The following is a 56451-nucleotide window of genomic DNA, read 5'->3' as shown; positions in this document are numbered from 1 at the left end:
CTCCAACCAGAAACGAGCGCGTGGACCAATCGTTGTGGTCATTCCCCATCCTCAGGTGAAGAGGGTCTCAACGAGGCCCGAGTGCTTCAAACGTCCTCCCCGGGACGAGGCGTGTCAATGGGCGTTCGGTGGACCGGATTGCTACGCCAGCAGCACGTACGACCCGAGCGCCACGAGCCAGGACACGAACGACCCCAGCAGGAAGTACTCCGTCAGCTGGTGGATCCGCTCCTGGTCGCGGCGCGAGGAGAGCTCGGGAAACCGCAGCAGCCCCTTCGCCGCCACGACGACCGAAGCCGCGGTGACCTGACCACCCAGCGCGAGCGCGAGGATGAACACCCGCTCCAGCGGACCGAGGAGGCGACCGCCCTTGAGCTTGGTCGGCGGCATCCCGCCGTCGGCGCGCGGGTGGATCGTGCCGGTGGACTTGAGGATCAGCCGCACCAGCACGTTGCCCGTCGAGAGCTGGATGCCGAAGGCGCCGAGCACCAGGAGGAAACGGTCGACCGAGACGTCGCCGAGCGCCGGCAGGGTCACGGAGTCGAGCCACGAACCCAGCGGGCCGCCGGCGGCGGGAGCGAGGCCCGAGCACGCGACGGCCACGGACAGGGCGACGACGAAGACCGTCAGGGGCAACCAGGCACGGCCGTCGCGCCCGAAGCCCCACGTCACCGAGAGCCCCCAGACCAGCACGACGGCGACGATCACGAAGAGCGCGAGCACGTCGCGGTCCGAGGTGAGACCGGAGAGCACACCGACCAGGAGCGCCACCAGGGCGCCCACGCACTCGGGGAAGAACCTCACCCTGCGCACCGCGTGGGCCAGGTCGGTCACGGCGAAGCCGATCAGGAGGATCCCGAGCCAGCTCATCGACTCCCCCTCTCCGTCACAGGTCTCGCATCAGCTCGTCGGCGGCCAGCACGACGCCGAGGCCCTCGGAGCGGACCCGCTGGGAGACCGCCGAGGGGCTGATGCCCAGGTCGTCGGCGATGTCCTGCTGGCGCCGCCCTCTCATCAGACCATCCAGCACCGACATCGACCGCTCCGACAGGCCGGTGACGACGACGTCCCGCGACATGAGGGCGGCGTTCACCAGCGCCGGCTCGGGCCCCTGCTCCCCCTCCGCAGCGACGTACGCCGTCCGCACCGCGCGCAGCGGCGCCTTCCGCTCGTAGCCCTCGACGGTCTCGATCGCGGCCCGGGCCGCCCACCATCCGGGCCCGTCCTCGACCCGCGGCTCCTCGGACAGCACGAGCACCCGCCCCCAGCCGATGCCCTGGCGTACGTCGACGTCGGGCAGCAGCGCCATCCGGAGCCGCAGCGTCGCCCCGATCGCTGCACCGAGACTGGCGAAGATGCCCTGGAACTCGTCACCCAGGCCGATGCGCAGCGGCACCGGCGGTGCGTACTCCTCGTTGATCGCCTCGATCGCCCGCTCGAAGCGGGCGTGCACCGCGGTGCGGTCGAGGCTCCGGCGCGAGCCCACCAGGTCGCCGATGACCGTGACTGAAGCCTTGTCCTTCACCTCGTCCATATGAAGAGTATACCTTCTCTTGGCGCGGATGAAGGAAAGAGATTCACTCCCAGAACACCCGTTCGACCACGGCGTGCGCCCGCCGGGTCGTGCGGAGGTAGTCGTTGACCATCTGGTCCGAGGAGCCCTGCGGGTAGCCCAGCACCCGCGCGACCGCCGCCCGTTCACGGGCGTCGCGCGGCAGCTGGTCGGCAGGGCGGCCGCGCACGAGGGTGACCGCGTTGCGCACCCGGCTCACCAGTCGCCAGGCCTCGGCGAGCGTGCGCGCGTCGTCCGCCCCGATCAGTCCTGCGTCGGTCGCCGCGTCCAGCGCGGGCAGTGTCTGCGGGGTCCGCAGCGCCTCGACCCGACCCGCGTGCCGCATCTGGAGCAGCTGGACGGTCCACTCCACGTCGGCCAGTCCCCCGCGCCCCAGCTTGAGGTGGGTCTGCCGGTCGGCCCCGCGGGGCAGTCGCTCGACGTCGACGCGCGCCTTGATCCGGCGGACCTCCACGACGTCCGTCTCCGAGATGCCGTCCGCCGGGAACCGCAGCGGGTCGATGAGCGCGGTGAACTCGCGCCGCAGCTCCTCGTCGCCGGCCACCGGGTCGGCCCGCAGCAGCGCCTGGAACTCCCACACGTGCGACCACTTCGCGTAGTAGGCGGCGTAGGACTCCACCGTGCGGACCATCGGGCCGTTCTTGCCCTCCGGGCGGAGGTCGGGGTCGACCTCCAGCGGAGGGTCGCTGGCCGGGAGCGACAGCAGCCGGCGCACCTCCGCGACCACCGCCGTGGCGAACGACGACGCCACCTGGGGCTCGACGCCCTCGACGGGGTCGTGCACGAACATCACGTCGGCGTCGCTGCCGTAGGACAGCTCGAAGCCGCCGTAGCGGCCCATCGCGATCACCGCGATGCGGCTCGGCGCCGCGTCGAGGTCGCGCTGGCGCCGCACCGACTCGGTGGCGATGTCGAGGGTGGCCTGCAGGGTGGCGTCGGTGAGCCGGCTCAGGCCCCGCCCGACGACGGCCACGTCGGTGCCCGCCACCAGCTCACCGCACGCGATGCGCAGCAGCTCGCGACGGCGCACGGCCCGCACCGCCACGGCCGCGGCCTCGGGTGAGTCGGCGCGCTCGACCAGCGCCTCCATCTCGGTGAGGGCGGCCTCGGCGCTGAGCGGGACGAGCGACTCCCCCAGCATCTTCACGCCCCGCGGCTCGCGCTCGAGCAGGTCGGTGGCGTAGCGCGAGGTGCCCAGGACGTACGCCAGCCGCTCGGCGACCTCGCCCTCGTCGCGCAGCATCGTGAGGTACCACGGCGTCCGTCCGAGGCTCTCGCTGATCCGCCGGAAGCCGAAGAGCCCGGCATCGGGGTCGGGCGAGTCGGCGAACCACTCCAGCAGCACCGGCAGCAGCGTGCGCTGGATGTCGGAGGTGCGCGAGACCCCGCTGGTGAGCGCCTCGAGGTGGCGTAGCGCCGCCTTCGGGTCGGCGTAGCCGAGCGCGGCGAGCCGTGCCTCGGCCGCTTCGAGCGAGAGGCGGGCCTCGGGGCCGGCGAGCTTGGCGACGGCGCCGAGCAGCGGGCGGTAGAAGAGCTTCTCGTGGAGCCGGCGCACCTCGCGGCGGTGGTAGCGCAGCTGCTTGTCGAGCTGCGCGACCGGCTCGGAGAACAGCCCGAGCGAGCGGCCCAGCCGGCGCAGGGACGCCTCGTCCTCGGGCAGGACGTGCGTACGACGCAGCTGGTGGAGCTGGATCCGGTGCTCCAGGGTGCGCAGGAAGGTGTAGGCCTCGTGCAGCTTCTCGCCGTCCTCGCGGCCGACGTAGCCACCGGCGGTCAGCCGGGCGAGCGCACTCAGGGTGGCCCCCTCGCGCAAGGACGGGTCGGCGCGGCCGTGCACGAGCTGGAGCAGCTGGACGGCGAACTCGACGTCGCGCAGCCCGCCCGGGCCCAGCTTGAGCTGACGGTCGACCTCGCGCGCCGGGATGTGCTCGACGACCCGGCGCCGCATCGCCTGGACGTCACCGACGAAGCCGTCCCGCTCGGCGGCGCTCCACACCATCGGCTCGATGATCTCGAGGTAGTCGCGGCCCAGCTCGGCGTCGCCGGCCACCGGCCTGGCCTTGAGCAGCGCCTGGAACTCCCAGGTCTTGGCCCACTTCTCGTAGTAGCCGCGGTGGCTGGCCAGCGTGCGGACCAGCGGCCCCTGGCTGCCCTCGGGGCGCAGGTTCGCGTCGACCGGCCAGATGCTGCCCTCGCGCGTGTGGTCGGAGCAGATCCGCATCAGGTGCGAGGCCAGCTGGGTGGCGGTGCGCAGGGCCGTGCCCTCGTCGGCGCCCTCGGCGGGCTCGTAGGCGAAGACCACGTCGACGTCGGAGATGTAGTTGAGCTCGTGGCCGCCGCACTTGCCCATCGCGATCACGGCCAGCCGGGCGGTGGCCGCCGGTTCGCCCACCCGGGTGCGGGCCACCGCCAGCCCGGCCTCGAGCGTCGCGGCGGCGAGGTCGGAGATCTCGGCGGCAGCGTCGTCGAGGCCGACGTGGTGGGCCAGGTCGCGTGACGCGAGCCGGAGCAGCACCCGGCGGTACTCCACCCGCAGCGCGTCGACCGCGTGCGCGTCCGGCATCGACGACACGGGGGTCGCGGCGTGCGGATCGGCGCCGACCGCGGTGAGCAGGCACTCGCGCACGGCGTACGCCGGCATCCGGGTGCTGCCGAGCGTCGGGTCGGTGAGCTCGCGCCAGTGCTCGGGGTGGCGGACCAGGTGGGTGGTCAGCGCGGCGCTGGCGCCGAGCACGCAGCACAGCCGCATGGCCGTGCCCTCGTCGTCGGCGAGCTCGGCGAGCATGGCCGGCCCCGCGCCGGGCTCCTGCTTGTCGAGGGCGTCGGAGAGCCGCAGCAGCCCGGCAAGTGCGGCATCGGGGTCGGCGGTGGCGGCCAGGTGGTCGGTCAGCGGAGGACCGGCCTGGCCGAGCCGCTCGATGCCCTCCGCCGCGGCGGCCCCGTCGACGAAGCCGATCCGCACGAAGGAGCCGGTGGACGTCATCGCGCTCCTCCCACGATCGCTGCGAAGCGCTCGACGATCGGCTGCCAGTGGCCCGGGAGCGCCCCAGCGGCCGCCTCGATGTCGGCGAGCACCCGCTCCTGGTCGATGCCCATCGAGACGTGGTCGTCGCGGTCGGACTCCGCCCAGCGCCGCAGGATCTCGACGTCGACCTCCGGGTGCGCCTGGACGCCCCACGCCCGCGGGGCGAAGCGCGCGACCTGCACCTCGCCGTCGGGGGTGCGCGCCAGCACGACCGCGCCCGAGGGAAGGTCGACGACGACGTCGCTGTTCCAGTGCACCGCGACCTCCGTGCCCGTGTGCCCGCCGACCCAGTCGTCGGTGGCCGCCTCCGCGCTCCAGCCCACGGGCTGCAGGCCGACGGTCTGCCCGCGCGGGTTGGGCGCGACGCGTCCGCCGAGCGCGGCGGCCATCACCTGGTGGCCCAGGCAGATCCCCAGCATCGGCGTCCCCGCCGCGGCGGCGTCGCGGACCCGCTCCTTCAGCGGCGCCAACCACGCGACCGTCTCGTCGTCGTGGGCACCCATGTCACCGCCCAGCACCAGCGCGCCGTCGTACGCCGTCAGGGCGGGGACGTCGTCCCCGGCGTAGGGCCGGCACACCTCCAGGGTGCAGCCGCCGGCCTCGAGCCAGTCGCCCACGAGGTGGGCAGGGCAGGACTCCTGGTGCTCGACCACGAGGACGCGCGCGCTCACCCCGTCACGCCCCTCGACCCGGTCAGAGGACCGGCAGCATCCGGTCCCGCTCGAAGGCGGAGACCTGGGTGCGGTACTCCTCCCACTCCGCGCGCTTGTTGCGCAGGAAGAAGTCGAAGACGTGCTCGCCCAGGGTCTCGGCGAGCAGCTCGGAGTCCTCCGCGATGCCGATCGCGTCCCACAGGCTCTTGGGCAGCGGCGCGATGCCGAGCGCCTTGCGCTCGCGCTCGGTCAGCGACCAGACGTCGTCCTCGGCCTCGCGGGGCAGCTCGTAGCCCTCCTCGATGCCCTTCATCCCGGCGGCGAGCGTCACGGCGAAGGCGAGGTAGGGGTTGCAGGCCGGGTCGATCGTGCGGAGCTCGACGCGCGTCGACTGCCCCTTGTTGGGCTTGTACATCGGCACGCGGACCATCGCGGACCGGTTGTTGTGGCCCCAGCAGATCGAGGACGGCGCCTCGCCGCCGCCGAGCAGCCGCTTGTAGGAGTTGACCCACTGGTTGGTCACCACGCTGATCTCGCTGGCGTGACGCAGGATCCCGGCGATGAACTGCCGGCCGGTCTTGGACAGCTGGTATTGCGCGCCGGCCTCGAAGAAGGCGTTGCGGTCGCCCTCGAACAACGACACGTGCGTGTGCATGCCCGACCCGGGGTGGGTGGTGAACGGCTTGGGCATGAAGGACGCCCAGATGTCGTGGCTCAGCGCGACCTCACGCACCACGGTGCGGAAGGTCATGATGTTGTCGGCCGTGGTCAGCGCGTCGGCGTAGCGGAGGTCGATCTCCTGCTGGCCGGGGCCGCCCTCGTGGTGGCTGAACTCCACCGAGATGCCCATCGCCTCGAGCATGGTGATCGCGTCGCGACGGAAGTCGGCGCCGCGCGACTGGGCGGTGTGGTCGAAGAAGCCGCTGCGGTCCACCGGCTGCGGCTCGTCGCCCTTCCCGGGCACGTCCTTGAACAGGTAGAACTCGATCTCGGGGTGCGTGTAGAAGGTGAACCCCTGGTCGGCGGCCTTGCTGAGCGTGCGCTTGAGCACGTGGCGCGGGTCGGCATAGGACGGGCTGCCGTCGGGCATCACGATGTCGCAGAACATCCGCGCGGTCGCCGGGCCGTCGTCCCCTCCGCGCCACGGCAGGATCTGGAACGTCGAGGCGTCCGGGTGGGCGAGCATGTCGGACTCGTAGACGCGGGCGAACCCCTCGATGGCCGAGCCGTCGAAGCCGATGCCCTCGTCGAAGGCGTTCTCCAGCTCGGCCGGAGCGACGCTCACGCTCTTGAGGAAGCCGAGCACGTCGGTGAACCACAGCCGCACGAACCGGACGTCACGCTCCTCGAGCGCGCGGAGTACGAAGTCCTCTTGCTTGCCCATGGCACCAGCCTAGGGGTCACGTGCGGGACGCCCCGCACGTGACCACGCGGAGTGGCAGGCCGGGGCCGTCAGTGGCAGATGTTGACGTCCTGCGACCCCAGCACGCCGTCCCAGACCTCGCGCATCGGCCGCAGCCAGCTCTGGGTCGTCGGCACGAACGCGATGCTGCCCTCGACCTCCTCGTGGACCCCGGCCACCCGGACCTTCTCGACGACGAGCGGGACGGTGACCCGGCGGCTACGCACGCCCTCCCAGCACGCCGATGCCTTCGTCCTGGTGACCGCCTCCTCGAGGGTGACGGGGTCGCCGACACGCTTGCCGTTGTAGCGCCACGCGACGGTGGTGCGGTAGCCGGTGTGGCCCTCCCAGGGCGCGACCACGGTCGCCGACATGCCCCAGGTGCGCCGGGTGGGGATCGAGAAGGTGACTGACCCGTCCTCGACCTCCTTGGTGCGGGACTCCCAGACGTGGACGACGTCGGCGTCGAGGGTGCTGCGCGCGTTGACGAGCTGGATCTCGCAGCCCTCGCAGTCCTCGACGGTGAAGGTCAGCGCGGTGCGCGGCGCGGCGCCGCGGACGTCGCGGTCCGTCGCGGCGGGCGCGGCTGCGGACGGCGCGGCGAGGGCGGCGAGCAGGGCGCCGCCGGCGGCGGTACGGACGGCAGTACGGACGGTGGTGCGGACGTTCATGGATCTCTCCCCGTGATGGTGCGGACGCAGACTGGACGCACCTGTGGGGAGAAAGGTTGCACGAACCTCAGTCGTCGCCGAGCGTGTTGCGCTCGAGCTCGGCGAGCGTCGGCCGGCCCCGGTTGCAGAACACCTCCAGGTCGACCGAGTTGCGGCCGTCGCTGAAGACCGCGTCGACGTCGTCGTCAGGGCCCTTCTCCCAGCTCACCACCCGCCAGCCGGCGGCGCGGTCGGGCCGGGCGGCGACGCCGTACGCCCAGGTGTCGCGGCACTCGACGACGAACGCGCCCCACTCGCCGGACACCTCGTCGCGGACCTTCGGGCCGTCGGGCGACGGCAGGTCCGTCAGCCGCACCGCGGTGTCGCGGGCGACCTCGTCGCCGACCGGACCGCGGTCGCGGATGGTGGCGCCCACGGTCGAGATGGCGAGAACCCCGGCGAGCACCGCCACGGCGGTGACGACGGCCCACAGGCCGACGAGCAGCATCCGACGTCTCACCGGCCCATCGTGCCCGGTCCCGTCCCATCGGGAGGTCAGGCCGTGGTTAAGGGACGGCTAAGGGCCGCGCCGCACGTGGTCGTGGACGGTACGTTCCCTGCGTGGCCGAGGTGCTGATCATCGAGGACGACGACCGGATCAGGCCGTTGCTGGTGAAGGCGCTGCGCGAGCTCGGCCACACCGTCACCTCGGCGCCGTCCGGCATGGCCGGGCTGCAGCTCGCCGTCGACTCCTCCCCCGACCTCGTCGTCCTCGACCTCGGCCTCCCCGATGTCGACGGCACCCAGGTGCTGTCCATGCTGCGTGCCGTCAGCCAGGTGCCGGTCATCATCGCCAGCGCCCGCGACGACGACCCGTCACTGGTCGGCGCGCTCGACGCCGGGGCGGACGACTACGTCGTCAAGCCGTTCACCAGCGCCCAGCTCGACGCGCGGGTCCGCGCGGTGCTGCGCCGGGTGGCGTCCGGGCGGGAGCGACCCGCCACCCTCACCGTCGGTGGCCTCACCATCGACCTGGCCGGGCGGCGCGTGCACCTCGACGGTCGCGAGGTCGAGCTGACCCCGCGCGAGTTCGACCTGCTCGCCCACCTGGCCGAGCGCCCGGGCGAGGTGGTGACGAAGCGCGACCTGCTGGTCGAGGTCTGGCGCCAGCCGTGGGGCGGGTCGGACAAGACCGTCGACGTCCACCTGTCCTGGCTGCGTCGCAAGCTGGGCGAGACCGCCGCCGCGCCGCGCTACCTGACCACCGTCCGCGGTGTGGGCGTACGGCTCGCACCCCCCGACGACCAGCCGGACGAGGGCGACTGAGGTGCGGCGCAGCCTCCTCGTCACGGCCGCTGCGGCGATCTCGATGGTGCTGCTCGCGATGCTCGTGCCGATGGCGATCCTGGTCCGCAGCTATGCGCTCGAGGACCGTCTGGCCCGGGCCGCGCTCGAGGTGCAGGCCGTCGAGACCGTGGTGTCGCGCCACGACGACAAGGGCTCGGTCGCGGTCTACGTCGACCGGCTCAACGACGACGAACCCCACGCCCTGGTCACGGTGCTCTACCCCGACGGCACCGGGGTCGGGCCGGACCCGGGCGAGGACGAGCGCGTGCTCGACGCCCGCAACACCGGCCGGGCACGCGTCGACGACGTGGCCGGCGGGTCGCAGATCCTGGTCCCGGTCTCGCGCGGCGGCAGCTCGGCCCTCCCCTCCCAGACGCCGGTGATCCGGGTGGTCGTCGACGAGCCCGGCCTCGACTCCGTCGTCGGGGTCGCCTGGGGCCTGCTGGCGCTGCTGGCGCTCGTCCTGCTCGCCGGCTCGCTCGTCGTCGTCGACCGCCTCGGCCGGTCGTTCGTGCAGCCCATCCGGCGCCTGGCCACGCACACGCAGTCGCTCGGCCACCCCGGCGAGCCCGCCGCGGTGGCCGACGTCGACGGCCCGGCCGAGGTGAAGGAGCTCGGTGCCGCCATCGACCGCCTGGTCGGCCGGATCCAGCTGCTCCTGACCCGCGAGCGCGAGTCGGTGGCCGACCTGTCGCACCGGCTGCGCACGCCCGTGACGGCGCTGCGGCTGCGCGTCGAGGCCGTCGAGGACACCGACCTGCGCGAGCGGCTGGGTGGCGACCTCGACGCGTTGCAGGCGACCGTGGACGAGATCGTGCGGGAGGCCCGGCGGTCCGAGCGCGAGGGCCTCGACCCCCGCACCGACGCCGTGCCCGTCATCGCGGAGCGCGTCCGCCACTGGGCGCCGCTGGCCGAGGACCTCGGACGCCCGTTCGAGCTCGACCTGGCCACCTCCGGACCGCTCCTGCGCACCAGCCGGGCCGACCTCGAGGCGATGGTGGACGTGCTGCTCGACAACGTCTTCACCCACACCGCCGACGACGACGCCGTACGAGTGTCGCTGCACGCACGGGACGACCGGGTCGAGCTGGTGGTGGAGGACGCCGGTCCGGGCCTGCCCGCCGGCCTCGACGCGACGGGGCGGGGCGCGAGCGGGGCGGGGTCGACCGGGCTCGGCCTGTCCATCGCCAGCCGGACCGCCGCCGAGTCCGGCGGCGAGCTGCGGGCCGGGTCCTCGGACATGGGCGGAGCCCGGGTCGCCGTCACGTTGCGGACGGCCTGACCCGGGCTCCGTGTCCCATGGGTGTGGTTGCAGGTGCGACTGCGCTCAGACGGTGACCTTCACCGAGCACGCCGCTCCGCCGGCGGGCGTCACGGTGAGCCGGAAGGTGTCGGAGCCGGCAGTGTTGCGCCGCCAGGTGTCGACGTCGATCTCGCCCTCGCGGTCGGCGGTGCGGACCTTCGAGGTCACGACCTCGCCGTCGTGCCGGATCGCGACGCGCCAGGAGCTGCCCGGCCTCGTGCCGTCGAGGTCGGCGTCGACCTCGAAGCCGCCGCGCTCGCGGTCGACGGTGAGCTCGTACGTCGCACCGGCGCAGGTGCCGGTGCGCTCGACGTCGGCGTGGGCTGGGGTGGCGACCAGCAGCGTCGAGCCGGCAGCGGCGGCGGCAGCGACGCCGGCGGCCAGGATCTTCTTCATGTCGTTTCTCCTCAGGGGTGATCGGGTGTGGGTGGTGCGGCGTGGCTCAGGACGCGAGCGAGGCCGTGCAGGGCTCGCCCTCGGCCGGGGTGAAGGTGGCGGTGTAGATCGCGTCCGCGGTGTCGTCCGCGGTGAACGCGTCGACGTCGATCTCGCCGTCGTCGTCCGTCGTGCGGGTGCCCTCGAGCAGGGCCGTGTCGCCGCGCAGCAGCGCGACCTCCCACGCCTCGCCGGGGCCCGCCGACTGGATCTCGGCGCTGACCTCGACCCCGCCGTCCTCGGCCTCCATGCTGAGCTCCCACGTCGCGCCGCCGCACGTGCCGCGCTCCGTGGTCTGCGCCTCCGCCGAGCGGTCGACGGCCCACCAGGTCCCGGCGCCGGCCACGACCACGGCCGCGGCGACACCGCCGATGACAAGCTTCTTCTGCACTGTTCCTCCTCCTCGGTCGCCGCTGGTGCGGCGTCATGGAAGGAGGCTCGCCCGAGCGCGGCTAACCGCGCTCCAGCCCGCCGTTAAGGCCCGGCAAAAGGCGTCAGGCCGTCGGCACGTCCCGCTCGATCTCGGCCAGCCAGGCGGTGCCCTTGGCGTCGCTCGGCATCCGCCAGTCGCCGCGCGGGCTCATCGTCCCGCTCGGGCTGACCTTGGGTCCGTTGGGCAGCGCCGAGCGCTTGAACTGGTTGGCGAAGAACCGCTTCACGAAGACCTGCAGCCACGTGCGGACCTCCTCGAGCGAGTAGGCCACCCGGGCGTCGTCGGGGAAGCCGGGTGGCCACTCCCCGCTCTCGACGTCCTGCCACGCGTGCCACGCGAGGAAGGCGATCTTGCGCGGCCGGAAGCCGTGGCGCACCACGAGCGCGAGGGTGAAGTCCTGCAGGTTGTAGGGGCCGACCGTGTCCTGGGTCGCCTGCGGCTTCTTCCCCTCCTCGATCGGGATCAGCTCGGGGGTGATCTCCTGCGTGAGGATCTCGCCCAGCAGCTCACCGACGGTCTCGTCGAACTCACCGTGGCTGATCACCCACCGGATCAGGTGCTGCACGAGCGTCTTCGGGACGCCGGCGTTGACGGTGTAGTGCGACATCTGGTCGCCCACGCCGTAGGTGCACCAGCCCAGAGCGAGCTCGGAGAGGTCACCGGTGCCGACGACGATGCCGCCGCGCTGGTTGGCGAGCCGGAAGAGGTAGTCGTAGCGCAGGCCGGCCTGGACGTTCTCGAAGGTGACGTCGTAGACCTTCTCGCCCTCGGCGTAGGGGTGGCCGAGGTCCTTGAGCATCTGCTCGGCAGCCGGCCGGATGTCGAGCTCCTCGAAGGTCACGCCGAGCGCCTGCGAGAGCCGGGTGGCGTACGACTTGCTGGTCGAGCCGGTCGCGAAGCCGGGCATCGTGAAGGCGAGCACGTCGCTGCGCGGGCGCCCGAGCCGGTCCATCGCCTTGCAGGCGACGATCAGGGCGTGCGTGGAGTCGAGTCCGCCGCTGACGCCGATGACGGCCTTGGGCGAGCCGATCGCGTTGAGCCGCTGCTCGAGCCCCGACACCTGGATGTTGTAGGCCTCGTAGCAGTCGAGCGCGAGGCGCTCGGGGTCGTCGGGGACGAAGGGGTAGCGGTCGACCTTGCGGAGCAGCCCGATGTCGCCGGCCGGCGGCTCGAGCTGCCACTCGACGGTGCGGAACCGGTTGACCCGCTCGCGGTGGGTGCGCCGGTTGTCGTCGAAGGTCACCTGCCGCATCCGCTCCTGGCGCACCAGGTCGAGGTCGACGTCCACGACCGTGCGGCGGGGCCCGTCGGGGAACCGCTCGCTCTCCCCCAGCAGCGAGCCGCACTCGTAGACCATCGTCTGGCCGTCCCAGCTGAGGTCGGTGGTCGACTCCCCCTGCCCCGCCGCCGCATAGACGTACGCCGCCGCGCAGCGCGCGCTCGCGCTGCGCACCAGCAGCCGGCGGTCCTCGGCCCGGGCCACCGTGATCGGTGAGCCGCTGAGGTTCGCCAGCACCGTCGCCCCGGCCAGCGCCGCCTCGGCGCTCGGCGGGACCGGCACCCACATGTCCTCGCAGACCTCGACGTGGAGGTCGAGGCCGGGCACGTCGAGGCACCGGAAGATCAGGTCGGGGCCGAAGCGGACGTCCTGGCCGGCGACGGTGATCCACTCGAGCTCGCGGTCGTCGCCCGGGGCGAACCAGCGACGCTCGTAGAACTCGCGGTAGTTGGGGAGGTAGGACTTCGGCGCGACGCCGAGGATCGCGCCGCGGTGCACCACGACGGCGCAGTTGAAGACCCGGTTCTCGTGCACGAGCGGCGCGCCGACGACCAGCGCCGTCATGATGTCCTCGCTGGCCGCGACGATCTCCGCGATCGCCTCCTCCACCGCGCCCAGCAGGGCGTCCTGCAGGAAGAGGTCGTCGACCGAGTAGCCGGTCAGGCACAGCTCGGGGAACACCGCGACCGCGACGTGGTCGTCGTGGCAGGCGCGCGCCTGCTCGATGACGCTGGCCGCGTTGGCGGCGGGGTCGGCGAGGTGCACGGGCAGGGTCACGGCCGCGATGCGGGCGAACCCCTGGGCGTAGGCGGAGTAGAAGTCCACGCCCTCACTCTAGGGAAGGCGCCGATCCCGCCGGCCCGCCCGTGCGGGTAGTCCAGTGAGGAATGGCTGCCCCCCGCGGGTAGTCCAGTGGCAAACGGTCGGCCCGACGTCCATCTGACGACCGAAATCCACTGGACTACCGCGACGCCCCGGCGCGAAGGTGCACCCATGCCCACGGATCCGGCCCTCGACATCAGCCCCTGCGTCACCGACGACGACTACGAGGCCTGGCGCCAGGTGCGGATCGCGGTCCTCCCCTACGAGCGCACCATCTCCGTCGCCGAGCTGCGGGAGAGCAGCTCCCCCGACCGGCTGATGGTGCTCGCCCGCAGGGACGGCGTCGTCGTGGGCCACGGCCTGGCCGACCGCTCGAGCATGGCCGGCGGCGGCTCGGTGACCCCCCGCGTGCTGCCCGAGCACCGCCGCCACGGCGTCGGCACCGCGCTGCTGGAGCACCTCGTCGAGCACGTCCGGACCCTCGGGGTGGAGACCCTGCGCTCCGGTGCCGACGACGACGACTCGATGGCCTTCGCCCACCGCTTCGGGTTCGTCGAGGTCAACCGGGAGGTCGAGCAGACCTTCCACCTCGACGGTCCTGTCGAGCCGACGCCGCCCCCCGACGACATCGAGGTCGTCACCGCGCAGGAGCGTCCGGGCCTGTGGGAGGCGGCGTACGAGCGGTTCGGGCTCGAGGTGCTCGCCGACTTCGCGGTCGACACCCCGCTGGAGGTGACCCGGGAGAACTGGGTGCGCGAGTGGTTGGTCGACCCCATGTTCCTGGCCTTGGCGGACGGCGAGGTCGTCGGCTGCGCGGGTCTCGGCCTCGACCCCGACCAGCCGACGCGCGCCGAGAACGGGCTCACGGCCGTGCGCCGTGACTGGCGGGGGCGCGGGCTCGCGGTCCACCTCAAGCAGCGCACCCTCGCGTGGGCCGCCGAGCACGGGCTCACCGAGGTCTACACCTGGACGCAGGACGGCAACGCCGCGATGCGCGCCCTCAACACCCGGCTGGGCTACGCCACGACGCGGGTCGGGATCCAGCTCGCCCGGCCGCTCCACGACGGCTGAGCCGAGGTCCGCGGGGCCCTTTACCGCCAGCGGCCGCCCGCGTAGCGTCACCGGCGTGCGCCCCCACCTCCGCACCACCGTCGCCCTGTCCGCGTCCCTCCTCACCACGCTCGCGCTGGCCCCGGCCCAGGCCGCCGCACCGCCGGGCCACGGCGACCGGGCCGCCGCTCCCGAGCTCAGGATCCGCACCGTCGCCCGCGGCCTGCAGACCACGTGGGACGTGCAGCAGGCGCCCGGCGGGCGGCTGCTCGTCACCGAGCGCAACCGCGCCCGCATCGACGTCGTACGCCACGGCAAGCGGCGCACGCTGGCCCGGCTCTCCCGTCTCGTGTGGGTCTCCGGCGAGACGGGCCTGATGTCGATGGCGGTCGACACCGACCGTCGCCTCCTGTGGGCCTGCCACGGACACATGACCGACAGCGGCCCCGAGGTCATGGTCTCGCGGTGGCGGGTCAGTGCGAGCTGGCGCAAGGTCGCCCACCGCCGCACGATCATCTCGGGCCTGCCCTCGACGAGCGGGCGCCACGGCGGCTGCCGGCTGCTGCTCGAGCGGGGCAGCGACGCACTCCTCGTCGGCACCGGCGACGCCGCCGTCGGCACCAACCCGCGCGACCTGGACTCCCTCGGCGGCAAGGTGTTGCGCGTGCACCGCAACACCGGCGCCGCGATGTCCGACAACCCCTATGCCGGTGCATCCTCCGCGCGCCGCTTCGTCTGGACCTACGGCCACCGCAACGTGCAGGGCCTGGCCCAGCGTCCCGACGGGTCGCTCTGGTCGGTGGAGCACGGCAGCTATCGCGACGACGAGGTCAACCTCCTCGTCAAGGGTGGCGACTACGGCTGGAACCCCGTGCCGGGCTACAACGAGGAGGTCCCCATGACGGACCAGTCCCTCCCCGGCGTGCAGCAGGAGGCGAAGTGGTCCTCGGGCAACCCGACGCTGGCGACCTCCGGCGCGGCATGGGTCAGCGGCGCGAGGTGGGGTGACCTCGACGGCACCCTCGCCGTGGCGGCGCTCAAGGCGGGCGAGGTGCTCTTCATGCGCTTCGACGCCGCGGGCGCGCTCCAGTCGGTGACCCGGCCGGCCGAGCTCCAGCGCTACGGCCGGCTCCGCTCGATCACGGCTGCACGCAACGGCGACCTGCTCATCACCACCGACAACGGCGACGACCGGGTCCTGCGCGTCTCTCCCCAGGGCTGACCTCGCGGGTTTGAGGTGACCGCGGTCGCGGAAGAAGGACGTCATGCCTCCTTCCGCCCCCGGCCCCGGCGCCCCGGAGCCGATCCTCGACCCGATGCTGCGCGTCCTGCGCGAGCGGCATCCCGAGGTGGACATCGTCGTGCTCCCCCAGCACGCACCCGCACCCGTCGCCCCGGTCCTCGACGCGGGCGACCGCGACGAGCTCGCCGCCGCGGCGGACCGCGCCCTCGACGACCTGCTGGAGCGGATCGCTGCCGCGACCCGTGGCACGGTCGCGCGCGACGCCGGCTGGCACACCGACGAGCTCGGCCAGTCCTGGTACGAGTGCGTCGCCGTCGTCGAGGGGCTGGGCGAGGGGGACAACATCGTCCTCCTCCGCTCCACCGGCCACGCGCTCGTCGGTCTCGGCTGGCAGGCCCGGCCCGTCCCGGGTGACCGACCGCGGCTCGCCGCACGCCGGCGCGGCGGCCTCGAGGCGTCCGCGACCGTGCGACCCACTGCCCTGGTGGTGGTGCTTCGCACGTCCCGCGTCCGTGCCGCCGAGGGGGCCGCGCGATGACGCTCCAGATGTGGACCGCCACCCTCGCCGAGGCACGCACCGCGTGGGAGGAGCAGTCCGAAGGGCTCGACGGCCCCCGCAAGAACCTCGCCCAGGCCGACCCCACCCTCCTCGGCGACGCCGTGCAGGGCGCGGCCGACGCCTTCCTCACCACCTGGGAGCAGCGGGTCCTCGCCCTGCGCGACCAGGCCTCCGGGCACGCCGACGCGCTGGCGCAGACGATGTACGACTTCCTCGTCACCGACCAGGAGAGCGTCCAGGCCACCCAGCAGCTGCTGATGTGGGACGACCGCGGCACCACGCCGGTGGGGGTGGTCGGCCCGTGACCACCATCGCCGTCCCGGCCTGGCTGCCGCGCGAGCCCGAGCTGACGGTCACCGAGGCGTCGGGCGCCGTGCTCACCGACGTACGCGCTGCGGCGACCGCCGTCAGCGACGTCGCCGACTGGGCGCGCGCCAACGGCGCCCCCGCCGACTTCAGCGGCAGTGCCGCCGACGCGGCCGACCACGCCGTGACCGTCTTCGCCCGCGACACCGACGCCGTCGGCGCCGCCCTCGAGCGGGGCGCGCTGGCGATCGACGAGTTCCTCACCTCGATGCGCCAGCGCCGCAGCGAGCACGACGACCTGATGGACCGTCGGCAGCGGCTCAACGACGACCGCGAGGCCCTCCTGCGCCGCATCGAGGCGGCCACCGAGGAGCAGGTGGCCACGCTCCAGGCCGACGCCGCCGACCTGCGCGCCCGCTTCACCGCCTACCAGCAGGACCTGCAGGCCTGGCGCGACCGGGTCGACGCCGACGAGCAGAAGGCCGTGCGTGCCCTCGCTGCCGTCGACGAGCTCTCCGAGGGGCTCGCGGCCGCGGCCGATCCCTCCCGCGCCGACACCGAGGCGCTGGCGGCCCAGCTGCGCCGGCTCGGGACCGACACCGACGCGGTCAACCAGTGGTGGAACGGTCTCAGCGATGCGGAGCGCAACGCGCTGCTCATCAGCGACCCCGGCCTGGTCGGCAACACCAACGGCATCCCGACCGGTGACCGCGACGAGGCCAACACGTCCGCGGTCCAACGCGACATCGAGTACCTCCTCGGCCTCCAGGCGTCCGGGCACGAGCTCAGCGCCTCCGAGCAGCGGTGGCTCGAGAACGCCCAGTCGATCGAGAAGGCCGTCGCCCAGGCCGGCTCCCCGCAATACGCCGCGCTCGGCGTGGACGCGTTCGTGATGGCCTACCAACCCGACGCCTTCGGGGGCGACGGCATCGCCGCCGTCGCCTACGGCGACCCAGACACCGCCGACCACACGGCGGTCTACGTGCCGGGCATCATGCAGGACGGCACCCAGATCGACGAGAACGGCGCCCAGGCCCTCAACCTCTACGAGGAGACGGTCAACAGCATGCTGGGCGAGGACCCGCCCCGGCCGGGCTCGGTGTCGACGATCGCGTGGATCGGCTACGACTCGCCCAACTTCAACCCCGAGTCGATGTGGCCCGGCGCCCTCGGCGACTCGGCCGGCGACGTCGCCCACACCGTCACCGAGGCCAATGCAGCGGCGGGCGGCGTCGCGCTCTCGCAGTTCGTCGACGGCCTCAACAGCACCCACACGGGCGGCAACCAGCCCCACCTGACGGTGATCGGCCACAGCTACGGCTCGACCACGTCGTCGTACGCCGCTGCGGGGGGCATGGACGCCGACAGCCTCGTGCTCATCGGCAGCCCGGGCGCGAGCGAGGGCGTCCACCACGCGTCCGACCTCAACATGCCGGCCGGTCAGGTGTTCGTGGGCGCGGCCGACAACGACCCGGTCTCGTGGCTCGGGGGCGAGGACGGCCTGCTCCCCGGCACCTGGGACGACAGCCTCGGCCTCGGCGCCGACCCCGCCCAGCACGACTTCGGCGCGACCAACTTCGCCGTCGACAACGGCGAGGAGTTCCACGGCACCGGCCTGGTCACCACCGGGTTCATGGAGAACCACACCAACTACTTCGACGTCGGCAACCCCGCGCTCGCCAACATGGGCGACATCGTCTCCGGCAACTCCGACGCGGTCGTCGACACCGGCGGACGCACCCAGGAGGCCCACGACTACCTCTACGACTGGGTCGGTGGCGAGGTCCAGCACCACGTGGTCGACCCCGTGGTGGACGCCGCCGTCGACACCTACGAAGGCGTGCGCGACGGAGCGGTCGCGACCTACGAGGGCGTGCGTGACGGGGTCGGTGACGCCGTCGACGGGGCACGCGACGCGTGGGACGACCTCTGGCCGGACCACTGGCCGTGAGGTCCACTACCGTGAGGTTCATGCGCGCCACGCTCACCGTCCTCGCCCTCGTGGCGCTCGTCGCCAGCACGTCGGCCTGCAGCCTGGGCAAGGACGAGGCGTCCGCCAAGGACCGGGAGAAGCAGGTGGTCGACGCGGTCTCGGAGGCCGTGCCGCTCGTCGAGAAGGCCCTGGACGCCAGCAAGGCGGAGGTCTCCGGTGGCTGGGGCTCCTGCCCGAGCGGCGTCGGCCACGTCTACTCCGGCGGCGGGTCCCTCGTCGCGCCGAAGGGCGACACGGCGGCCCAGCTCGACGCCGTACGCACGGCCCTGGTCGGTGCCGACTTCGAGGACGGCACCCAGGTCGACGGGCACGTCAGCGTGAGCCGCGGCGACGTCGACCTCGACGTGCAGCCGTCGCCGGCTCGCGGCGAGGGCGCGTGGTCGCTGAGCTTCACCGGCCCCTGCAAGCGCTACGGCGGCGACGACGAGGACTACGTCAAGGAGCAGGGCCTGAAGCCCGCCTCCACGCTCCTCCAGTGACCTCGGGGTGACGACGACCACAGCGCCCTGCGGCCCGGTCGGCACTAGCCTGATGAGTGGTCCGTGGACTCCATCAGGGAGCCGCGAGATGACGAGGAGCGACCCATGCCTGCACCCGAAGAGACCGCCCCCTACGGCTCCGGCCCGGCTGCCCCGGCGGCTTCCCCGGCCAAGCGCGTGCGCACCCATCACCTGCGGGAGATGAAGGAGCGCGGCGAGAAGATCACGATGCTGACGGCGTACGACATGTACACCGCCGCCACGTTCGACGAGGCCGGGATCGACCTGCTGCTCGTCGGCGACTCCGCGTCCAACAACGTCTACGGCAACGAGACGTCGCTGCCCGTCACGGTCGACGAGCTGCTCCCCCTCACCCGCGCGGTCGCCCGGTCGGTGAAGCGCGCGATGGTCGTCGGCGACCTGCCGTTCGGCAGCTACCAGGCCTCGCCCGAGCAGGGCTACCTGACGGCGGTCCGCTTCATGAAGGAGGCGGGCGCCCACTGCGTCAAGCTCGAGGGCGGCGCGGAGATGGCGCCCGTCATTGAGAAGTGCACGCAGGGCGGCATCCCCGTGATGGCCCACATCGGCTTCACCCCGCAGAGCGAGCACACACTCGGCGGCTACCGCGTGCAGGGCCGCGGCGACGCGAGCGACCGTGTCGTCGCCGACGCCCACGCGGTGCAGGAGGCAGGCGCCTTCGCAGTGGTCATGGAGATGGTGCCCGGCGACGTCGCCGAGCGGATCAGCAAGGAGCTCACCATCCCCACGATCGGCATCGGCGCCGGCGCCGGCTGTGACGGTCAGGTGCTGGTCTGGCAGGACGCCTTCGGTCTGCGCACCGGGCGCATGGCGCGCTTCGTCAAGCAATACGCCGACGTGCACTCCGTGCTGCTGGACGCCGCCAGGGCCTACGCCGACGACGTCCGCGGTGGCACGTTCCCCGGGGCCGAGCACACGTTCTGAGCCAGTCCCGTTCTCTGAGTCAGGCCCGTTCGCTGAGTCAGGCCCAGTCGAGGAACCTCGCGCCGCCGACCACGGTGGCGACCCAGACGAGCGCCACCACGGCCGGGAGCAGCGCGACGGCTCTCGGCCTGGTGGTGAACCAGGCGATCGCCAGCCCCAGCGCTCCCAGCCAGACCAGGACGAGCAGCACGACCGCCCACCACGGGGCGCCCACGACGAGCGGCGTGGCGCCGATCAGGAAGGCGACGCACGCCAGCCCGACGAGCCCGGCGAAGGGCCACGGGGAGAGCGGCTCACGGACGGTGGGCGGGGGCACGCCGACACGCTAGTCGGTGACAACTCGGCCTCGGCGGGGCAGGATCGGGCACTCCGACGACGCGAGGAGCCCTTCCGTGAGCGAGACCCCGGCCGAGCAGACGCCAGCCACGACGACGACCACCCCGACGACGGCGAAGAAGTCGCCCGCGAAGAGGACCGCCGCCAAGAAGACCACCGCCAAGAAGTCCACCCCCACGAAGTCCGCCGCGAAGAAGACGACGGCCAAGAAGACGACGGCCAAGAAGACGACCCCCGCGAAGGCGAGCGCCACGAAGGCGACGGCGAAGAAGAGCACCGCCACGACGTCGACCCCCGCGAAGTCGACCGCGAAGAAGACCGCCGCGAAGAGCACTGCCGCCAAGAAGTCCACCGCGAAGAAGACGACCGCGAAGAAGACGACGGCCACGAAGTCCGCCGCCAAGAAGTCCACCGCGAAGAAGTCCTCGACGACGCCCCCGTCCGCGGCGCCGCAGGTGACGACCCCGAGCGTCCAGCCCCCGGCCGCGGCGACGCGTCGTTCGGCCGCCGGCCTCGCCGTCGACGTCGGCGCCCAGGCGCTCGGCACCGCGGCGATGATCCAGCAGGTGGCGCAGGAGACGGCCGAGCGCGTCGCAGCCGAAACGGCCGCCCGGGTGAGCCGGCAGTACGAAGCCGCCATCTCCGAGCTCACCCGGACCCTCGACAAGAACACGAAGCGGGCGCTGAAGAGCGTCCGCACCGCGGCCGACATCGCTCAGGCGGCCAACCCGGTCAAGGGGAAGAAGAAGAACCGGAAGAAGTGATCAGCTGTCCGGGGTCCCGTCGGTGAGGCCGTCGCCGGACCCCGGGCCGTCGTCGTTCCACTTCGGGTCGTTGTCCCACGACTCGTTGCGCTCAGCGACCTTGTCGAGGGCGCGGGACGCCTCCTCGGACGTCGCGTAGGGGCCGAGGCGGTCGGCGTTCTTGCAGCCGTCGTGCCCCTCGACCGTGTGGTGCTTCAGGCAGAACCAGTACTCGTTCTCGCTCATAGGCCGAACGTACACTCGCCGTCGTGCCAGTCGTATCCCCCGCAGAGGTGTCGGCCCGCCGTGCCGTCCCGTCCCACATCGCCCGTCCCGAGTACGTCGACAAGCCGGCGCCCCAGCGCTTCACCGGCGAGGAGGCCAAGGACGCCGAGACCATCGAGCGGATGCGGATCGCTGGCCGACTGGCGGCGCAGGCCCGTGAGCTCGTCGGGCAGCACGTCGCGCCGGGCATCACCACCGACGAGCTCGACCGCATCGGCCACGAGTTCCTCTGCGACCACGGCGCGTACCCCTCGACGCTCGGCTACCGCGGCTTCCCCAAGTCCTTGTGCTCGAGCGTCAACGAGGTGATCTGCCACGGGATCCCCGACGCCCGCGTCGTCGAGGACGGCGACATCGTCAACATCGACATCACCGCCTACATCAACGGCGTGCACGGCGACACCAACGCCACCTTCCTCGCCGGCGACGTCGACGAGGAGTCGCGCCTCCTCGTCGAGCGCACCCGCGAGGCGCTCGACCGGGCGATCAAGGCGGTGAAGCCCGGTCGCCGGGTCAGCATCATCGGCCGCGTCATCGAGTCCTACGCCAAGCGCTTCGGCTACGGCGTCGTCCGCGACTTCACCGGGCACGGCATCGGTACGGCGTTCCACTCCGGCCTGATCATCCCCCACTACGACGACGAGCGCTTCGACGACGAGATCCGCGTCGGGATGACCTTCACCATCGAGCCGATGCTCAACCTCGGCACGCCCGACTACGACATGTGGGACGACGGCTGGACCGTCGTGACCAAGGACCGCCGCCGCTCGGCGCAGTTCGAGCACACCCTCGTCGTGACCGAGGACGGCGCCGAGGTGCTCACCCACCCCTGAGTCCCGGCTAGGATCCTCGGCGAGTGGGTCGGCCGGGCGGCCGCGGCTCCACGTGAGTGGGGTCGAGGAAGGTCCGGGCTCCACAGGGCAGGGTGGTGGCCAACAGCCACCCGGGGCAACCCGCGGGATCAGTGCCACAGAGAACAGACCGCCAGTCCCTCCGGGGACCGGTAAGGGTGAAACGGTGGTGCAAGAGACCACCAGTACGCCGGGCGACCGGCGTAGCTAGGCAAACCCCACCCGGAGCAAGATCAGACAGGATGCGTTCGAGGGCGGCCCGCCCGAGCATCCGGGTAGATCGCACCAGGCGGCCGGCAACGGTCGTCGCAGATGGATGGTCGCCCCTGCGTCAGCAGGACAGAACCCGGCCTACAGGCCGACCCACTCCCCCAGCCCCTCCGCGGCGCGTCGGACGACCAGAAGTCGCTGACGTACGACGCCTTGAGCGTGCGTCCACGCCCACGAGGAGACTTCTGGTCGTCTGACGCGCCTGTGGACGACGCGAGCGGGCGGGGTCGGCTTCACGGGACGGTTGATCCGTGGAACCCGTGGCAGCGCTCGGCCGACTCGGCGGTACGGCGAGCGCGGCCGACCTGCTGCGCCTAACCACGCGCAGGAGGCTTCGGCGGGCGGTGGCCCGTGGCCTCATCGTGTCGCCGGCGCGCGGCCGGTACTGCCTGCCGACAGCCGACGAGGCCCAGCAGGCAGCGGCCCGTCTCACCGCGGTCGTCGCCCTCCGCAGCGCGGCCGCCTGCCACGGGTGGGAGATGGCTGTTCAGCCGGACGTGCCGGAGCTGATGGTGCGGCGAGGGCGGAAGCTCGTCCCCGACCAGCGGTCAGCCATCTCGGTCCACTGGACCAACCTCGCCGATGACCAGGTCCACGACGGGGTGACCACTCCCCTGCGCACCGTCCTCGACTGCGCACGGATCCTGCCGTTCACCGAGGCGTTGGCGATCGCCGACTCGGCGCTCCGCCACGGCGACGTGACGCCTGAGGAGCTGGCGGCCATCGACGTACGAGGGGCTGGCGCGTCCGCCGTACGACGCGTGCTGCGGCATGCCGACGCTCGCGCTGCCAACCCGTTCGAGTCGGTGCTCCGGGCGCTGTGCATCGATGCGGACCTCGACGTCGAGCCGCAGGCGTCCCTCGATCTCGGCACCGGGGAGGTCCGTCCCGACCTGGTCTGCCGCCTCCTCGGGCTCGTGATCGAGGCCGACTCCTGGACCTTCCACGCCTCTCGCAAGGCGCACCGTCGCGACTGCGCCCGCTACAACCTGCTCACGCTCCGGGGCTGGCGCGTGCTGCGCTTCACCTGGGAGCAGGTCATGCACGAGCAGGCGTACGTCCGGTGGGTGCTCGCCGAGCTCCCGCGGCGCGTCGAACGACCAGAAGTCGCCGGCGACCTCGCACGCCCCGCGTAGAGGGGAGCAGCACGAAGAGTTCTGGTCGTCAGACGCGCCGGCCTAGAGGCCGGGGAGGTGGAGCACGTGCCCGCCGCGGGCCTTGGTGGTGAGGTAGCCGACGTTGACGGGGCTGAGGTGCAGGCCGGTGTGCACCCGGCGCTCGACGTGGATGCCGGCTGCCTCGAGCTGGGCGGCCTTGTCGGGGTTGTTGGAGAGCAGGTCGAGCCGGTCGATGCCGAGCGCCTCGAGCATCTGCACCGCGGCGGAGTAGTCGCGCTCGTCCTCGGCGAAGCCGAGCGCGAGGTTGGCCTCGTAGGTGTCGAGGCCCTCGTCCTGGAGGGCGTAGGCATCGATCTTGTTGTAGAGCCCGATGTCGCGACCCTCCTGGCGCAGGTAGAGCAGGTAGCCGCCGGTCTCCGAGATCCGGCCGATCGCCTCGTGCAGCTGGGGACCGCAGTCGCAGCGCGCGCTGCCCAGCACGTCGCCGGTGAGGCACTCGCTGTGCAGCCGCACGAGAGGTACGCCGATGGGGTCGCCGTCACCGGCGCGGTCGCCGAGCCCGATCGCGACGTGCTCGCGCCCGTCGTCCAGCCCGTGGAAGGTGACCATCCGCGCAGGCACGGACGTGCCGTCGGCCAGGCGCAGCGGCAGCTGCACGTCACGGCGTACGACGGCAGCCGCGGGCCGGTCCGGGATGCGTTCGGCAGTCATGCGGTCTCCTCGTAGCGGGCGGACAGCGCGTAGCGCAGCAGCACCACGTCGCCGATCTGGCGGGTCTCGGCGAGGGTGGCGCGGTGGCCGGGGTGCCACGGGAAGGCGCCGTCGCCCACGAAGCGGCGGGCGGTCGAGGTGCCGACGAAGAACGGCGCGACCACCAGGTGGAGCTCGTCGGCCACCGCGCTGGTCAGGAACTGCGTGTGCACCCGTCCGCCGCCCTCGACCATCAGGCGGCGTACGCCGCGGTCCCAGAGGTCCTCGGTGAGCCGCCCGACGTGCACGTCCGCGCCGCCGTCCACCACCGTCGCCACCTGCGAGAGCCGCGTGCGGACCGCACCCACCGAATCGCTCGGGCAGTAGACGAGCTTCTCGCTGTCCCCGGTGGCGAAGAAGTTGCTGCCCGCGTCGAGCTGCGCGTGCCGCGTCATCGTGACCTTGGCCGGCGACTCGGGCAGCCCGCGGGCTCGCCGGCGCTCACGGAGGGCGGCGTCGCGCACCAGCAGCCGTGGGTTGTCGTCGCGCACCGTGCCGGCGCCGACGAGGATCGCGTCGCAGTCCGCGCGGACCCGGTCGACGCGGTCGAGGTCAGCGTCGTTGGACAGCACCAGCCGCTCCTCGGTCGCGCCACCGAGGTAGCCGTCGAGGGAGATGCTGCAGCTCAGGATCGTGTAGGGGCGGTCAGGCATGGGCGGGTTCTCCTGCGGGGACGCCGGTGACGGGGACGGACGTGGTGCGGCGGGTCGCGGCGAGCACGACCAGCCCGGGGAGGTTGGCGACGAGGACGATCGCGCCGTAGGCCACGGCGGTGGCCATTCCGGCGGACGCCCCCAGCCCCGCCGCGCCGAACGCCCAGGCGGCCATCCCCTCGCGCGGTCCCCAGCCCGCGAGGTTGAGCGGCAGCCCGGCCGCGACCAGCACCACCAGGGCGAGCGGGAGAAGGGTGACCACGGACGCGGACACCCCGACGCCGCGCGCCGCCAGGACCAGGGTCGCGGCGTAGCCCGCCGCCGTGGCCACCGACGCGAGCACGATGCCCGGCCACGACCGACGGACGAGGAGGGCAAGACGTACGTCGTCGCGCACCGTGCGCGCCGCCCGGCTCCACCACGCGTCCCGGTGGGGCGTACGACGCAGCGCCACGACCGCGCACGCGGCCAGCACCGCCGCCGCGCCGAGCAGCCACGGCACGACCGGTCGCACCGGCGACGGCAGCGCGACGAGGACGAGCGCGGCCAGGACCGCCTGGACCACCTGGCCGGCGAAGCGCTCCCAGCCGACGGCACGGAGGGCGCGGGACGTCGACCCCGCGGATCGGCCGTGCACCACGCCGCGGTGCACGTCGCCCAGCACCCCGCCCGGCAGGACCGTGTTGAGCAGCTGGGCGCGGTAGCACGACGCGACCGCGCGCGGCAGCGTGATGGCGACGTCGAGCTCGCGCGCCACGAGGGTCCAGCGCCACGCGGACGCGACCGTGGTGACGACCGCGAGCGCCGCACCGAGCAGCAGGACGCCCACGTCGAGCGCGCGCAGCCCGTCGAGCACAGGGCCGCTCCCGACCTCACGGACGACGAGCACGAGGATGAGTGCGCCGCCGAGCCAGCGCCACGTGGATCCGACGAGTGCCCTCACACCGCCACCTCGCCCAGCGCGTCCACGACCCGTTCGGCCGTGGCAGACCATCCCTCGAGCATCGAGCGCCGCCGGAGCGCGGCGGCGCGGAGTCGCTCCCGCAGCGTGCGCTCCGACAGCCAGCCCCGCAGCGCGGCGGCGAGGTCGGTCGGGTCGCCCGGCCGCACCACCAGCCCGGGCAGGTCCTCCCCGGCCGGCTCCCCCAGCGCCTCGCGCACCCCGCCCACGTCCGTCGCCACCACCGGCAGGCCATGGGCGATCGCCTCGGTCAGCACCATGCCGTAGGACTCGGTGCGGCTCGGCAGGACGAGCAGGTCCGCGCCGGCGTACGCCGCCTCGAGGTCCGCGCCGCCGAGCGGACCCGCCAGCAGGATCCGGTCGGCCACCCCCAGCGCGGTCGCGGCCCGGCGCAGCCGGACGGTCGCCTCCGGCTCGACCGCGGTGGAGCCGACGCAGGTCCACGTCCACGGCAGGTCGCGGACGTCGGCCAGGGCGGCGAGCAGGTGGTCCTGGCCCTTCACCGAGCTGACCGCCCCGACGGTGAGCAGCGCGGCGCCGCTCGTCGTACCGGCAGCCACCTCCGCCGGGTCGACCCCGGGCCGGGCGACGGCGACGTGCGCCGGGTCGAGCTCGTAGGTCCACACCAGCCAGTCACGGCACCAGGCGCTCGGGGTGACCACGCCGGCCGCCGCCCGCACCACCTGCTGCTCGGGCAGCCGTGCGAGCACGTCGTCCACGCCGGCCGGCAGGTGCACCAACAGGACCACGCGCAAGCGCCGGCTGGCGGGCAGCATCACCCCGGGCAGCCGCGACGCGAGCAGCCCGTCCACGAGCACCGGTGACCCGTCCGGGAGCCCGGCGAGCGCCCGCTCGAGCGCCGGGGCGCCGACGTCCGCGGACCACGGCCAGCCACCCTCGACCTCGACGAGCCGGACCGACCGGCCCTGCTCGCCCAGCGCCGCACACAGCCGGCGGTCGTAGGTGTTGCCGCCGCTGGGGCGCGCCGGGTCGTCGATCCCGCCCGGGACCACGACGTGGAGCACGCCGTCCGTCACAGCGCCCGCTCGTAGCTCGCCCACGCCACGTGCGATTCGTGGAGGGTCACCACCAGGCCGCTGAGGTGGTCGGCCGGACCGACCGCGCCGGCTGCCACGAGCTCGGCGAGCCGGTCGGCGACGTGGCGGGCCAGCACCTCGGTCGTGGTGTTGGTGCCGGCGAAGGCCGGCACCTCGTCGAGGTTGCGGTAGGACAGCTCGCCGACGACCTGCTTGAGCACCTCGGTCGCACGGCCGATGTCGACGAGGATGCCGTCGGCGTCGAGGGTCTCGCCGCGGAAGGTCGCGTCGACGACGAACGTCGCGCCGTGCAGCGCCTGCGCCGGCCCGAACACCTCGCCGCGGAAGCTGTGCGCCACCATCATGTGGTCGCGGACCGTCAGGCCGAACACGCGACCTCCTCGTGCCCGTAGGTCACCGCGTGGCACAGCGCGGGCAGCTCGCGCGAGACCAGGCGCGGCATGACGTCGGGCAGTGCCTCGAAGTCCGACTCCCCGGTCAGCAGGCAGTCGAAGGCGTCGTCGCGGAGCAGGTCGAGCGCGAGCGCGAGCCGCGCCCCGGTCGTACGACGATCGCGCCGCGCCGGTGCCACGCGGCCCACCTGGCTGGCGCGGAGGCTCAACCGGCCCGAGTGGAAGCTGCCGCCGAGCGACACCGTCGTGGGCTCGTCGCCGTACCAGCTGAGCTCCAGCACCGTGCCCTCGGGCGCCAGCAGGTCCAGCGAGCACTGCAGCCCTGAGGAGGTCGCGCTCGTGTGCACCACGAGGTCGCAGCCGCCCTCCACCGCGTCGGGCAGCGCGAACCCCACCCCGAGGGCGTCGGCGACGCCCGCGCGGGACGGGTCCACGTCGACCAAGGTCACCGTCGTGCCGGGCACCCGCGAGGCGAGTCGCGCGACGCTGCAGCCCAGCACGCCCGCACCGACCACGGCGATCCGGTCGCCCAGGAGCGGGGGCTGGTCCCACAGCGCGTTGACCGCCGTCTCGACGATCCCGGCGAGCACCGCACGGCCCACCGGCACCCCGTCCGGCACCACCGTGACCGCTGCCGCCGGCACGACGTAGGTCGTCTGGTGCGGGTGCAGGCAGAAGACCGTGCGACCGCGAAGGTCGTCGGGGCCGGCCTCGACCAGTCCGACGTTGAGGTAGCCGTACTTCACCGGGCCGGGGAACTCGCCCTCCTGGAACGGCGCCCGCATCACGTCGTACTGGCTCGGCGGCACGCGGCCGCCGAACACGAGGCTCTCGGTGCCGCGGCTGACCGCCGACCGCAGCGTGCGTACGACGACCTCGTCCGGCCGCGGCTCGCGCAGCGGCACGTCGCGGATCTCACCGACCCCCGGCTCACGCAGCCAGAAGGCCCGCGCCCGTCCCCGCCCGGCTCCCTGCCCGACTTCCTGCATCCGTCCACCTCTGCCCGGTCCCGTGAACCGAACGGGGCCCGGCCCCGTTCCCTCCCGAAGAGCTGCTTGTAACGGGGTGAACGGAGGGGACGTGCAGACGGTTCAACGCCGCGCGCGGTCGTCCACGTCCTCCGCCGTGCTCACCCTGCTCGCCCTCGTGCTCGTGCTCGTCGCGCTGCTGGCGCCCAACCACCTCGAGGACCTCACCCCGGCCGCCTTCCTGCGGCTGCCCGTCGAGCTGCTGACGCTGCTCGTGGTCGTGCTCGCCCTGCCGGACCGCGCGTCCCGGCTGCGCCGCGCGCTGGTGGCGCTCGCCGGAGGCCTGCTGGCGCTCGTCGCGGTCTTCAAGCTGCTCGACCTCGGCTTCTACCAGGCGCTCAACCGGCCCTTCGACCCGTTGATCGACTGGCGCTACGCCGCCGACCTCGTCGAGACCGTCCGCGGGTCCGCACCCGGCGCGCTGGGCGTGCTGCTGCTGGCCGGAGCTCTCGTCGCCCTGCTCGGGACCGCGCTGCTCGTGCCGCTCGCCGTCGCCCGGGTGAGCCGAGCCGCGCGCGACAACCGGGCGGGCACCCTCCGCCTGCTCGCCGTGCTCGTACCGCTCTGGCTGGTCCTCAGCCTGCTCGGCGTGCGGGCCGGCACGGTGCCGGTCGCGTCCGAGGCCGCTGCGGCGTACGCCTACGGGCAGGTCGCGCGTGTCCCCTCCCAGCTGCAGGACCAGCGCGAGTTCGCCCGCGCGGCCGCGGCGGACCCGGCGCGCGACCTCGATGCGGACCGGCTGCTCACCGGCCTGCGCGGCAAGGACGTGCTGCTCGTCTTCGTGGAGAGCTACGGCCGGGTCGCGCTCGACGACCCCGGGCTCTCCCCCGGCATCACCGCCGCGCTCGACGAGGGGACAGGGGCGCTGACCCGCGCCGGGCTGAGCGCGCGCAGCGGGTGGCTGACCTCGCCCACCTTCGGGGCGCTGAGCTGGCTGGCGCACTCCACGCTGCAGTCGGGCCTCTGGGTCGACAGCCAGCAGCGCTACGACCACCTGGTCACCACCGACCGCGAGACCCTGACCAGCCTCTTCGGCCGCGCAGGGTGGCGGACCGTCGCGGCCGTCCCGGCCAACACCCGCGACTGGCCGCAGGGCGAGCTCTACGGCTTCGACCGGGTCTACGACGCCCGCAGCCTCGGCTACCGCGGCCCCCGTTTCGGCTACCCGACCATGCCCGACCAGTTCACCCTCGACGCGGTGCAGCACCTCGAGCTCGCCGCCCGCGACCGCCGTCCCGTGATGGCCGAGATCGACCTGATCAGCAGCCACGCGCCGTGGTCGCGCACGCCGCTCCTCATCGCGCAGAGCGCCGTCGGCGACGGTTCGGTCTACGACGGGATGCCGGAGACGCTGCCGTCCGAGGCCGACATCTGGCCCGACGGCGACCGGGTGCGAGCGGCGTACGCCGGGTCGGTCGTGTACTCCCTGCGCTCGCTGACCACCTATCTGGAGACGTACGCCGACGAGGACACCGTCGTGGTCATGCTGGGCGACCACCAGCCGGCCACGATCGTGTCGGGCAGCGACCCCGGCCACGACGTGCCCGTCACGGTCATCGCCGGTGACCCCGCCGTGACGGACCGGATCGCCGACTGGGGGTGGGACCCGGGGCTGCGCCCGTCCGACGACGCACCGGTGTGGCGGATGGACGCCTTCCGCGACCGGTTCCTCGCGGCGTTCGGGTCCGCGGACCAGACTGGTACGGCGCAGGCCGGCGCCGGGTGAACCGAACGGGCAGCCCCGGCGTCTCTTGTCGAGGGAGGTGACATGCCGAAGGACGAGGTCGCGCTGATGCAGCAGGTGCACGACGAGCACGCCGACGTGCTCTGGCGCTTCTGCCTGCGCCTGGTCGGCAACGACCGCGGCCACGCCGAGGACGTCACCCAGGAGGCCCTGCTCCGCGCGTGGCGGCACGGCACCATCCTCGAGAGCCCGCCCGCGGCGGTGCGCTCGTGGCTGTTCACCGTCGCCCGCAACATCGTCATCGACGACTGGCGCAGCCGGCGCTCCCGCCCCGAGACGGTCGTCGACGAGGTGCCCGAGCAGCGCCGCTCGCTCGAGGACGACGAGAGCGACCAGCTGCTCCTCTCGTGGGTGGTGGCCGAGGCGCTGACCCACCTCTCCGAGGACCACCGCACGGTGCTGCTGGAGTGCTACTACCGCGGTCGCCCGGTCGCCGAGGTCGCCCGCCGGCTCGGCGTGCCGCCCGGCACCGTGAAGTCGCGCACCCACTACGCCCTGCGCGCCCTCAAGCTCGCGCTCGAGGAGATGGGGGTGTCCGCATGAGCTCCACCCCCCAGACCTGCGGCCACGCCCACGACGACGCCGCCTACGTGCTCGGTGCGCTCAGCCCGGCCGAGCGGCTCGAGTTCGAGCGCCACCTCGCGACCTGCGACCCGTGCACGCGCTCGATCCGCTCGCTCGCCGGCCTGCCCGGCCTGCTCGACCTCGTCGACGCCAGCGTCCTCGAGGACCCGCCGGACGACCCGCCGCTGCCGACCACCCTGCTGCCGTCCCTGACCCGGGTGGTCGAGGCCCGGGGCCGCCGGCGCACCGTCGTCATCGCCGGCCTCGCCGCCGCGGCGGCCGCCGTGGTCGCGCTGGGCGTTCCCCTGGCGCTCCACCGCGACGACGCACCTGCGGTCTCCGGGCCGGGCACCAGCGCTCCCTCGACGGCCGGCCAGGACCAGGTCGAGACGCACGTCATGGCGCCGCAGGGCGACGTACCCGTCGAGGCCACGCTCGGCCTCGAGCAGGTGACGTGGGGCACCAAGATGCTGCTGACCTGCACCTACGACAAGGACGCGATCGGGGTCGAGCTGCCCGAGCACGTCGACTACCTGCTCTACGTGACCGACGCCCACGGACACAGTGAGCAGGTGGGCAGCTGGACCTCGGTCAGCGGCACCACGATGACCGTGCCCGCCGCCACCTCCGTCACCCGCGACGAGCTCTCCGCGGTCGAGGTGCGCACGCCCGACGGCCGCGTCGTGCTACGACTTGACGCGTGAGGCGAGCGGGTTGTCCACGGCCAGCAGCCGCGCACCCGTGACGATCGCGACGACCTCGGCGGCGGCAGCGACCCACACGGCCCAGCCGGTCCAGTTCGCGGTCGTGCCGAAGAGCCCCACCGTCGTGGCCAGCACGAAGGCCAGCAGCGTCGAGAGCCCGAACCCCAGCGCCAGGAACGCCGGGATCCAGTGCCGCCAGACGAGCAGCAGCACCGCGATCACCGCGCCGGCGACGGCGTTGAGCATGAAGGACGGGCCGAGGAAGTCGTCGTCCCTGGCGAAGTCGAGCCAGAGGTAGAGGTGCACGGCCGCCGAGACGAGGACCGAGACTGCTGCCAGGACACGCATCACGATCACCTGTTCCGCTGGAGGGTCTTTCCCTTCCGTACGTCGCGGGCGTCCGTGCGGTTCACCCCGTCGCGACGCCGCCACAGCCACACCACGTCCCAGCCGAACGACTCGGCCAGCAGCGCGACCCCGACCCCCAGCACGACGTACGTCGCCGCTGCCGGCAGGAGCGCTGACGCCGCCACCGTCAGCGCGATGCCGACATAGGCCGCCACGACCTTGCGCCAGTAGCGCGGCGGCAGCTGCCGCTGCATCCACGGCACGATCCAGCTGGCGACGGCGTAGGCGTAGCGCACCAGCCCCATCGCCAGCACCCAGGCGCCGGCGGTCCGGGCGACGTGGGCGCTGAGCACGAGGATGAGGAAGGCGTCGGCCTCGCCGTCGATCCGGCCGCCGAAGGCCGAGGCCGTCCCGGTGCGCCGGGCGACCCGGCCGTCCACGAAGTCCAGCACCAGCGCGAGCACGGTGAGCGGCACCAGGACGGCGACCACGTCGGCGCCGGTGGACGCGTCGCCCACGAGGGCCGCGACCGCGCAGGCCAACGTCGCACGGGTCAGGGTGACCAGGTCGGCTGGCCCGAAATGGTCGATCCCGTCGACCGTCGCGCGCCGCTCGGTCGCCACCGCGAGCACTGCCGCGCACCCGAGACCGGCTCCCCAACCTGCGAGCCCGGTCCCGAGCACGGCCAGGAGCGCGACGAGCGCCAGCACGCAGGCGACCAGCCCACGCCGGACATCGACCATGTGACCCTCCCTCGGCTACACCGGAGTACGCAGCCGGGGGTCGTTCGGTTCGACGACCTAGGCCAGCCCGAACTCCACCTTGCGCGTCGTCGGGTCGGCCTGCACCAGCTCGACGGTGACCTCGTCACCCAGCGGCAGCTCGTGCTCGCTGGTGACCGTCGCCTCGATGGCGGGGTCCTTGATGGTGATGTCGCCCTTCGTCCGGTCCTTGTCGTCGAGGTCGACGACGACGGCGGCGAAGGACTCCCCCACCCGCTCGTGGAGCAGCTCCGCCTCGCAGAGGTCCACCACCGCGTTCTCGTACTGGTTGGCGCGACGGCCCGACGACGTCATCGTGTCGGGGAGCCCCGGCATCGCGGCGAGCACCCACTCCGGCACCTCCGTCCCCGCGCACAGCGCCACGCAGACCTCTCCCGCGTAGCGGTCGGCGAGGCGACGCAGTGGAGCGGTCACGTGGGCGTACTCCGAGGCCAGCGCCGAGTGCTGCGCCTGCTCCGGCAGCTCGCCGTTGAAGGTCACGTAGCCGGCGCCGCGCAGCAGCCGCGTGCACGCCACGATCATCGCCGCGTGCGTCGGCCTCGACGGGTCGAGCGTGCGGATGAAGTCGGGGTAGAGCTGCTCGGCCGGCCACTCGATGCCCAGCGCCCGCGCGGTGCGGTGCAGCCGCTGCACGTCACGCGGGTCGGCCGGAGGCAGCGTGCGCAGGATGCCGACGCGGGCGTAGACCATCAACGACGCCGCGCCCATGCCGGTGAGCAGCGAGATCTGGGCGTTCCAGCTCTCCACTGGGGTCAGCCGCCGGAACTCCAGCTCCCAGTGGCCGTCGTCGGTCTCGACGAGCTCCTGCTCGGGCAAGGGCAGGGAGACGCCGCCGCGCGCGGCCTCGCGGGCCAGGCGCAGCTCGCCGACCTCCTTGAGCAGCCCGATCATCTCGTCGGCGCGGCCCGCGTCGAGGTCGGCCTGCACCGCCTCGTAGGTCAGCTGGGCGCGCGACCTCACCAGGGCCCGCTCGACCTGGACGTCGGTGCCCTCGCCGACCTCGTCGACCTGGATCGTCCAGAGCAGCGCCGGCCGCACCTGGTCGGGCAGCAGCGACGCGGCACCCTCGCTGAGCACCGGCGGGTGCAGCGGGATCTTGGAGTCGGCGCCGTAGAGCGTCTCACCCCGGCGGTTGGCCTCGACGTCGACCGGGTCGCCCGGCGTGACGAAGGCCGCCACGTCGGCGATCGCGTAGTGGACCACGTAGCCGTCACCGCTGCGTTCGATGTGCATCGCCTGGTCGAGGTCCTGGGCACCCTCGGGGTCGATGGTCACGAGCTCGATGTCCGTGCGGTCCAGCTCCGGCAGCCGCGGGTTCTTCGCCGCCTCGGCCGCCGCGCGCTCCACCTCGTCCGGGAACGAGGCCGAGACCTTCATCTCCTCCTGGATGGCGGCGATGCCGTCGCGCATCTCCTGCGCCGTCACGCTGTCGCCGGTCGAACGGACCTTCACCACGCGGTTGCTGGGCATACGACGACCCTAGCCGGGCGCTGCGGAGTCGCGCTCCCTACGCTTGCCGCGTGCTGATCCTGCTGCCGCCCAGCGAGGGCAAGACCGCCGCCCGGCGCGGCAAGGCCCTCGACCTGGCCTCCCTGTCGTCACCATCGCTCACCCCGACGCGGACGACCCTTCTCGAGGCGCTCACGACCCTGTGCCGCGAGGACCCCGAGAAGGCGGCGGCGGTGCTCGACCTGGGCCCGGCGCAGCGCGACCTCGTGGACCGCAACGCCCACCTCGCGACGGCCCCGACCGCCCGGGCGGACGCGATCTACACCGGCGTCCTCTATGACGCCCTCGGCTTCGACACCCTGTCCCCCGCGGCCCGGCGCCGCGCAACCGCGCGCGTCGCGGTCACCAGCGCGCTGTTCGGCATGGTCCGCCCCGGCGACCGGATCCCGGCCTACCGCCTCTCCGGCGACACCATCCTGCCCGGCGTGGGCTCGGTGGCCGGCGCCTGGCGCGAGGTGCTCGGCGAGGCGGTCGGCGCCGCCGTGCGCACCGGGCTGCTGGTCGACCTCCGCTCCAGCACGTACGCCGCCTTCTGGCGCCCGACGAAGGACCTCGCCCCGCGCGTCGCGACGGTCCGCGTCCTCCACGAGTCCGAGGGCAGGCGCAGCGTCGTGAGCCACTTCAACAAGGCGACCAAGGGCCGCATCGTCCGGGCCCTGCTCGAGGACGGCGCCGACCCGCGCACGCCGAAGGCCCTCGCCGAGGCACTGACCCGGCTCGGCTGGACCGTCGAGGTCGGTGAGGCGACGCCGAAGGGCACCCAGCTCGACGTCGTCGTGACAGCCGTCTAGCGCAGCGGGATCATGTCGGTCGCCTCGAGCGGGTCGACGCCGCAGACCGCCAGGAGGTCGGCGATGATCGAGCGCACCTGCGCCAGGATCACCTCCGCCGAGAGGTCGTCGCTGTGCTCGACCGTGGCGCTCGCCTGGGCGAGCTCGCGGAGCGGGTCGATCAGGGACGCCGCCCGCTGGCCGCGCGCGAGCTCCTCCGCGACCCGGTCGGACAGGTCGGCGAGGTCCTGCGTCAGGCGGGCGTACGACGCCGGCACGCGCTCGCGCCGGTAGGCCGCGACGGCCGCTCGGCGGACGAGCACGCGGGTGTTGCGCAGCGCGATGTCGAGCGGCTCGACCAGCTCGGCGAGCTGTCGCAGCGGCTCGCTGTGGCGCCTGCGGAACGGCGAGGACGCCACGACGGACAGGCCCTCCGCGCCGGCGGCGCGCAGCTCGGAGATCAGCTCGTCGGTCGCGCGGGCGTCGCGCAGCACCGCCAGGCCCATCTCGACGTCACCTTCGAGCATGCACTGCGCGGCCGCGCGCTGCAGCGAGGCCATCTTCCGCACCGCCACCGCCGCCTGCTCACGGGGCCGGCGCAGCGGCGCGCGCGGCACGACGGTCGCGGCCACCAGCGCGACGCCGCCGCCGATCAGGGCATCGGTCCAGCGCAGGAAGGCACCACCGGCCGGCGGCGCGAGCGCCGAGACGACGATCCCCTGCACGGCCGCCTGGTTGACGAGCAGCGGGCCCGCGTCGACGAGCAGCATGATCAGCGACATGCCGGCGGCCACGATCAGCGCGATCTGCCACGCGCCCGACCCGACGAGGTGGGTGACCAGGTCGCCGAGGAAGACGCCGACGGCCACGCCGATGGCGATCTCCAGGACGCGGCGGTGCCGCTGACCGTAGGACGTGCCGAGCGAGATGACGGCGGCGATCGGCGCGAAGAACGGGAGCTGGTGGCCCAGCACGTCGGCGGCCAGCCACCAGGCGACCCCCGCGGCGACGGCGCACTGGCCGATCGCCCAGCTCTTGCTCCGCAGGCGCGCCGCACGGGCACGCATCGACAGCCGGCCGCGCGCGGCGAAGTCCTCGGCGCGCAGCACGGCTTGTGTCCTCAGAGACCCGACTCGTCGGTGCGCACCAGGATGCGCTGGCACTCCTCGCAGCGGATGACCTCGTCGGCGGGCGCGGCCTTGATCCGGGCGAGCTCGGAGGCGTCGAGGGTCATGTTGCAGCCGCCGCACTGGCGCGCCCGCAGCAGCGCGGCGCCGATGCCCTTCTGCTCCCGGAGCCGTTCGTAGAGGGCCATCAGGTCCTCGGGCATGCCCTCGATCGCCGGCCCGCGAGCAGCCGTCACCTCGTCGAGCGAGGCGTCGATGCCGACGCGCTTCTCGTCGCGTGCGGTCACCAGCTCGCCCAGCTTCGCGTCGACGTCGTCGGCGCGGATGGCGAGGGCGTCGAGCACCTGCTGGGCCTGCTCGAGCGCCTCCATCACCTCGAGCTCGGCGTCCTCGAGGGTGGTGATGCGGCGCTCGAGGGAGACCAGCTCGTGCTGCATCCGCTCGAGGTCCTTGGGCTGGGTGATCTGGCCGCTGTCCATCCGGGTGCGGTCGCGCTCGCGGCGCGCCTTGACCTGCTCGACCTCGCGGTCGGCCTTGGCCTGCTCGACGGTCAGGTCGTCGACCACGATGCGCGCGTCACGCACCTGGTCGGTGATCTCCGTGCGCTCCGCCTCGAGGGCGGCGATCTCGGCCAGCTCGGGCAGGTGTGCCCGCTGGTGCCGGAGCTGGGCAGCCCTCGAGTCGAGCTCGGCGACGTCGAGGAGCTTGACCTGGTGGGTGGGATCGGCCTTCAACAGCACTCCTGCTTCGACAACGGATGCGACTTGCGCGATTTCAGTGGCGGAACGTCCACGGGTCGGTGCACAGCGTGCTGACCCGGGTCTCGACCCTATCGCCCATCGCGCTGCGGAGCCGATCCTCGACCACCGGGAGCCAGGTCCACTCCGCAGCCCAGTGCGCCACGTCGACCAGGGCCGGCCCGTCGTGCTCGAGGAACTCCCCCGCCCGGTGGTGCCGCAGGTCACTGGTGACGTAGACGTCCACGTCGCTGTGCGCGAGCTCGTCGAGGAGGAAGTCGCCGGCCCCGCCACAGACCGCGACCCGGCGCACCGGCCGGTCCGGGTGGCCCGCCACGCGGACGCCGTGGGCGGTGCTCGGCAGTGCTCGGGACACCCGCGCGGCGAACTGGTCGAGGGTCGTCCGGTCGACCGTGCCGATGCGACCGGTGCCGGTGGTGGCCAGACCGGGGTCGGCGAGGGGCACCACGTCGAACGCGGGCTCCTCGTAGGGGTGCGCGGCCAGGAGCGCCCGCAGCACGGCCGTACGCCGGTGGCGCGGCGCGACGACCTCGACGCGCGTCTCCTCCACGACCTCGAGCTCGCCGACGCGTCCGATCGCCGGGGCCGAGCCGTCGAGCGGCCGGAACCGTCCCTCCCCGGCCGCCGACCACGACGCCGAGTCGTAGGCACCGATCCGGCCGGCTCCGGCGTCGTGCAGCGCAGCCCGTACGGCGTCGGCGGACGCCACCGGCACGAACACCACGACCTTGTCGAGCGGGTCGGCGGGCGCGGGCCGGATGGGCTCGAGGTCGGCGAGGCCGAGCGCGAGGGCCAGCGACTCGGAGACCCCGGACGCTGCCTGGTCGGCGTTGGTGTGGGCGGCGAGCAGCGCGCAGCCGTTGGCGGTGAGGGCGTGGAGCGTGCGCCCCTTGGGCGTCGTCGCCGCGACGGAGCTGACCGGGGAGAGCAGCAGCGGGTGGTGCACCACGAGCAGGTCGGCGCCCCACTCCACCGCCTCGCGTGCGACGTCGAGCGTGGGGTCGACGGCGAACATCACCTTCTCCACCGCGGCGGACGGGTCACCGGCCACCAGCCCGACCGCGTCCCACGAGTCGGCGGTGCCGGGCGGGTACCAGGCGTGCAGCAGGTCCACGACGTCGGCGAGCGTTGGCATGCGCCCGATCATGCCGGACGCGACGGGGCCCAGTGGGCGGTGAGTAGTCGCCGGAGCTAGTTGACCTGGCGCTGCTGACCCTCCCAGTAGGGCTGGCGCAGCTTGAACTTCTGCAGCTTGCCGGTCGCCGTCCGGGCCAGGTCGTCGCGGAACTCGATCGACGTGGGCGCCTTGTAGCCGGCCGCCTTGTCCTTGCACCACGCGATCAGCTCGGCCTCGTCCGCGCTCGCCCCCTCGGCCAGCACGACCAGCGCCTTGATGGTCTCGCCCCACTTCTCGCTGGGCACGCCGATCACGGCCACCTCCGCGACCGCGGGGTGGGAGAAGAGCACGTCCTCGACCTCGATCGAGGACACGTTCTCGCCGCCGGTGATGATCACGTCCTTCTTCCGGTCACTGATGGTGAGGTAGCCGTCGTCACCGATGACGCCGCCGTCACCGGTGTGGAACCAGCCGTCGACCAGCGCCCGCTCGGTCTCGTCGGGACGCTCCCAGTAGCCCTCGAGGATGACGTTGGACCGCGCCAGCACCTCGCCCTGGTCGTCGGTGCGCAGGCGTACGCCGATCGCAGGCGCACCCGCACGGACCAGCTTCGCGGCGCGGTCCTCGGGTGACAGGTCGTCCCACTCCGCGCGGTTGCGGTTGACCGTGAGCAGCGGCGAGGTCTCGGTGAGCCCGTAGATCTGGATGAACTCCCAGCCGAGCTCCTCCTGGACCCGCACGACCGTCTTCGTCGGCGGGGGCGCGCCGGCCATGATGATCCGCACGCGGTCCCGGCCGGGGATCTCGCCCTCCCAGTCCTGGGCGGCGTCGAGCACCGCAGCGGCCACGGCGGGCGCCGCGCACATGACGGTCACGCCGTGCTGCTCGACCCGACGGAGGATCTCCGCACCGTCGATCTTGCGCAGCACCACGTGCGGCACGCCCAGTCCGGTCATCGCGAACGGCATCCCCCAGCCGTTGGCGTGGAACATCGGCAGGGTGTGCAGGTAGACGTCACGGTCGGTCACGCCGGCGTGGAGGGCGAAGGTCACCGCGTTCGTCCAGATGTTGCGGTGGGTGATCTGCACGCCCTTGGGGCGTGCCGTGGTGCCAGAGGTGTAGTTGATCGTGGCGGTGGCGTTCTCGTCGGGCTCCCACGCGCGCGGCTCGGTGCCGGGCGCCGCGAACATCGACTCGTCCTCGCCCAGCACGAAGGTGTGCTCGACGTCGATGTGCTGGAGCGAGTCCACGAGCTCGGGGTCGACGTAGAGCACGCGGGCACCGGAGTGCGCCACGATGTAGGCGATCTCGTCGTGGCGCAGCCGGAAGTTGATCGGCACCAGGACCCGACCCGAGCCGCACACCCCGAAGAACGACGTCAGCAGGCGCGAGCTGTTGTGGCTGATGACCGCCACGCGGTCGCCCACCTCGATGCCGAGCTCGTCGAGCCGTGCGGCCTGGCGCCGCGCCAGGTCGTGGACCTCGGCGTAGGTGAGGGTGCCCAACGAGGGCGCCGGCTGGTCGGGCTCGTCGATGAAGCCGGGTCGCTCGCCGTAGACGGCTGCCGCCCGCTCGATGAAGTCGGTGACGCTGAAGGGCACGATCATGCGCCCACTGTGGCATGCGTCTTGGACGCCGACGAGGGGCTGCGGCGACGCTGCGCCGGACGGTCAGCGAGCGGCGACGAACGGCCGCTGGGCCAGTCGCTGGGCCGGTCGCTGGGCATGGTGCGTCGGGACGGTTTCGAACCGCCGACCGCTCGGGTGTAAACCGAGTGCTCTACCGCTGAGCTACCGACGCGCGAGGGCACACACTACGGGACCGGCTCGGCAGGTCCGGAATCCCGCACCAGGCCCCCGACGGAGCGGAAATGAAATGAGTTGAGCCGCTGGCGTCTCGGGTCACCAGCGGCTCAACAAGTACAAGATTACACCGCCACCCAAGCCTGTTCGAGGAATCCGACATTTCTCGCAGCCGGTCTAGACCACTCGCTCCGCCGGGCTCAGGACAAGGCGGCGTGCAGCTCGCGCAGGTGCTCGTCGAGGTCACGACCGTCGGGGTTGGCGTTGTGCACCGACCACCGCAGCCGCCCCTCGAGGTCCACGACGTACGACGACCGGCGCGGGGCGCCCTTGACGCTGTCGAACACCTCGTAGGCCGAGGCCACCGCCCCGTGGGGCCAGTAGTCGGAGAGCAGCGGGAAGTTCAGGCCCTCGGCCTCGGCGAAGGACCGCAGGGCGTAGACGGAGTCGCACGATAGGGCGAGCACCTCGGTGTCGAAGCTGAGGAACTCGTCGAGCCGGTCGCGGACGGCCGACAGCTCGCCGGTGCAGACGCCGGTGAAGGCGAACGGGAAGAAGATCAGCGCCACCGCCTTGCGCCCACGGAAGTCGCTGAGGCGCACGTCCTGCCCGAACTGGTCGCGCAGCGTGAAGTCGGGTGCCTCGTCACCGATGCACAGGCCCGGCCCGTTCACGACTCGCCCTCGCTCTCCTGCTGGGTCCGATCCAGGTGGGCGAGCTCGCGCTTGAGGATCTTCCCCGTGGCGTTGCGCGGCAGCTCGTCGAGGAAGACGATCTCACGCGGCACCTTGTAACGGGCGAGGTGGGCCTTGACGTGCTCGCGCAGCTCGTCGGCCGACACGTCGCCGTCGCGCACCACGAACGCGCGCAGCCGCTGGCCGTAGTCGTCGTCGGCGACGCCGATCGCGGCGACCTCCTGCACCCGCTCGTGGGCCACCAGGCAGTCCTCGACCTCCTGCGGGAAGACGTTCTCCCCGCCGGAGACGATCATGTCGTCGTCGCGGCCCGAGACGTGGAGCCGGCCGGCCTCGTCGTAGTAGCCGACGTCGCCCGAGCACATCAGGCCGTCGACGACCTCCTTCGAACCGCCATGGGTGTAGCCCTCGAAGAGCAGGCCGTTGCCGACGAAGATCCGGCCCGTCTCGCCACGGGGCAGCTCGTGGCCCGCCTCGTCGAGGATCTTCACGACCGTGCCGTAGGGCGGCCTGCCGGCCGACGTGGGGTCGGCGCGCAGGTCCTCCGGCGTCGCGATCGAGGCGTAGGCGACCTCGGTGGAGCCGTAGATGTTGTAGAGGTTGTCGCCGAAGCGGTCCATCCACGCCTGGGCGAGGGTGGCGGGCAGCGCCGAGCCGGAGGAGGCGACCACCCGCACGCGGGACAGGTCGATGCCGTCGAGCACCTCGGGCTCCAGGGCCAGCATTCGCTGCAGCATCACCGGGATCACCACCAGGGACTCGCAGCGCTCGTCCTGGGCGGTGCGCAGCGCGACGAGCGGGTCGAACGAGCGCCGCAGCACCACGGTGGACCCCAGCAGCATCGCGAGCGCGAGGTGCGCGAAGCCCCAGGTGTGGAAGAGGGGTGCGGCGATGTGCGTGCGCCAGCCGGCTCGCAGGGGCATCCGCGACAGCAGGGAGACCGCGGCATCGATGCCGGCCTCCTTGCGGGGTGCGCCCTTGGGCGCCCCGGTCGTGCCCGAGGTGAGGATCACGACCCGCGCGTGGCGACCGGGCGGCTGCAGGTCGCCCTCGTCGTACGCGCCGACGAGCTGATCGAGCGTCTCCCCCTCCAGGTCGCCGTCGGTCCAGGCCAGCAGCCGGCGCTCGACGCCGGCCCCGGCGAGGAGCCCGGTGAACTCCTCGTCGTGGACCACCATCCGCGGCGCCTCGCGCTCGAGCACGTCGACGAGCTGGGGGCCGGCGAAGGCGGTGTTGAGGTAGAGGATGTCGGCGCCGAGCTTGGCGACCGCGATGGAGGCGTCGATGAAGCCACGGTGGTTGCGGCACATGACGGCGACCGAGTCGCCCTCCCGCACGCCACGCTCGGACATTGCGCGCGCCAGGGAGTTGGAGCGGCGGTGCAGCTCGGCCCACGTCAGCTCACCGAGCTCGTCGATGACCCCCACGTCGTGGGGAGCGCGGGAGGCCAGGGTCGCGAAGCCGCCGGCCGGCCCGGTGCCCCAGCGGAGCACCACCCGGCCGATGTCGACCAGCGTGCGCGGACCATAGGGGCGGATGACGCCAGCGCGGCCCAGGACGCGGACGGTGGCGCCGAACCCGGAGACCGTGCCCGCGACGGCGCGGGCCGCAGTGGCGCCGGGCTTGGTCACGCGGGAGTCTTCGGAGCGACGAGGCGCGTGGCCTGCCAGTCCTTGCTGACCGCTGCGGTCGTGGTCTGCGAGAGGCCCGCGACCGGCGCGGCCTCGGCGACGTCGGCGGCGTCGACCGTGCCGGACCGCCCCACCTTCGGGGTCAGGAGCCAGATCGACCCACCGCCGACCAGGTCGGTCAGCGCGTCCACGAGCCCGTCGACGAGGTCGCCGTCGTCGGCGCGCCACCAGAGCAGGACCGCGTCGACCACGTTGCCGTAGTCACCGTCGACCATGTCTGCGTCGATGCAGTCCTCGACGGCGATGCGCAGCTCGTCATCGGTGTCGTTGTCCCAGCCGAGCTCCTGGACGACCATGCCGGGCTTGAGCCCCAACCGGTCCGCCACACCTGTCGCTGGGGCAGAGTCGCCCACCGTCGAGCTCACGCAGTGCCTCCCATGTCCCGGTGCGCCCAGTGCGCACGGTGACGCACAGTCCACAGGAACACGGCAGGAGCCGCAACCCCGTCCCGTACGACGACCCCCTCATGGGTGCGACGTCTCACACCCGCACGGTCTACCCGCGGGTAGATTTCGTGCGGGCGGGACGCGTGACACGATGAGCGGGTGAGTGACGCCGAGAAGTCCAGCAAGAGCCCGGCCATCGCGTCGGTGATCCACGAGGGCCTCCCCACCCAGCTGCCCGACATCGACCCCGACGAGACCCAGGAGTGGCTCGCGTCCTTCGACGCGATGCTCGACGACCGCGGTCGTGACCGGGCTCGCTACGTCATGCTGCGGCTGCTGGAGCGGGCCCGCGAGAAGCAGGTCGGCGTCCCGGCCCTGCGCTCGACCGACTACATCAACACCATCCCCCCGGAGCGCGAGCCCTGGTTCCCCGGTGACGAGGAGCTCGAGCGCCGCATCCGCGCGTTCATCCGCTGGAACGCCGCGGTGATGGTCTCCAGCGCCAACCGCAAGGGCCTCGAGGTCGGCGGTCACATCGCCACCTACCAGTCGTCCGCCTCGCTCTACGAGGTCGGCTTCAACCACTTCTTCCGCGGCAAGGACCACGAGGGCGGCGGCGACCAGATCTACATCCAGGGCCACGGCTCGCCGGGCGTCTACGCCCGCGCCTTCCTCGAGGGCCGCCTCAGCGAGGAGCAGCTCTACCGCTTCCGCCAGGAGGTCCAGCACGGCAAGGGCGCCGGCCTCCCGTCCTACCCGCACCCGCGCCTGATGCCGGACTTCTGGGAGTTCCCGACCGTGTCGATGGGCCTCACCGCCATCAACTCGATCTACCAGGCCCGGTTCAACCGCTACCTCGACAACCGCGGCATCAAGGACACCGACCAGCAGCGCGTGTGGGCCTTCATGGGCGACGGCGAGATGGCCGAGCCCGAGTCGCTCGGCGCGATCCGCATCGCCGCGCGCGAGGAGCTCGACAACCTCACCTGGGTCATCAACTGCAACCTCCAGCAGCTCGACGGCCCGGTGACCGGCAACGGAAAGATCATCCAGGAGCTCGAGGCCAACTTCCGCGGCGCCGGCTGGAACGTCATCAAGGTCGTCTGGGGCCGCGAGTGGGACGCCCTGCTCGCCCGCGACGTCGACGGCGTCCTGGTCAACCGGATGAACTCCACCCCCGACGGACAGTTCCAGACCTACTCCACCGAGGACGGCGCCTACGTGCGCGAGCACTTCTTCGGCGGTGACCCGCGCCTGCGCAAGATGGTCGAGCACATGTCGGACACGCAGATCGAGAAGCTGCCGCGCGGTGGCCACGACTACCGCAAGGTCTACGCCGCGTTCGACGCCGCGACCAAGCACACCGGTCAGCCGACGGTGATCCTCGCCCACACCATCAAGGGCTGGACGATCGATGCCCTCGAGGGCAAGAACGCCACCCACCAGATGAAGAAGCTGACCCTCCCGGACCTCAAGAAGTTCCGCGACCGGCTCTACCTCCCGATCAGCGACCGCGACCTCGAGGAGTCCTACGAGAAGACCGGTGGCGCGCCGTTCTACCACCCGGGTGCGGAGTCCCCCGAGATCGAGTACATGCTCGAGCGCCGCACGGCCCTCGGCGGCTCGATCCCGCGCCGCATCAACCGGGCGGCCTCGCTCAAGCTGCCGGGCGACGACATCTACTCCGACCTCAAGCAGGGCTCGGGCAAGAACAAGATCGCCTCGACCATGGCCGTCGTCCGGCTGCTGCGCGACTGGATGAAGGACCCGGAGATCGGCGACCGCATCGTGCCGATCGCCCCCGACGAGTACCGCACCTTCGGCATGGACTCGATGTTCCCGAGCGCCAAGGTCTACAACCCCGGTGGCCAGCAGTACGAGTCCGTCGACCGCAAGCTGCTGCTCTCCTACAAGGAGTCCGCGCAGGGCCAGATGCTCCACGAGGGCATCTCCGAGGCTGGCGCCATGGCGTCCGCGACAGCGGCGGGCTCGGCGTACTCCACGCACGGCGAGCACATGATCCCGTTCTACATCTTCTACTCGATGTTCGGGTTCCAGCGCACGGGTGACTCGATCTGGGCGATGGCCGACCAGCTGGCGCGCGGCTTCCTGATCGGCGCCACGGCCGGGCGCACCACGCTGACCGGCGAGGGCCTCCAGCACGCCGACGGCCACTCCCCGCTCCTCGCGGCGACCAACCCGGCGATCGTGCACTACGACCCGGCCTTCGCCTACGAGATCAGCCACATCATGCAGAGCGGGCTCGAGCGGATGTACGGCACCGGCGGGCCCGAGGGCCACGGCGAGGACGTCATCTTCTACCTCACCGTCTACAACGAGCCGGTCTCCCAGCCGGCCGAGCCCTCCGACGTCGACGTCGACGGCATCCTGCGCGGCATCCACAAGGTGTCGACCGCGGAGGGCGAGGGCCCCCGCGTGCAGCTGATGGCCTCCGGCGTCGGCTACCCGTGGATCGACGAGGCGGCCCGCCTCCTCGCCGAGGACTGGGGCGTCCGGTCCGACCTGTGGTCGGTCACGTCCTGGAACGAGCTGGCCCGCGACGGTGCCGCCGCCGAGCAGTGGAACCTGCTCCACCCCGGCGAGGAGCGCCGCACGGCCTACGTCAGCGACAAGCTCGCCGGTGTCGACGGCCCGGTTGTCGCGGTCTCCGACTACATGCGGGCCGTCCCGCTGCAGATCGCCCGCTGGGTGCCGGCCGACTACCGCGTGCTCGGTGCCGACGGCTTCGGCTTCGCCGACACCCGTCCCGCCGCACGGCGCTTCTTCCACATCGACGCGCAGAGCGTCGTGGTGCAGGCGCTCCAGGCACTGGCCGACGCCGGCCAGTTCCCGGTCGAGAAGGTCGTCGAGGCAGCCGAGCGCTACCGGATCGACGACCCCACGGCGACCAAGGACATCAAGCAGGAGGGCGGCGACGCCTGAGGCGTCGGTCGTCCCGTCACTGGTGGGTCACGCCTCGCGCGCATAGGTCGCGGGAGGGTGGCCCACCAGCTGCGTGAAGGCCCGGATCAGGTGTGACTGGTCGGCGTAGCCGAGGCGCGCGGCGAGCTCGGCCCAGTCCACCCGGCCGTCACCGTGGGCCGCGGCGGTGACGTCGAGCAGCCGGAACCGTTGCACCACCCACTTCGGGCCGATCCCCACGTGCGAGTGGAAGCGGCGCTGGAGCGTGCGGAGGCTGACCCCGGCCAGGTCGGCCAGCTGCTCTGCGCGCACCAGTGAGGTGTCGGCCTCCGCCCGCTCGACCAGGGCAGCGAGCTCGGGCACCAGCGGGTCGTCCTCGGGCGCGAGCCCGCGCAGCCACTCGGCGAGCACGGCCGCGGCGTCCTCGGGACGGTCGTGGGAGAGCACCTCCTCGGCCACCGGGCGGTCGTCGACCCCGAGCACCGCGGCAGCCGCCACCTCCCGACCCTCGAGCGCGCCGACGTCCGCGCGCAGGAACGGGTGGAACACGGCCGGGCGGAACCCTGCCGCCACCGTGTGCCCCGTGCCCTCCAGCCGCCGGCGGAACATGCGGGGATGCACGCCGTGCACCAGCAGCCGCGGCTCGCCCTCGACGACCTCGGCGCTGACGTGCACGACCGGGCGGGGCACGACCTCCTGCTCGTGCGGCGCGGGCACGTCCCAGCGGACCCACCAGAAGTAGTCGACGACCCCCGCCAGGTCGGGGTCGGGCTCCACCCGGCCGACCTCGATCAGCTGCTCGGCCCGGCTGGGTCGCATGACCGCCGCCTGCACGCGGCTCGATCGGGAAGGCACGCGCCGAGCCTAGGACCCACCTCCGACAAGCCCTGTCGCCTTTCTCCAAGCCGCCGCCCCGTCGTCGCCGCGAGGCTGGTCCCGAGACCCGACGAGCAGCACGAGGAGAACAGCAGTGACCCAGCAGCAGACAGCCCGGATAGCCATGGTGACGCTCGACTGCGCGGAGGTGGCACCGGAGGCGGAGTTCTGGTCCGCCCTCCTGGGGTGGGACGTCGCCGCCAGCACCGAGGACTACGCGATGCTCACCGGCCCGGACGGCTCACCCGCCCTGGGCCTGGGGCGCGTCCCGGACCACCAGCCGCCCTCCTGGCCCGACGAGGGCGGGCGCAAGCAGTTCCACCTCGACCTCGCGGTCGACGACCTCGACGCGATGACCGAGCGCGCAACCGGCCTGGGCGCGAGGCTCGCCGACCCGCAGCCCGGCGAGACGTGGCGGGTGCTGATCGACCCGGCCGGGCACCCGTTCTGCCTGACGGACGCCGCGAACTGGGGCTAGCTCAGGCCCCGGCAGCCCGTCGTACGGCGTGGAGCGGCGCGACCGGTGCGTCGCCCGCCCCGCCGTACGCCGGCTCCCGCGACGCCCCCTCGGCGAGGAGCGCCCGCCACCGGTCGCGGTCGTAGCGGCTCGGCTCGGTCGACCGGATGAAGTCGCGCATGATCTTCACGAACCGCTCCGGGTGGTCCTTGTGCGGGAAGTGGCCCGCGTTGGGGATGATCTCGATGCGCGCCGTCGGCGCGAGGGCGCTGGCGTTGCTCGCGTGGTCGACCGGGATCACCAGGTCGTCGGCGCCCCACACCACGCACATCGGCATCGCCTCGGTGAGGTAGGCGCGGTCGGCCATGGTGACGATCTGGCCGCGCCAGTCCACCACTGCGCGCACCACGTGCCGGATCGCGGCCCGGGTGTCGGGGTCCTTGAAGGAGTCGTAGATCTCGGCGACCTCGTCGAGGTCGCGCAGCTGGCTCACCCCGCTGGCGGCCAGGACCCGCATCGAGGTCGTGACGAGGTGGCGCAACCCGGGCAGGGAGAGCACCCCCATCGCCTGCTGGAAGCCGGGGGTCGTGATCGCCCGGATCGCCGGTGTGACCTCAGGCCCGAGACCGCCGGACCCGACGAGGACCAGCCGTTCGGTCCGTTCGGGGTACTGGTAGGCGAACTGCATCGCCACTCCCCCGCCGAAGCTGTGCCCCACCACGGTCGCGGAGTCGATGCCCAGGAGGGTGAGCAGGTCGCGCATGCCGTTGGCGTAGCCGCCCACGCTGTAGTCGGCGCGGGGCTTGTCCGACGCCCCGTGCCCGAGCAGGTCCGGCGCGATCACCGTGTGGGTGCGGGCCAGTGAGTCGATGACCGGCGTCCAGGTCGTGTGGTCGCAGCCCAGTCCGTGGAGCAGCAGGACCACGGGGCCCGAGCCCTTGCGGACGTAGGCGCGCCTGTGCCCGTGCACAGTGGCGTACTGCAGGTGCGGGTTGCTGCGACGGGGCACTCGAGCTCCAACCTGGGGGTCCGGTCCCGGATTCAACCAGACGGCCTCGTCACCGCGACCGGCGCGTCGGGCGGCGATGCGAAGTCGTGACCTCGGCCCGGCGGCACGCCCAGGGGCTGCCCCGGCGCTCCTTCGTGGGAATCCCACTACGTCGCGGGCCGCACTACAGTCGACCCATGCCCCCTTCCCGCCGACGCGCAGCCGACGCGCTGCGCAGCTCCTCGGGGGCGCTGAGCACCGCCGCCACGGGACGGATGTCGAGCGACCTGCCGTGGTTCGACGACCTGAGCGCGGAGGACCGCTCCTGGGTGGGCCTGATCGTGCAGGCCGGCATCCGCGGCTTCGTCGAGTGGTACGACGTCGAGGTCGAGGCGTCGGCGCACGACCCCCTCGACGTGGTCGTCTTCGGCGCCGCACCGCGCGAGCTCACCGGCGTGATCTCGCTCCAGCAGACCGTCGAGCTGGTGCGGTTGAGCATCCGGGTCGTCGAGACCAACATCGACGCACTGCTGCACCCCGAGGACGTCGGCGAGGTCCACCAGGCGGTGCTGCGCTACGCCCGCGAGGTCGCCTTCGCGACCGCAGCGGTCTACGCCCGGGCGGCGGAGTCCCGCGGCGCCTGGGACGCCCGCCTCGAGGCGCTGGTCGTCGACGCCGTCGTCCGTGCCGAGACCGACGAGGCGGTCCTGTCGCGCGCGAGCGCCCTCGGCTGGGGTGCGCACGGCGACGTGGCCGTGGTGCTGGGCTCGGTGCCGCCGCACCGCGCCGAGATCGATGTCTTCGAGTCCGTACGCCGCTCGGCGCGCGCCGGCGACATGGACGCGCTCTGCGCCACCCAGGGCGACCGGCTGGTCGTCGTCCTCGGCGGCGTCGACGACGCGCTGAAGGCGGCCACCCGGCTGCTCGACCACTTCGGTGACGGACCCGTCGTCGTCGGCCCGGTGACCGCCGACCTCGCCCACGCCTACGCCTCCGCCCGGGCCGCACTGTCCGCCCACCGCGCGGCGAGCGGCTGGCCCGACGCCCCGCGGCCGGTCGCCAGCCGCGACCTGCTGCCCGAGCGCGCGCTCGCCGGCGACGGCCACGCCCGCCGCCACCTCGTCGACGACGTCTACCTCCCGCTGGTGGCCACCCGCGGCGCGCTCCTGGAGACGCTCGGCGCCTGGTTCGAGCACGGCTCGTCCATCGAGGGCACGGCCCGGGCGCTGTTCGTGCACCCCAACACGGTGCGCTACCGGCTGCGGCAGATCGCCGAGGTCACCGGATGGTCGCCCACCCGTCCCCGTGAGGCCTTCACGCTGCAGCTCGCGCTGATCCTAGGGCGTCAGTCGGGCCGGACGGAACTGTAGGAAACCTACAACGATCTGGGGGTCACTTTCGTCGGCGTCGGACCCGCGGTCGGGGCTCGCGGTTGGGCACAGTGGACTCGTGCTCGTCATCGTCGCCCCCGGTCAAGGGGCCCAGACCCCCGGATTCCTCACGCCCTGGCTGGAGGACCCCACCTTCGCCGCGCGGTTCGACTGGCTGGCCACCGTGGCCGGCATCGACCTGGCGCACTACGGCACCGAGGCCGACGCGGACACGATCCGCGACACCAAGATCGCCCAGCCGCTGCTGGTGGCGACCGGCCTGGTCGCCGCCCTGGACCTGTTCCCGCACCCTGCTGACGCGTTCTCGCGCATCGGTGCCGTCGCGGGCCACAGCGTCGGCGAGCTCACCGCCGCGGCCGGCGCCCGCGCCATCACCGCCGAGCAGGCGATGGTCCTGGTGCGCGAGCGGGGCAACGCGATGGCCGACGCCGCTGCCGTCACCGCCACCGGCATGACCGCCGTCCTGGGTGGCGACCGCGACGAGGTGCTCGCCTCGATCGCGCGCCACGGCCTCACCGCCGCCAACGACAACGGGCCGGGCCAGGTCGTCGCGGCGGGCACGATGGAACAGCTCGCGGCCTTCGCCGAGGCGCCCCCGGAGAAGGCGCGCATCATGCCGCTCAGCGTCGCCGGCGCCTTCCACACCTCGCACATGGCACCGGCAGTCGACCGGCTCTCCGCCCTGGCCCGCTCGGTCTCGACCCACGACCCGCGGACCCCGGTCATCTCCAACCGCGACGGCCAGATCGTCCACGACGGGCGCGACGTGCTGCGCCGCATCGTCGGGCAGATCGCCAACCCGGTCCGCTGGGACCTCTGCCTGGAGACCATGAGCGACCTCGGCGTGACCGGCATCCTGGAGATGCCGCCGGCCGGCACCCTGACCGGGATCGCCAAGCGAGCCCTCAAGGGTGTCGAGACCTTCGCGCTCAAGACGCCCGACCAGCTCGACGCCGCCCGCGACTTCTGCGACAAGCACGGCGAGGCCTCGATGATCGAGACCACGCCGACCTGGCGGATGGTCGTCTCCCCCGCCAAGGGCACGTTCCACCTGTCGTCGGAGGCGGTCGAGCACGACATGCTCGCGCCGGGCGCCACGATCGGCGCCGTCGCGAGCCTGCGCGACCGCACCGACATCACCGCCCCGCACGGTGGATCCGTCGTGGAGTGGCTCGTCGAGGACGGAGACCTCGTCTCCCCCGGCCAGCCGCTCCTGCGCCTGCACCCGGAGGCGACCGCCTGATGGCCCCCATCACCGCCGTGACGGGCGCTCCGCACACGCGCATCATGGGCATGGGCTCCTACCGCCCCACCCGGCTCGTCCCGAACTCCGAGGTCGTCGACGCGATCGACTCCAGCGACGAGTGGATCCAGCAGCGCTCCGGCATCAAGACGCGCCGGTGGGCCGGTCCCGAGGAGTCGGTCCAGATGATGTCCGTGGAGGCGTCGCGCATCGCCATCGAGCGCGCCGGGCTCGAGGCAGGCGACATCGACTGCGTCGTCGTCGCGACCGTGAGCCACCTGCTCCAGACGCCCGCCGTGGCCACCGCGATCGCCCACGAGCTCGGCACCGGCGGCGCCGCCGCCTTCGACATCTCCGCCGCGTGCGCCGGGTTCTGCCACGGCATCGCCATGGCCTCCGACATGGTCCGCGCCGGCAGCGCCCGCCACGTCCTGGTCGTCGGGGTGGAGCGCCTCACCGACATCCTCGACCTGACCGACCGCGGCACCGCGTTCATCTTCGCCGACGGAGCCGGAGCCGCCGTCGTGGGCCCCAGCGACACCCCGGGCATCGGCCCGGTCGTGTGGGGCTCCGACGGGGAGCAGTTCGACCTCATCCGGCAGCGCGAGGACTGGCGCGACGTCGTCGGCACCGACACCCAGCCCGGCTCGGGCGTGATGCCGCACCTGACGATGCAGGGCAACCCCGTGTTCCGCTGGGCGTCCTTCGCGATGGCCAAGATCGGCCAGCAGGCGCTCGACGCCGCGGGGGTGTCCCGCGACGAGCTCGACGTCTTCGTCCCCCACCAGGCCAACATGCGGATCGTCGACGCCATGGCGCGGTCGATGAAGCTCCCCGAGTCGGTGCGCATCGCTCGCGACGTCGCCGACCAGGGCAACACGTCCGCCGCCTCGGTGCCGCTCGCGCTCGACCGGATGATGCTCGAGGGCGAGGCCCGCAGCGGCGACACCGCCCTCCTGATCGCCTTCGGCGCCGGCCTCGCCTATGCCGCCCAGGTCGTGACCGTGCCCTGAGCGGGCGCCCCCGACCCACCCAGTTCTGACCGAGCACCACCACCCGAGAAAGAAGGGAAGGCCCCATGGCCACCACCGAAGAAATCCGTGCCGACCTCGCCGACATCGTCAACGAGGTGGCCGGCGTCGACGCCGACGACGTCCAGCTGGACAAGTCCTTCGTGGACGACCTCGACGTCGACTCGCTCTCCATGGTCGAGGTCGTCGTGGCCGCCGAGGAGAAGTTCGGCGTGACCATCCCGGACGACGAGGTCAAGAACCTCAAGACCGTGGGTGACGCCGTCGCCTTCATCGAGCGCTCGCAGGGCTGAGCCCTTCCCAGGCGTCGCGGGCGGCCGACCAGCCTCGGCCGCCCGTGACCACGGACCTCCATCACCACCGCCAGAAACGGAACCCCACATGCCTTCGACCCGCGTAGTCGTCACCGGCCTCGGCACCACCTCCCCCCTCGGCGGGGACGTCGCCTCGACCTGGCAGGCCATGCTGGCCGGCACCTCCGGCATCGACTACCTCGAGGACGACTGGGCCGCGACGCTCCCGGTCAAGATCGGCGGCCGCGTGGCCGTCGAGCCGTCCGAGGTGCTGGACCGGGTCAAGGCACGACGCTGGGACCGTTCCACCCAGTTCGCCGTGGTCGCCGCCGACCAGGCCTGGGCCGACTCCGGCCTCGAGGGGTCCGGCCTCGAGCCCGAGCGCCTCGGCGTGGCCCTCGCCTCCGGGATCGGCGGTGTCACCACGCTCCTCGCGAACTACGACATCCTCCTCGAGAAGGGTCCGCGCCGGGTCTCCCCGCTCGCCGTCCCGATGCTCATGCCCAACGCGCCCGCCGCCAACGTGAGCCTCAAGTACGGCGCCCGCGCCGCGGTGCACGCCCCGACCTCGGCCTGTGCGTCGGGCAACGAGGCGATCGCCATGGCCATCGACCTGATCCGCCTCGGCCGCGCCGACGTCGTGATCGCCGGCGGCACCGAGGCCGCGATCCACCCGCTGCCCATGGCTGCGTTCGCCAACATGATGGCGTTGTCCAAGACCGGCACCGACGACGACCGCGACCCGTCCACGGTCTCCCGCCCGTGGGACGTCGCCCGTGACGGCTTCGTCCTCGGCGAGGGCGGCGCGGTCCTCATCCTCGAGTCCGAGGAGCACGCCCGCGCCCGCGGCGCCAAGGTCTATGCCGAGGTCCTCGGCGCCGGCATCAGCAACGACGCCCACGACATCGCGCAGCCCGACCCCGAGGGCCGCGGCGGCACCCGCGCGATCGCGATGGCGCTCCGCGAGGGCGACGTCGACCCCGCCACCGTGGTGCACGTCAACGCGCACGCCACCTCGACGCCCAAGGGCGACATCGCGGAGGGCCTGATGCTGCACGCCGTCCTCGGCGAGCACGTCGACCGCTGCCTCGTGACGAGCACCAAGTCCATGACCGGTCACCTGCTCGGCGGCGCCGGCGCCCTCGAGGCCGTCGCCACGGTGATGGCCCTGCACGACCGCGTCAGCCCGCCGACGATCAACCTGGACGACAAGGACCCCGCAGTCGACCTCGACATCCCCACGTCGAAGCGCGACCTGCCCGAGGGCGACATCGTGGCCCTCAACAACTCCTTCGGCTTCGGTGGCGCCAACGTCGCCGTCGCCTTCGGCAGCGTCTGATCACCCTCCCGTCCGCACCCGCCCCCGGAGAACCACCCGGAAGGACTCCTCCACCGTGACTGCCACTGCCGCCAAGCCCGCCAAGCTGCCCCGCGAGGAGGACCCGCGCAACCCGGTCCACCGCCTCACCGCGCTGCTCGACGAGGGCAGCCTCGAGCTGATCACCCCCGACGACGAGTCGGGAATGCTCGCGGCGGTCGGCCGGGTCGACGGCACGCCGGTGGTCGCCTTCTGCAGCGACGCCACCGTGATGGGCGGCGCCATGGGCGACGTCGGTTGCCGGGTGGTCGTCGACGCCTACCACCGTGCCCTCACCGACGGCGTGCCGATCATCGGGCTCTGGCACTCCGGCGGGGCCCGCCTGGCGGAGGGCGTGCTGTCGCTCCACGCCGTGGGGCGCATCTTCCAGGTCATGACGCAGGCCTCCGGCGTCATCCCGCAGATCTCCGTCGTCCTCGGTCCCGCCGCCGGCGGTGCCGCCTACGGCCCGGCCCTGACCGACGTGGTCATCCTCGGCCCCGAGGGCCGCATCTTTGTGACCGGCCCCGACGTGGTGCGCTCGGTGACCGGTGAGGACGTCGACATGCTCCGCCTCGGCGGCCCGGAGCCGCACGGTCGGCGCTCCGGCGTGGTCCACATCCTCACCGACTCCGAGCGGGAGGCCCTCGACAGGGCCCGCACCGTCGCCTCCCTCCTCGGCGCCCAGGGCAGCCTCGCCGCCGACGCCGTGGAGGACCGTGACCTCGAGGCCCTGCTGCCCGAGTCCAAGAAGCGCGCCTACGACGTGCACCCGCTCGTGGAGGGGCTGCTCGACGAGGGCACCATGCAGGAGATCCACGCCCGGTGGGCGCCCAACATCGTCACCGCGCTCGGCCGTTTCGGCGGCCGCACCGTCGGCGTGGTCGCCAACAACCCGCTGCGCCTGGGCGGCTGCCTGGACTCGCTGTCGGCCGAGAAGGCCTCGCGCTTCGTCCGCATGTGCGACGCGTTCGGCGTGCCCCTCGTGGTGGTCGTCGACGTCCCCGGCTACCTCCCCGGCGTGGGCCAGGAGTGGGACGGTGTCGTACGCCGCGGCGCCAAGCTGTTGCACGCCTTCGGTGAGTGCGTGGTCCCCCGCGTCACCCTCGTGACCCGCAAGACCTACGGCGGCGCCTACATCGCGATGAACGCGCGCTCCCTGGGCGCCACCCGGGTGTTCGCCTGGCCGGGGGCCGAGGTCGCCGTCATGGGGGCCGTGGCCGCGATCCGCATCCTGCATCGTCGCAAGCTCGCGGAGGTCTCCCCCGAGATCCGGCCCCAGGTCGAGGCCGAGCTCGCCGCCGAGCACGAGCGCATCGCCGGAGGCGTCGACAAGGCCGTGGAGATCGGCGTCGTGGACGAGGTCGTCGAGCCGGCGCGCACCCGCAGCGCGATCGCCGCCGCGATGCGTCACGAGATCGACACGGTCGGCGTGCGCCGCGGCCACCACGGCAACATCCCGCTCTGACCCGCACCGTGGAGGTCGGGGTCGCGGTCGCGCGGGCGTAACGCAGGTCACACCCGCTCGTTGAGCACCTCAGACACCCGGAGGTGCCCCATGTCGAGCCTGCTCGCGGCTGCCGTCCTCACCACGGCGAGCCTTCTTCCGCTGCCGCTGCCGCTTCCCGCCCCTGCTACGCCGGCGGGTCACGAGACGGCCGAGGCGCAGCAGACGGAGGTCACGGGAGTGCTGGATGCTCCCGACGGCCGGCTCAAGCGCGGGTGCAAGGACTACCACTACTCCTACGCGGTGCAGGCACCCAGCGAGGACTGGACCTTCGACATCACCATGCAGGACCGCGCGGGCAAGGGCGTCAACGCGCAGTCGCTGATCGGGCCCAACGACCCGCCGGCCGGGGTCCTGGACTTCCGGCTCTGCCGGTGGGCGACCAAGGCCGGGGTGTTCACGCTCAAGGGACAGCTGGTGTCGTACGACGACGCCGAGGAGACCTCGGTGACGGTCACCGAGGCCTTCCGCCTCCGCGCTCGCAACCGGTGAGGGGCGGGCGCGCCTGTCGCGTCCTCAGACGACCTGGTGCAGCCAGCGGACGGGGGCGCCCTCGCCCGCGTGCCGGAAGGTCTCCAGCTCGTCGTCCCACGGCTTGCCGAGCAGGTTGTCGATCTCGAGCAGCAGCGTGGTGTCGCCGAGCGCGGCCTTGACCACTGCGGCCTTGAGCCGGTCCTCGGGGATGAGGATGTCGCCGTGCGGCCCGGTGATGGCGTGGAAGATGCCGAGGTCGGGCGTGCAGGAGAAGCGCGTGCCCTCGGTCGAGCTCGTCGGCTCCTCGGTGATCTCGAAGCGGAGGTGGTTCCATCCGCGGAGAGCGGACGCCACCGCGGCGGCCGTGCCGGCAGAGCCGGTCCACGACAGCTCAGCGCGGTAGGAGCCCGGCTGGGCAGGCTGCGGCGTCCAGTCGAGCGAGACGGCAACTCCGAGGACTCCGCCCACGGCCCACTCGATGTGCGGGCAGAGTGCGGAGGGTGCAGAGTGCACGTAGAGGATGCCCCTCGTCGCCGGACCGTCCGGACGGGAAGCAATGCGTGTGGTCACCGTGACCTCCTTGAGTTCCGACGCTCCAGATGCGCCTTCCCCAGCGTTCTGTCGTCGTTGCTCTCGGAGATCGAGTGACACCTATGTGATTAGTGGTTCCATTGTGGCCCATCGGGCGCACGAATGCCAGCAGGCCGGGCGCGCCGGGACCACAATGCGGTCCGGGCGCTCCCCGAGGGTGGATCAGGCTTGGCGCTTCTCCAGCAGCTCCGCACGCTCCGCTGCGTCGGTGAGCTCCTCGGAGTCGATGGCGTGGGTGCGGTGGAACCACGCCAGGGCGTCGGACTCACGACCGGCGGCCTCGAGCGTGTCGGCGTACGCGTAGCGCAGCCGCACCACCCAGGACGCGCGGCTCTTGGACGTGAGGGGCGCGAGCTCGAGCGTGCGAAGCGCAGCGTCGAGCTGACCCATGTCGCGTCGGGCGCCCGACTCCACGAGCGTCATCTCGGCCTTCGCCTCGGAGCTGAAGTTGGCGACCGACGGGCTCTTGGCCAGCTTGATCGCCTGCTCCGGGTTGCCGAGGGCGCGGTGGCAATCGGCCATGATCGGCAGGTAGTCGGTCGCGCCGTTCATCCGCTTCGCGGCCCGCAGCTCCGACAGCGCCTCGGCGTAGTGGCCGGCGGCGTACGCCGACTCCCCCGCCGCCTCACGCACCACGGCGATGCGGGACGCGCGGGCTCGCGCGGCGAGGGCGTGCTGGTAGGCCAGCTCCGGGTCCTCGTCGATGAAGACGCCGGCAGCGGCGAGGTGACGCGCCACGCGCGCGGCGAGCTTCTCAGGAAGACCCTTCAGCTGCGCACGTACACCCCGGTCGAGCTCGGCACCGGTGATGTGCTCGGGCAGGTCCGGACCGTCGTAGGCCGCCTGGTCGGCGGTGCGAGGCGTGTCGTCGGACCGGCCGCGGAAGCCCTTGTCCGCCGAGCCGGACGGACGCTTCCCGCCCGGCTTGCCCTGGTAGACGCCGCGAGGCTTGTCGTCGCGGGAGCCGCGACCGCGCGAGTCACCGGCGGCACCCCGGCCGGACCCGCCGCGCGAGTCACCACGGGCGTCGCCGCGCGAATCACCACGTGAGGCGGAACCGCCTCGGGACGACGAACCACCCCGGCCGCTGGCAGAGCTGCCTCGTCCCGCGCTCGACCCACCTCGCGACGGACGCTGTCCTCGACGGTCCTCGGCCACAGCCGCACTTCCCTTCTCGACGCAACGGACCCCGTACCGGGGCAACCGTACTCACTCATGCCATGAAATGACGCAGAGGCCACCAGGATGCCTGGTGGCCTCTGCCAAATGTATGTCCGGCGGCGTCCTACTCTCCCACAACCTCTCGGTTGCAGTACCATCGGCGCTGAAAGGCTTAACTTCCGGGTTCGGTATGGGACCGGGTG

At 72.8% G+C, this 56451-nt stretch carries 57 protein-coding genes, 1 tRNA gene, 1 rRNA gene and 1 other RNA gene; 26 read left to right on the top strand and 34 right to left on the bottom strand.

Annotation, left to right across the window (positions count from 1 at the left end; translation table 11 throughout):
• Positions 1-141: 141 nt before the first annotated feature.
• The 7 genes from ASC64_RS09490 to ASC64_RS09460 form a co-directional block, all read right to left on the bottom strand.
• On the bottom strand, positions 142-870 hold the full coding sequence (locus tag ASC64_RS09490; RefSeq protein ID WP_056907305.1) for a hypothetical protein: 729 nt from the start codon (positions 868-870) through the stop codon (positions 142-144).
• Between the two features lie 16 nt (positions 871-886).
• Positions 887-1534: a SatD family protein gene (locus ASC64_RS09485; protein ID WP_056907304.1), complete on the bottom strand. Its 648-nt coding sequence runs from the start codon at positions 1532-1534 to the stop codon at positions 887-889.
• Positions 1535-1577: 43 nt separating this feature from the next.
• On the bottom strand, positions 1578-4556 hold the full coding sequence (locus ASC64_RS09480; RefSeq protein WP_056907303.1) for a bifunctional [glutamine synthetase] adenylyltransferase/[glutamine synthetase]-adenylyl-L-tyrosine phosphorylase: 2979 nt from the start codon (positions 4554-4556) through the stop codon (positions 1578-1580).
• Positions 4553-5269, bottom strand: coding sequence for a type 1 glutamine amidotransferase (locus ASC64_RS09475; protein WP_056907302.1), 717 nt, complete (start codon positions 5267-5269; stop codon positions 4553-4555). The genes ASC64_RS09480 and ASC64_RS09475 overlap by 4 nt, the downstream gene beginning before the upstream one ends.
• A gap of 22 nt (positions 5270-5291) precedes the next feature.
• Complete coding sequence (gene glnA, locus ASC64_RS09470; protein ID WP_056907301.1) at positions 5292-6635, bottom strand: type I glutamate--ammonia ligase; 1344 nt, start codon at positions 6633-6635, stop codon at positions 5292-5294.
• Between the two features lie 68 nt (positions 6636-6703).
• Positions 6704-7324, bottom strand: coding sequence for a hypothetical protein (locus ASC64_RS09465; protein ID WP_056907300.1), 621 nt, complete (start codon positions 7322-7324; stop codon positions 6704-6706).
• A gap of 67 nt (positions 7325-7391) precedes the next feature.
• Entirely contained in the window at positions 7392-7823 is a 432-nt protein-coding gene (locus ASC64_RS09460; protein WP_156385109.1) for a hypothetical protein, read from the bottom strand.
• 101 nt (positions 7824-7924) lie between these two features.
• On the opposite strand from ASC64_RS09460, the gene ASC64_RS09455 reads away from it, so the two are divergent.
• Together ASC64_RS09455 and ASC64_RS09450 are read left to right on the top strand one after the other, a co-directional pair.
• Positions 7925-8629, top strand: a complete 705-nt coding sequence (locus ASC64_RS09455) for a response regulator transcription factor (protein ID WP_056907298.1) — start codon at positions 7925-7927, stop codon at positions 8627-8629.
• A gap of 1 nt (position 8630) precedes the next feature.
• Positions 8631-9932 carry a sensor histidine kinase gene (locus ASC64_RS09450; RefSeq protein WP_056907297.1) on the top strand — a complete coding sequence of 434 codons (1302 nt, stop codon included), beginning with the start codon at positions 8631-8633 and terminating at the stop codon, positions 9930-9932.
• Positions 9933-9977: 45 nt separating this feature from the next.
• Here the strand turns inward: ASC64_RS09450 and ASC64_RS09445 are convergent, their stop codons facing one another.
• The 3 genes from ASC64_RS09445 to ASC64_RS09435 form a co-directional block, all read right to left on the bottom strand.
• Complete coding sequence (locus ASC64_RS09445; RefSeq protein ID WP_056907296.1) at positions 9978-10349, bottom strand: hypothetical protein; 372 nt, start codon at positions 10347-10349, stop codon at positions 9978-9980.
• A gap of 46 nt (positions 10350-10395) precedes the next feature.
• On the bottom strand, positions 10396-10779 hold the full coding sequence (locus tag ASC64_RS09440) for a hypothetical protein (RefSeq protein WP_056907295.1): 384 nt from the start codon (positions 10777-10779) through the stop codon (positions 10396-10398).
• A gap of 103 nt (positions 10780-10882) precedes the next feature.
• Positions 10883-12925, bottom strand: a complete 2043-nt coding sequence (locus tag ASC64_RS09435; RefSeq protein ID WP_056907294.1) for an NAD(+) synthase — start codon at positions 12923-12925, stop codon at positions 10883-10885.
• 168 nt (positions 12926-13093) lie between these two features.
• Between ASC64_RS09435 and ASC64_RS09430 the strand changes: the two genes are divergently transcribed.
• The 7 genes from ASC64_RS09430 (at position 13094) to panB (ending at position 19515) form a co-directional block, all read left to right on the top strand.
• On the top strand, positions 13094-13993 hold the full coding sequence (locus tag ASC64_RS09430) for a GNAT family N-acetyltransferase (protein WP_056907293.1): 900 nt from the start codon (positions 13094-13096) through the stop codon (positions 13991-13993).
• Between the two features lie 55 nt (positions 13994-14048).
• Positions 14049-15194, top strand: a complete 1146-nt coding sequence (locus tag ASC64_RS09425) for a PQQ-dependent sugar dehydrogenase (RefSeq protein ID WP_056907292.1) — start codon at positions 14049-14051, stop codon at positions 15192-15194.
• A gap of 43 nt (positions 15195-15237) precedes the next feature.
• On the top strand, positions 15238-15753 hold the full coding sequence (locus ASC64_RS09420; RefSeq protein WP_056907291.1) for a hypothetical protein: 516 nt from the start codon (positions 15238-15240) through the stop codon (positions 15751-15753).
• Positions 15750-16079 carry a hypothetical protein gene (locus tag ASC64_RS09415; RefSeq protein ID WP_056907290.1) on the top strand — a complete coding sequence of 110 codons (330 nt, stop codon included), beginning with the start codon at positions 15750-15752 and terminating at the stop codon, positions 16077-16079. The genes ASC64_RS09420 and ASC64_RS09415 overlap by 4 nt, the downstream gene beginning before the upstream one ends.
• A complete protein-coding gene (locus ASC64_RS09410) occupies positions 16076-18031 on the top strand; it encodes an alpha/beta hydrolase (protein ID WP_056907289.1) in 1956 nt (651 codons plus the stop codon). Before ASC64_RS09415 ends, ASC64_RS09410 begins: the two co-directional genes overlap by 4 nt.
• A gap of 20 nt (positions 18032-18051) precedes the next feature.
• Positions 18052-18552 (top strand): hypothetical protein, encoded by a 501-nt coding sequence (locus ASC64_RS09405; RefSeq protein ID WP_056907288.1) that lies wholly within the window; start codon positions 18052-18054, stop codon positions 18550-18552.
• A 105-nt stretch (positions 18553-18657) separates the two neighbouring features.
• On the top strand, positions 18658-19515 hold the full coding sequence (gene panB, locus ASC64_RS09400) for a 3-methyl-2-oxobutanoate hydroxymethyltransferase (protein ID WP_056907287.1): 858 nt from the start codon (positions 18658-18660) through the stop codon (positions 19513-19515).
• A 37-nt stretch (positions 19516-19552) separates the two neighbouring features.
• Here panB and ASC64_RS09395 read toward each other — a convergent pair whose 3' ends face one another.
• Positions 19553-19831, bottom strand: a complete 279-nt coding sequence (locus tag ASC64_RS09395; RefSeq protein WP_056907286.1) for a hypothetical protein — start codon at positions 19829-19831, stop codon at positions 19553-19555.
• Between the two features lie 76 nt (positions 19832-19907).
• Between ASC64_RS09395 and ASC64_RS22495 the strand changes: the two genes are divergently transcribed.
• Positions 19908-20615 carry a hypothetical protein gene (locus ASC64_RS22495; RefSeq protein WP_200937653.1) on the top strand — a complete coding sequence of 236 codons (708 nt, stop codon included), beginning with the start codon at positions 19908-19910 and terminating at the stop codon, positions 20613-20615.
• On the opposite strand, the gene ASC64_RS09380 is transcribed toward ASC64_RS22495, so the two are convergent.
• Positions 20616-20840, bottom strand: coding sequence for a hypothetical protein (locus tag ASC64_RS09380; protein WP_056907283.1), 225 nt, complete (start codon positions 20838-20840; stop codon positions 20616-20618).
• 23 nt (positions 20841-20863) lie between these two features.
• On the opposite strand from ASC64_RS09380, the gene map reads away from it, so the two are divergent.
• The 3 genes from map to ASC64_RS09370 all read left to right on the top strand — a co-directional run bounded on the left by map (position 20864) and on the right by ASC64_RS09370 (position 23136).
• A complete protein-coding gene (map, locus tag ASC64_RS09375) occupies positions 20864-21712 on the top strand; it encodes a type I methionyl aminopeptidase (RefSeq protein ID WP_056907282.1) in 849 nt (282 codons plus the stop codon).
• 24 nt (positions 21713-21736) lie between these two features.
• Positions 21737-22100: RNase P RNA component class A (gene rnpB / locus ASC64_RS12760), an RNA gene on the top strand.
• A gap of 151 nt (positions 22101-22251) precedes the next feature.
• Positions 22252-23136, top strand: coding sequence for a DUF559 domain-containing protein (locus ASC64_RS09370; RefSeq protein ID WP_200937651.1), 885 nt, complete (start codon positions 22252-22254; stop codon positions 23134-23136).
• Positions 23137-23178: 42 nt separating this feature from the next.
• Here ASC64_RS09370 and ASC64_RS09365 read toward each other — a convergent pair whose 3' ends face one another.
• Genes ASC64_RS09365 through ASC64_RS09340 form a run of 6 tightly spaced genes read right to left on the bottom strand, consistent with a single transcriptional unit; the run spans position 23179 to position 27921 of the window.
• Positions 23179-23829, bottom strand: coding sequence for a GTP cyclohydrolase II (locus ASC64_RS09365; protein WP_056907281.1), 651 nt, complete (start codon positions 23827-23829; stop codon positions 23179-23181).
• Positions 23826-24521, bottom strand: coding sequence for a RibD family protein (locus tag ASC64_RS09360; RefSeq protein WP_056907280.1), 696 nt, complete (start codon positions 24519-24521; stop codon positions 23826-23828). The genes ASC64_RS09365 and ASC64_RS09360 overlap by 4 nt, the downstream gene beginning before the upstream one ends.
• Entirely contained in the window at positions 24514-25464 is a 951-nt protein-coding gene (locus tag ASC64_RS09355) for a lysylphosphatidylglycerol synthase transmembrane domain-containing protein (protein WP_056907279.1), read from the bottom strand. Before ASC64_RS09355 ends, ASC64_RS09360 begins: the two co-directional genes overlap by 8 nt.
• Entirely contained in the window at positions 25461-26519 is a 1059-nt protein-coding gene (locus ASC64_RS09350) for a glycosyltransferase family 4 protein (protein WP_056907278.1), read from the bottom strand. Before ASC64_RS09350 ends, ASC64_RS09355 begins: the two co-directional genes overlap by 4 nt.
• Positions 26516-26911, bottom strand: a complete 396-nt coding sequence (locus ASC64_RS09345; RefSeq protein ID WP_056907277.1) for a 6-pyruvoyl trahydropterin synthase family protein — start codon at positions 26909-26911, stop codon at positions 26516-26518. Before ASC64_RS09345 ends, ASC64_RS09350 begins: the two co-directional genes overlap by 4 nt.
• Entirely contained in the window at positions 26899-27921 is a 1023-nt protein-coding gene (locus ASC64_RS09340; protein ID WP_056907276.1) for a zinc-dependent alcohol dehydrogenase, read from the bottom strand. Before ASC64_RS09340 ends, ASC64_RS09345 begins: the two co-directional genes overlap by 13 nt.
• 91 nt (positions 27922-28012) lie before the next feature.
• On the opposite strand from ASC64_RS09340, the gene ASC64_RS09335 reads away from it, so the two are divergent.
• The 3 genes from ASC64_RS09335 to ASC64_RS09325 are packed head-to-tail and all read left to right on the top strand — an operon-like array spanning position 28013 to position 30972.
• Positions 28013-29686: a sulfatase-like hydrolase/transferase gene (locus tag ASC64_RS09335; protein ID WP_162245783.1), complete on the top strand. Its 1674-nt coding sequence runs from the start codon at positions 28013-28015 to the stop codon at positions 29684-29686.
• Positions 29687-29728: 42 nt separating this feature from the next.
• Positions 29729-30247: a sigma-70 family RNA polymerase sigma factor gene (locus ASC64_RS09330; RefSeq protein WP_056907274.1), complete on the top strand. Its 519-nt coding sequence runs from the start codon at positions 29729-29731 to the stop codon at positions 30245-30247.
• Positions 30244-30972 carry a zf-HC2 domain-containing protein gene (locus ASC64_RS09325; RefSeq protein ID WP_056907273.1) on the top strand — a complete coding sequence of 243 codons (729 nt, stop codon included), beginning with the start codon at positions 30244-30246 and terminating at the stop codon, positions 30970-30972. The genes ASC64_RS09330 and ASC64_RS09325 overlap by 4 nt, the downstream gene beginning before the upstream one ends.
• On the opposite strand, the gene ASC64_RS09320 is transcribed toward ASC64_RS09325, so the two are convergent.
• From ASC64_RS09320 to ASC64_RS09310, 3 genes are read right to left on the bottom strand one after another with little or no spacing between them, the layout of a single operon-like run.
• The gene (locus ASC64_RS09320; protein WP_056907863.1) at positions 30955-31320 is read right to left on the bottom strand and encodes a hypothetical protein; all 366 of its coding nucleotides are present in this window, start codon (positions 31318-31320) and stop codon (positions 30955-30957) included. The genes ASC64_RS09325 and ASC64_RS09320 overlap by 18 nt on opposite strands.
• A gap of 5 nt (positions 31321-31325) precedes the next feature.
• Complete coding sequence (locus ASC64_RS09315) at positions 31326-32063, bottom strand: CDP-alcohol phosphatidyltransferase family protein (RefSeq protein WP_082550340.1); 738 nt, start codon at positions 32061-32063, stop codon at positions 31326-31328.
• A 57-nt stretch (positions 32064-32120) separates the two neighbouring features.
• Positions 32121-33572, bottom strand: a complete 1452-nt coding sequence (locus ASC64_RS09310) for an RNB domain-containing ribonuclease (RefSeq protein ID WP_056907272.1) — start codon at positions 33570-33572, stop codon at positions 32121-32123.
• Between the two features lie 50 nt (positions 33573-33622).
• Here ASC64_RS09310 and yaaA point away from each other — a divergent pair, with 50 nt between their 5' ends.
• Entirely contained in the window at positions 33623-34402 is a 780-nt protein-coding gene (gene yaaA, locus ASC64_RS09305) for a peroxide stress protein YaaA (RefSeq protein WP_056907271.1), read from the top strand.
• Here yaaA and ASC64_RS09300 read toward each other — a convergent pair.
• The 8 genes from ASC64_RS09300 to ASC64_RS09265 all read right to left on the bottom strand — a co-directional run bounded on the left by ASC64_RS09300 (position 34399) and on the right by ASC64_RS09265 (position 41936).
• Complete coding sequence (locus ASC64_RS09300) at positions 34399-35490, bottom strand: FUSC family protein (RefSeq protein ID WP_235563625.1); 1092 nt, start codon at positions 35488-35490, stop codon at positions 34399-34401. The genes yaaA and ASC64_RS09300 overlap by 4 nt on opposite strands.
• A gap of 11 nt (positions 35491-35501) precedes the next feature.
• Positions 35502-36248, bottom strand: coding sequence for a zinc ribbon domain-containing protein (locus ASC64_RS09295; RefSeq protein WP_235563623.1), 747 nt, complete (start codon positions 36246-36248; stop codon positions 35502-35504).
• Positions 36249-36282: 34 nt separating this feature from the next.
• On the bottom strand, positions 36283-37401 hold the full coding sequence (locus ASC64_RS09290) for a Nif3-like dinuclear metal center hexameric protein (protein ID WP_200937649.1): 1119 nt from the start codon (positions 37399-37401) through the stop codon (positions 36283-36285).
• A 56-nt stretch (positions 37402-37457) separates the two neighbouring features.
• The gene (locus tag ASC64_RS09285) at positions 37458-38990 is read right to left on the bottom strand and encodes an AMP-binding protein (RefSeq protein WP_056907268.1); all 1533 of its coding nucleotides are present in this window, start codon (positions 38988-38990) and stop codon (positions 37458-37460) included.
• A 118-nt stretch (positions 38991-39108) separates the two neighbouring features.
• Positions 39109-39183: transfer RNA gene (locus tag ASC64_RS09280), tRNA-Val, on the bottom strand.
• Between the two features lie 202 nt (positions 39184-39385).
• Complete coding sequence (locus ASC64_RS09275; RefSeq protein WP_056907267.1) at positions 39386-39859, bottom strand: peroxiredoxin; 474 nt, start codon at positions 39857-39859, stop codon at positions 39386-39388.
• On the bottom strand, positions 39856-41511 hold the full coding sequence (locus tag ASC64_RS09270; protein ID WP_056907266.1) for an AMP-binding protein: 1656 nt from the start codon (positions 41509-41511) through the stop codon (positions 39856-39858). Before ASC64_RS09270 ends, ASC64_RS09275 begins: the two co-directional genes overlap by 4 nt.
• On the bottom strand, positions 41508-41936 hold the full coding sequence (locus tag ASC64_RS09265) for a DUF3052 domain-containing protein (RefSeq protein WP_082550339.1): 429 nt from the start codon (positions 41934-41936) through the stop codon (positions 41508-41510). Before ASC64_RS09265 ends, ASC64_RS09270 begins: the two co-directional genes overlap by 4 nt.
• Positions 41937-42116: 180 nt before the next feature.
• Here ASC64_RS09265 and aceE point away from each other — a divergent pair, with 180 nt between their 5' ends.
• Complete coding sequence (gene aceE / locus ASC64_RS09260; protein WP_056907264.1) at positions 42117-44900, top strand: pyruvate dehydrogenase (acetyl-transferring), homodimeric type; 2784 nt, start codon at positions 42117-42119, stop codon at positions 44898-44900.
• A gap of 27 nt (positions 44901-44927) precedes the next feature.
• Here the strand turns inward: aceE and ASC64_RS09255 are convergent, their stop codons facing one another.
• A complete protein-coding gene (locus tag ASC64_RS09255; RefSeq protein WP_056907263.1) occupies positions 44928-45734 on the bottom strand; it encodes a helix-turn-helix domain-containing protein in 807 nt (268 codons plus the stop codon).
• A gap of 115 nt (positions 45735-45849) precedes the next feature.
• Here ASC64_RS09255 and ASC64_RS09250 point away from each other — a divergent pair, with 115 nt between their 5' ends.
• The gene (locus tag ASC64_RS09250) at positions 45850-46233 is read left to right on the top strand and encodes a VOC family protein (protein ID WP_235563621.1); all 384 of its coding nucleotides are present in this window, start codon (positions 45850-45852) and stop codon (positions 46231-46233) included.
• A 1-nt stretch (position 46234) separates the two neighbouring features.
• Here ASC64_RS09250 and ASC64_RS09245 read toward each other — a convergent pair whose 3' ends face one another.
• The gene (locus ASC64_RS09245) at positions 46235-47221 is read right to left on the bottom strand and encodes an alpha/beta fold hydrolase (protein WP_056907261.1); all 987 of its coding nucleotides are present in this window, start codon (positions 47219-47221) and stop codon (positions 46235-46237) included.
• A gap of 176 nt (positions 47222-47397) precedes the next feature.
• On the opposite strand from ASC64_RS09245, the gene ASC64_RS09240 reads away from it, so the two are divergent.
• The 7 genes from ASC64_RS09240 to ASC64_RS09210 all read left to right on the top strand — a co-directional run bounded on the left by ASC64_RS09240 (position 47398) and on the right by ASC64_RS09210 (position 54514).
• Positions 47398-48570: a PucR family transcriptional regulator gene (locus ASC64_RS09240; protein WP_056907260.1), complete on the top strand. Its 1173-nt coding sequence runs from the start codon at positions 47398-47400 to the stop codon at positions 48568-48570.
• A 79-nt stretch (positions 48571-48649) separates the two neighbouring features.
• On the top strand, positions 48650-49834 hold the full coding sequence (locus ASC64_RS09235; RefSeq protein WP_056907259.1) for an acyltransferase domain-containing protein: 1185 nt from the start codon (positions 48650-48652) through the stop codon (positions 49832-49834).
• A gap of 8 nt (positions 49835-49842) precedes the next feature.
• Complete coding sequence (locus ASC64_RS09230; RefSeq protein ID WP_439956819.1) at positions 49843-50847, top strand: beta-ketoacyl-ACP synthase III; 1005 nt, start codon at positions 49843-49845, stop codon at positions 50845-50847.
• Between the two features lie 65 nt (positions 50848-50912).
• Positions 50913-51158, top strand: a complete 246-nt coding sequence (locus ASC64_RS09225; protein WP_056599877.1) for an acyl carrier protein — start codon at positions 50913-50915, stop codon at positions 51156-51158.
• Positions 51159-51246: 88 nt separating this feature from the next.
• Entirely contained in the window at positions 51247-52497 is a 1251-nt protein-coding gene (locus ASC64_RS09220; protein WP_056907257.1) for a beta-ketoacyl-[acyl-carrier-protein] synthase family protein, read from the top strand.
• Between the two features lie 55 nt (positions 52498-52552).
• A complete protein-coding gene (locus ASC64_RS09215; protein ID WP_056907256.1) occupies positions 52553-53983 on the top strand; it encodes an acyl-CoA carboxylase subunit beta in 1431 nt (476 codons plus the stop codon).
• A 90-nt stretch (positions 53984-54073) separates the two neighbouring features.
• A complete protein-coding gene (locus ASC64_RS09210) occupies positions 54074-54514 on the top strand; it encodes a hypothetical protein (RefSeq protein ID WP_056907255.1) in 441 nt (146 codons plus the stop codon).
• Between the two features lie 24 nt (positions 54515-54538).
• Here ASC64_RS09210 and ASC64_RS09205 read toward each other — a convergent pair whose 3' ends face one another.
• From ASC64_RS09205 to rrf, 3 genes are all read right to left on the bottom strand, one after another.
• Entirely contained in the window at positions 54539-55066 is a 528-nt protein-coding gene (locus ASC64_RS09205; protein WP_235563619.1) for a DUF3145 domain-containing protein, read from the bottom strand.
• Positions 55067-55249: 183 nt separating this feature from the next.
• Positions 55250-56245 (bottom strand): hypothetical protein, encoded by a 996-nt coding sequence (locus ASC64_RS09200; RefSeq protein WP_056907254.1) that lies wholly within the window; start codon positions 56243-56245, stop codon positions 55250-55252.
• A gap of 114 nt (positions 56246-56359) precedes the next feature.
• Positions 56360-56451, bottom strand: a 5S ribosomal RNA gene (gene rrf, locus ASC64_RS09195); the annotation flags it as partial.

The organism is Nocardioides sp. Root122 (assembly GCF_001425025.1).
In the GTDB taxonomy this organism is placed as follows: domain Bacteria; phylum Actinomycetota; class Actinomycetes; order Propionibacteriales; family Nocardioidaceae; genus Nocardioides.
This window is presented reverse-complemented; position numbering and strand designations above follow the sequence as displayed.

Excerpts from the sequence above, each read along its gene's own strand:
- ASC64_RS09310 (WP_056907272.1), bottom strand. The coding sequence starts at position 33,572 with ATGCCCAGCAACCGCGTGGTGAAGGTCCGTTCGACCGGCGACAGCGTG.
- ASC64_RS09285 (WP_056907268.1), bottom strand. The coding sequence starts at position 38,990 with ATGATCGTGCCCTTCAGCGTCACCGACTTCATCGAGCGGGCGGCAGCC.
- panB (WP_056907287.1), top strand. The coding sequence starts at position 18,658 with ATGCCTGCACCCGAAGAGACCGCCCCCTACGGCTCCGGCCCGGCTGCC.
- ASC64_RS09340 (WP_056907276.1), bottom strand. The coding sequence starts at position 27,921 with ATGCAGGAAGTCGGGCAGGGAGCCGGGCGGGGACGGGCGCGGGCCTTC.
- ASC64_RS09480 (WP_056907303.1), bottom strand. The coding sequence starts at position 4,556 with ATGACGTCCACCGGCTCCTTCGTGCGGATCGGCTTCGTCGACGGGGCC.
- ASC64_RS09445 (WP_056907296.1), bottom strand. The coding sequence starts at position 10,349 with ATGAAGAAGATCCTGGCCGCCGGCGTCGCTGCCGCCGCCGCTGCCGGC.
- ASC64_RS09465 (WP_056907300.1), bottom strand. The coding sequence starts at position 7,324 with ATGAACGTCCGCACCACCGTCCGTACTGCCGTCCGTACCGCCGCCGGC.
- ASC64_RS09210 (WP_056907255.1), top strand. The coding sequence starts at position 54,074 with ATGTCGAGCCTGCTCGCGGCTGCCGTCCTCACCACGGCGAGCCTTCTT.
- ASC64_RS09430 (WP_056907293.1), top strand. The coding sequence starts at position 13,094 with ATGCCCACGGATCCGGCCCTCGACATCAGCCCCTGCGTCACCGACGAC.
- ASC64_RS09415 (WP_056907290.1), top strand. The coding sequence starts at position 15,750 with ATGACGCTCCAGATGTGGACCGCCACCCTCGCCGAGGCACGCACCGCG.
- ASC64_RS09290 (WP_200937649.1), bottom strand. The coding sequence starts at position 37,401 with ATGCCAACGCTCGCCGACGTCGTGGACCTGCTGCACGCCTGGTACCCG.
- ASC64_RS09320 (WP_056907863.1), bottom strand. The coding sequence starts at position 31,320 with ATGCGTGTCCTGGCAGCAGTCTCGGTCCTCGTCTCGGCGGCCGTGCAC.
- ASC64_RS09225 (WP_056599877.1), top strand. The coding sequence starts at position 50,913 with ATGGCCACCACCGAAGAAATCCGTGCCGACCTCGCCGACATCGTCAAC.
- glnA (WP_056907301.1), bottom strand. The coding sequence starts at position 6,635 with ATGGGCAAGCAAGAGGACTTCGTACTCCGCGCGCTCGAGGAGCGTGAC.
- ASC64_RS09325 (WP_056907273.1), top strand. The coding sequence starts at position 30,244 with ATGAGCTCCACCCCCCAGACCTGCGGCCACGCCCACGACGACGCCGCC.
- ASC64_RS09485 (WP_056907304.1), bottom strand. The coding sequence starts at position 1,534 with ATGGACGAGGTGAAGGACAAGGCTTCAGTCACGGTCATCGGCGACCTG.
- ASC64_RS09420 (WP_056907291.1), top strand. The coding sequence starts at position 15,238 with ATGCCTCCTTCCGCCCCCGGCCCCGGCGCCCCGGAGCCGATCCTCGAC.
- ASC64_RS09380 (WP_056907283.1), bottom strand. The coding sequence starts at position 20,840 with ATGAGCGAGAACGAGTACTGGTTCTGCCTGAAGCACCACACGGTCGAG.
- ASC64_RS09360 (WP_056907280.1), bottom strand. The coding sequence starts at position 24,521 with ATGCCTGACCGCCCCTACACGATCCTGAGCTGCAGCATCTCCCTCGAC.
- ASC64_RS09240 (WP_056907260.1), top strand. The coding sequence starts at position 47,398 with ATGCCCCCTTCCCGCCGACGCGCAGCCGACGCGCTGCGCAGCTCCTCG.
- ASC64_RS09220 (WP_056907257.1), top strand. The coding sequence starts at position 51,247 with ATGCCTTCGACCCGCGTAGTCGTCACCGGCCTCGGCACCACCTCCCCC.
- ASC64_RS09315 (WP_082550340.1), bottom strand. The coding sequence starts at position 32,063 with ATGGTCGATGTCCGGCGTGGGCTGGTCGCCTGCGTGCTGGCGCTCGTC.
- ASC64_RS09330 (WP_056907274.1), top strand. The coding sequence starts at position 29,729 with ATGCCGAAGGACGAGGTCGCGCTGATGCAGCAGGTGCACGACGAGCAC.
- ASC64_RS09490 (WP_056907305.1), bottom strand. The coding sequence starts at position 870 with ATGAGCTGGCTCGGGATCCTCCTGATCGGCTTCGCCGTGACCGACCTG.
- ASC64_RS09405 (WP_056907288.1), top strand. The coding sequence starts at position 18,052 with ATGCGCGCCACGCTCACCGTCCTCGCCCTCGTGGCGCTCGTCGCCAGC.
- ASC64_RS09365 (WP_056907281.1), bottom strand. The coding sequence starts at position 23,829 with ATGACTGCCGAACGCATCCCGGACCGGCCCGCGGCTGCCGTCGTACGC.